This is a genomic window from Paenibacillus sp. BGI2013 (assembly GCF_002843485.1).
Classification (GTDB): domain Bacteria; phylum Bacillota; class Bacilli; order Paenibacillales; family Paenibacillaceae; genus Paenibacillus; species Paenibacillus amylolyticus.
Genome location: NZ_PJFA01000009.1, coordinates 115,344 through 173,014, shown reverse-complemented (window position 1 = coordinate 173,014; position 57,671 = coordinate 115,344). Strand labels below are relative to the sequence as shown.

53 protein-coding genes (1 of these 53 only partly in view) are annotated in these 57,671 nt (G+C 45.4%); 44 read left to right on the top strand and 9 right to left on the bottom strand.

All coding sequences use genetic code 11. The features are described from left to right. From CXK86_RS21485 to CXK86_RS21445, 9 genes are all read left to right on the top strand, one after another. Window positions 1-231, top strand: partial view of an extracellular solute-binding protein gene (locus CXK86_RS21485; RefSeq protein ID WP_083684726.1) — the 3' portion only. Its footprint begins 1,281 nt before the window's first position; 231 of the gene's 1,512 nt are visible here — the last part of the coding sequence; its start codon lies off the left edge, out of view; it ends in the stop codon at window positions 229-231. 339 nt (window positions 232-570) lie between these two features. Then, window positions 571-1,848 (top strand): S-layer homology domain-containing protein, encoded by a 1,278-nt coding sequence (locus CXK86_RS21480; RefSeq protein ID WP_370511438.1) that lies wholly within the window; start codon window positions 571-573, stop codon window positions 1,846-1,848. 441 nt (window positions 1,849-2,289) lie between these two features. Continuing rightward, window positions 2,290-5,538, top strand: coding sequence for a DUF5704 domain-containing protein (locus CXK86_RS21475; RefSeq protein WP_257468008.1), 3,249 nt, complete (start codon window positions 2,290-2,292; stop codon window positions 5,536-5,538). A 173-nt stretch (window positions 5,539-5,711) separates the two neighbouring features. Then, entirely contained in the window at window positions 5,712-7,760 is a 2,049-nt protein-coding gene (gene pulA, locus CXK86_RS21470; RefSeq protein ID WP_076252917.1) for a type I pullulanase, read from the top strand. A gap of 485 nt (window positions 7,761-8,245) precedes the next feature. After that, on the top strand, window positions 8,246-11,122 hold the full coding sequence (gene pulA, locus CXK86_RS21465; RefSeq protein WP_076252916.1) for a type I pullulanase: 2,877 nt from the start codon (window positions 8,246-8,248) through the stop codon (window positions 11,120-11,122). A gap of 282 nt (window positions 11,123-11,404) precedes the next feature. After that, the gene (locus CXK86_RS21460) at window positions 11,405-12,034 is read left to right on the top strand and encodes a 50S ribosomal protein L25 (RefSeq protein WP_036617054.1); all 630 of its coding nucleotides are present in this window, start codon (window positions 11,405-11,407) and stop codon (window positions 12,032-12,034) included. A gap of 163 nt (window positions 12,035-12,197) precedes the next feature. Then, window positions 12,198-12,719, top strand: coding sequence for a hypothetical protein (locus CXK86_RS21455; protein ID WP_076252915.1), 522 nt, complete (start codon window positions 12,198-12,200; stop codon window positions 12,717-12,719). 272 nt (window positions 12,720-12,991) lie between these two features. Then, window positions 12,992-13,963 carry a helix-turn-helix transcriptional regulator gene (locus CXK86_RS21450; RefSeq protein WP_036617058.1) on the top strand — a complete coding sequence of 324 codons (972 nt, stop codon included), beginning with the start codon at window positions 12,992-12,994 and terminating at the stop codon, window positions 13,961-13,963. Window positions 13,964-14,005: 42 nt separating this feature from the next. Beyond that, a complete protein-coding gene (locus CXK86_RS21445) occupies window positions 14,006-14,368 on the top strand; it encodes an HIRAN domain-containing protein (RefSeq protein ID WP_076252914.1) in 363 nt (120 codons plus the stop codon). A gap of 20 nt (window positions 14,369-14,388) precedes the next feature. On the opposite strand, the gene CXK86_RS21440 is transcribed toward CXK86_RS21445, so the two are convergent. After that, window positions 14,389-15,492: a glycosyltransferase family 4 protein gene (locus tag CXK86_RS21440; RefSeq protein ID WP_076252913.1), complete on the bottom strand. Its 1,104-nt coding sequence runs from the start codon at window positions 15,490-15,492 to the stop codon at window positions 14,389-14,391. 215 nt (window positions 15,493-15,707) lie between these two features. Between CXK86_RS21440 and CXK86_RS21435 the strand changes: the two genes are divergently transcribed. The 6 genes from CXK86_RS21435 to msrA all read left to right on the top strand — a co-directional run bounded on the left by CXK86_RS21435 (window position 15,708) and on the right by msrA (window position 21,646). Next, window positions 15,708-16,019 (top strand): DUF3817 domain-containing protein, encoded by a 312-nt coding sequence (locus CXK86_RS21435; protein WP_036617062.1) that lies wholly within the window; start codon window positions 15,708-15,710, stop codon window positions 16,017-16,019. Between the two features lie 277 nt (window positions 16,020-16,296). Beyond that, window positions 16,297-17,115 carry a TerC family protein gene (locus CXK86_RS21430; RefSeq protein ID WP_036617064.1) on the top strand — a complete coding sequence of 273 codons (819 nt, stop codon included), beginning with the start codon at window positions 16,297-16,299 and terminating at the stop codon, window positions 17,113-17,115. Window positions 17,116-17,617: 502 nt separating this feature from the next. After that, on the top strand, window positions 17,618-19,081 hold the full coding sequence (locus tag CXK86_RS21425) for an RtcB family protein (protein WP_076252912.1): 1,464 nt from the start codon (window positions 17,618-17,620) through the stop codon (window positions 19,079-19,081). Next, window positions 19,081-20,385 carry an ATP-binding protein gene (locus CXK86_RS21420; RefSeq protein WP_076252911.1) on the top strand — a complete coding sequence of 435 codons (1,305 nt, stop codon included), beginning with the start codon at window positions 19,081-19,083 and terminating at the stop codon, window positions 20,383-20,385. Before CXK86_RS21425 ends, CXK86_RS21420 begins: the two co-directional genes overlap by 1 nt. Before the next feature lie 309 nt (window positions 20,386-20,694). Next, a complete protein-coding gene (locus CXK86_RS21415) occupies window positions 20,695-20,952 on the top strand; it encodes a GlsB/YeaQ/YmgE family stress response membrane protein (RefSeq protein ID WP_017686880.1) in 258 nt (85 codons plus the stop codon). Between the two features lie 178 nt (window positions 20,953-21,130). Beyond that, window positions 21,131-21,646 carry a peptide-methionine (S)-S-oxide reductase MsrA gene (gene msrA / locus CXK86_RS21410; protein ID WP_076252910.1) on the top strand — a complete coding sequence of 172 codons (516 nt, stop codon included), beginning with the start codon at window positions 21,131-21,133 and terminating at the stop codon, window positions 21,644-21,646. Window positions 21,647-21,724: 78 nt separating this feature from the next. Here the strand turns inward: msrA and CXK86_RS21405 are convergent, their stop codons facing one another. Beyond that, window positions 21,725-22,996, bottom strand: a complete 1,272-nt coding sequence (locus tag CXK86_RS21405; protein WP_076252909.1) for a PQQ-binding-like beta-propeller repeat protein — start codon at window positions 22,994-22,996, stop codon at window positions 21,725-21,727. 262 nt (window positions 22,997-23,258) lie between these two features. On the opposite strand from CXK86_RS21405, the gene CXK86_RS21400 reads away from it, so the two are divergent. From CXK86_RS21400 to CXK86_RS21390, 3 genes are all read left to right on the top strand, one after another. Then, entirely contained in the window at window positions 23,259-23,855 is a 597-nt protein-coding gene (locus CXK86_RS21400) for a restriction endonuclease (RefSeq protein ID WP_076252908.1), read from the top strand. Between the two features lie 120 nt (window positions 23,856-23,975). Continuing rightward, a complete protein-coding gene (locus CXK86_RS21395; protein ID WP_101314540.1) occupies window positions 23,976-24,203 on the top strand; it encodes a hypothetical protein in 228 nt (75 codons plus the stop codon). 67 nt (window positions 24,204-24,270) lie between these two features. Beyond that, window positions 24,271-25,491: a DNA glycosylase AlkZ-like family protein gene (locus tag CXK86_RS21390; RefSeq protein WP_180361845.1), complete on the top strand. Its 1,221-nt coding sequence runs from the start codon at window positions 24,271-24,273 to the stop codon at window positions 25,489-25,491. Window positions 25,492-25,697: 206 nt separating this feature from the next. On the opposite strand, the gene fabV is transcribed toward CXK86_RS21390, so the two are convergent. After that, window positions 25,698-26,891, bottom strand: a complete 1,194-nt coding sequence (gene fabV, locus CXK86_RS21385) for an enoyl-ACP reductase FabV (protein WP_036617082.1) — start codon at window positions 26,889-26,891, stop codon at window positions 25,698-25,700. A 203-nt stretch (window positions 26,892-27,094) separates the two neighbouring features. On the opposite strand from fabV, the gene CXK86_RS21380 reads away from it, so the two are divergent. The 9 genes from CXK86_RS21380 (at window position 27,095) to CXK86_RS21340 (ending at window position 34,593) form a co-directional block, all read left to right on the top strand. After that, the gene (locus CXK86_RS21380) at window positions 27,095-28,375 is read left to right on the top strand and encodes a transcriptional regulator (RefSeq protein WP_076252905.1); all 1,281 of its coding nucleotides are present in this window, start codon (window positions 27,095-27,097) and stop codon (window positions 28,373-28,375) included. Between the two features lie 424 nt (window positions 28,376-28,799). Then, window positions 28,800-29,576 carry a hypothetical protein gene (locus tag CXK86_RS21375; RefSeq protein ID WP_076252904.1) on the top strand — a complete coding sequence of 259 codons (777 nt, stop codon included), beginning with the start codon at window positions 28,800-28,802 and terminating at the stop codon, window positions 29,574-29,576. A 23-nt stretch (window positions 29,577-29,599) separates the two neighbouring features. After that, a complete protein-coding gene (locus tag CXK86_RS21370) occupies window positions 29,600-29,977 on the top strand; it encodes a TIR domain-containing protein (protein ID WP_076252903.1) in 378 nt (125 codons plus the stop codon). Between the two features lie 9 nt (window positions 29,978-29,986). Beyond that, window positions 29,987-30,952: a caspase family protein gene (locus CXK86_RS21365; protein ID WP_076252902.1), complete on the top strand. Its 966-nt coding sequence runs from the start codon at window positions 29,987-29,989 to the stop codon at window positions 30,950-30,952. A 184-nt stretch (window positions 30,953-31,136) separates the two neighbouring features. Then, window positions 31,137-31,517, top strand: coding sequence for a hypothetical protein (locus CXK86_RS21360; RefSeq protein ID WP_218640798.1), 381 nt, complete (start codon window positions 31,137-31,139; stop codon window positions 31,515-31,517). A 154-nt stretch (window positions 31,518-31,671) separates the two neighbouring features. Next, the gene (locus tag CXK86_RS33055) at window positions 31,672-32,031 is read left to right on the top strand and encodes a recombinase family protein (RefSeq protein ID WP_370511439.1); all 360 of its coding nucleotides are present in this window, start codon (window positions 31,672-31,674) and stop codon (window positions 32,029-32,031) included. Beyond that, window positions 32,024-32,251: a hypothetical protein gene (locus tag CXK86_RS21350; RefSeq protein WP_179087916.1), complete on the top strand. Its 228-nt coding sequence runs from the start codon at window positions 32,024-32,026 to the stop codon at window positions 32,249-32,251. Before CXK86_RS33055 ends, CXK86_RS21350 begins: the two co-directional genes overlap by 8 nt. 1,019 nt (window positions 32,252-33,270) lie before the next feature. Beyond that, the gene (locus CXK86_RS21345; protein ID WP_076252898.1) at window positions 33,271-33,687 is read left to right on the top strand and encodes a hypothetical protein; all 417 of its coding nucleotides are present in this window, start codon (window positions 33,271-33,273) and stop codon (window positions 33,685-33,687) included. Window positions 33,688-33,798: 111 nt separating this feature from the next. After that, a complete protein-coding gene (locus tag CXK86_RS21340; RefSeq protein ID WP_076252997.1) occupies window positions 33,799-34,593 on the top strand; it encodes a hypothetical protein in 795 nt (264 codons plus the stop codon). Window positions 34,594-34,692: 99 nt separating this feature from the next. Here the strand turns inward: CXK86_RS21340 and CXK86_RS21335 are convergent, their stop codons facing one another. Further along, window positions 34,693-35,508 carry a class I SAM-dependent methyltransferase gene (locus CXK86_RS21335; RefSeq protein WP_076252897.1) on the bottom strand — a complete coding sequence of 272 codons (816 nt, stop codon included), beginning with the start codon at window positions 35,506-35,508 and terminating at the stop codon, window positions 34,693-34,695. A 73-nt stretch (window positions 35,509-35,581) separates the two neighbouring features. Continuing rightward, a complete protein-coding gene (locus CXK86_RS21330) occupies window positions 35,582-36,523 on the bottom strand; it encodes a helix-turn-helix transcriptional regulator (RefSeq protein WP_076252896.1) in 942 nt (313 codons plus the stop codon). Between the two features lie 344 nt (window positions 36,524-36,867). Between CXK86_RS21330 and CXK86_RS21325 the strand changes: the two genes are divergently transcribed. Then, on the top strand, window positions 36,868-38,301 hold the full coding sequence (locus CXK86_RS21325) for a glycoside hydrolase family 1 protein (protein ID WP_076252895.1): 1,434 nt from the start codon (window positions 36,868-36,870) through the stop codon (window positions 38,299-38,301). Window positions 38,302-38,464: 163 nt separating this feature from the next. On the opposite strand, the gene CXK86_RS21320 is transcribed toward CXK86_RS21325, so the two are convergent. Then, on the bottom strand, window positions 38,465-39,133 hold the full coding sequence (locus CXK86_RS21320) for a phosphatase PAP2 family protein (RefSeq protein ID WP_256720104.1): 669 nt from the start codon (window positions 39,131-39,133) through the stop codon (window positions 38,465-38,467). Between the two features lie 168 nt (window positions 39,134-39,301). Here CXK86_RS21320 and CXK86_RS21315 point away from each other — a divergent pair, with 168 nt between their 5' ends. Next, window positions 39,302-39,874: a hypothetical protein gene (locus CXK86_RS21315; RefSeq protein WP_076252894.1), complete on the top strand. Its 573-nt coding sequence runs from the start codon at window positions 39,302-39,304 to the stop codon at window positions 39,872-39,874. Window positions 39,875-40,047: 173 nt separating this feature from the next. On the opposite strand, the gene CXK86_RS21310 is transcribed toward CXK86_RS21315, so the two are convergent. Together CXK86_RS21310 and CXK86_RS21305 are read right to left on the bottom strand one after the other, a co-directional pair. Further along, complete coding sequence (locus CXK86_RS21310) at window positions 40,048-40,824, bottom strand: AraC family transcriptional regulator (protein ID WP_076252893.1); 777 nt, start codon at window positions 40,822-40,824, stop codon at window positions 40,048-40,050. A gap of 19 nt (window positions 40,825-40,843) precedes the next feature. Next, on the bottom strand, window positions 40,844-41,425 hold the full coding sequence (locus tag CXK86_RS21305; RefSeq protein WP_076252892.1) for a LysE family translocator: 582 nt from the start codon (window positions 41,423-41,425) through the stop codon (window positions 40,844-40,846). Window positions 41,426-41,631: 206 nt separating this feature from the next. On the opposite strand from CXK86_RS21305, the gene CXK86_RS21300 reads away from it, so the two are divergent. The 6 genes from CXK86_RS21300 (at window position 41,632) to mmsB (ending at window position 50,029) form a co-directional block, all read left to right on the top strand. After that, window positions 41,632-42,639 carry a substrate-binding domain-containing protein gene (locus CXK86_RS21300; protein WP_076252891.1) on the top strand — a complete coding sequence of 336 codons (1,008 nt, stop codon included), beginning with the start codon at window positions 41,632-41,634 and terminating at the stop codon, window positions 42,637-42,639. A 91-nt stretch (window positions 42,640-42,730) separates the two neighbouring features. Further along, window positions 42,731-44,599, top strand: a complete 1,869-nt coding sequence (locus tag CXK86_RS21295) for a cache domain-containing sensor histidine kinase (RefSeq protein ID WP_076252996.1) — start codon at window positions 42,731-42,733, stop codon at window positions 44,597-44,599. Window positions 44,600-44,607: 8 nt separating this feature from the next. Further along, window positions 44,608-45,906, top strand: coding sequence for a response regulator (locus CXK86_RS21290; protein WP_076252995.1), 1,299 nt, complete (start codon window positions 44,608-44,610; stop codon window positions 45,904-45,906). A 318-nt stretch (window positions 45,907-46,224) separates the two neighbouring features. After that, window positions 46,225-47,310: a multiple monosaccharide ABC transporter substrate-binding protein gene (gene chvE / locus CXK86_RS21285; RefSeq protein ID WP_076252890.1), complete on the top strand. Its 1,086-nt coding sequence runs from the start codon at window positions 46,225-46,227 to the stop codon at window positions 47,308-47,310. A 21-nt stretch (window positions 47,311-47,331) separates the two neighbouring features. Beyond that, window positions 47,332-48,897, top strand: a complete 1,566-nt coding sequence (gene mmsA, locus CXK86_RS21280) for a multiple monosaccharide ABC transporter ATP-binding protein (RefSeq protein ID WP_076252889.1) — start codon at window positions 47,332-47,334, stop codon at window positions 48,895-48,897. Beyond that, on the top strand, window positions 48,866-50,029 hold the full coding sequence (gene mmsB / locus CXK86_RS21275; RefSeq protein WP_036617110.1) for a multiple monosaccharide ABC transporter permease: 1,164 nt from the start codon (window positions 48,866-48,868) through the stop codon (window positions 50,027-50,029). The genes mmsA and mmsB overlap by 32 nt, the downstream gene beginning before the upstream one ends. A gap of 69 nt (window positions 50,030-50,098) precedes the next feature. Here mmsB and mgtE read toward each other — a convergent pair whose 3' ends face one another. After that, on the bottom strand, window positions 50,099-51,469 hold the full coding sequence (mgtE, locus tag CXK86_RS21270) for a magnesium transporter (protein WP_051447459.1): 1,371 nt from the start codon (window positions 51,467-51,469) through the stop codon (window positions 50,099-50,101). Window positions 51,470-51,659: 190 nt separating this feature from the next. Here mgtE and CXK86_RS21265 point away from each other — a divergent pair, with 190 nt between their 5' ends. From CXK86_RS21265 to CXK86_RS21225, 9 genes are all read left to right on the top strand, one after another. Continuing rightward, window positions 51,660-52,364, top strand: coding sequence for a DNA alkylation repair protein (locus CXK86_RS21265; protein ID WP_076252888.1), 705 nt, complete (start codon window positions 51,660-51,662; stop codon window positions 52,362-52,364). Window positions 52,365-52,406: 42 nt separating this feature from the next. Then, complete coding sequence (locus tag CXK86_RS21260) at window positions 52,407-52,961, top strand: methylated-DNA--[protein]-cysteine S-methyltransferase (RefSeq protein ID WP_076252887.1); 555 nt, start codon at window positions 52,407-52,409, stop codon at window positions 52,959-52,961. Window positions 52,962-53,180: 219 nt separating this feature from the next. Further along, window positions 53,181-54,407 carry an amidohydrolase gene (locus CXK86_RS21255; protein WP_076252994.1) on the top strand — a complete coding sequence of 409 codons (1,227 nt, stop codon included), beginning with the start codon at window positions 53,181-53,183 and terminating at the stop codon, window positions 54,405-54,407. A 128-nt stretch (window positions 54,408-54,535) separates the two neighbouring features. Next, on the top strand, window positions 54,536-54,946 hold the full coding sequence (locus CXK86_RS21250) for a GNAT family N-acetyltransferase (protein ID WP_074096147.1): 411 nt from the start codon (window positions 54,536-54,538) through the stop codon (window positions 54,944-54,946). A 32-nt stretch (window positions 54,947-54,978) separates the two neighbouring features. Then, complete coding sequence (locus CXK86_RS21245) at window positions 54,979-55,428, top strand: GNAT family N-acetyltransferase (protein WP_257468034.1); 450 nt, start codon at window positions 54,979-54,981, stop codon at window positions 55,426-55,428. A 17-nt stretch (window positions 55,429-55,445) separates the two neighbouring features. Next, window positions 55,446-55,874, top strand: a complete 429-nt coding sequence (locus tag CXK86_RS21240; RefSeq protein ID WP_076252886.1) for a GNAT family N-acetyltransferase — start codon at window positions 55,446-55,448, stop codon at window positions 55,872-55,874. A 41-nt stretch (window positions 55,875-55,915) separates the two neighbouring features. Further along, window positions 55,916-56,617, top strand: a complete 702-nt coding sequence (locus CXK86_RS21235; protein WP_076252885.1) for a DUF1361 domain-containing protein — start codon at window positions 55,916-55,918, stop codon at window positions 56,615-56,617. Between the two features lie 39 nt (window positions 56,618-56,656). Beyond that, the gene (locus CXK86_RS21230; protein ID WP_076252884.1) at window positions 56,657-57,286 is read left to right on the top strand and encodes a hypothetical protein; all 630 of its coding nucleotides are present in this window, start codon (window positions 56,657-56,659) and stop codon (window positions 57,284-57,286) included. Next, window positions 57,283-57,630 carry a hypothetical protein gene (locus CXK86_RS21225; protein ID WP_256720102.1) on the top strand — a complete coding sequence of 116 codons (348 nt, stop codon included), beginning with the start codon at window positions 57,283-57,285 and terminating at the stop codon, window positions 57,628-57,630. Before CXK86_RS21230 ends, CXK86_RS21225 begins: the two co-directional genes overlap by 4 nt. Window positions 57,631-57,671: the final 41 nt, after the last annotated feature.

Here is a 57,671-nt window from a genome sequence, read left to right as displayed (position 1 = left end):
GAGAATGAGCAATACGCCATTGCCAATCCGGCACTCACCTTGTCTTCGGCAATCTATACTGAGCGTGGTCAGGAGTTGGATCAGATGATCTGGGATGCGCAGACCAAGTACATTATGGGTAAAATCGATGACGCAGGTTGGGAGCAGGAAATCGCAAACTGGAGAAAAGCCGGTGGTGATCAATTGATCACAGAACTTGAAGCATCCTATAAGGAATTAAACGGGAAATAAAGCTGGCTGAAATAAAAAAAAGGTTGATCAAATGGAATGATATGGTTTATTCTATGAGTGAGTTCATTTTTCCAATATCATAAGAAAAACCACACCCTTAAAGCATAAGGCTATGAATCTGCGGATTCATGGCCTTTTTTTGTGTTTTAGGCGAATGAAATGGGTCTATGGAAGGAGGGGCGCACACCTTGAAGTAACGGGGATGGACGAAAAATAATATCAATAGCCTAGTACAACATGGTAGAATATTGATTATTATGGCAAATTTAGGTTTTGGTTATGAAGAGAAGTGACTAGATTGACCACGTAAAGCATCCCCATACTAAGGTACATAGGAGCGTGAGTAGATTGAAGAAGCAGATCAAAGGACACGAGAAGAAGAAAAAACGGAACGTGTGGATCGTCGGATTATTAACGACAGCTGTATTGGCAGGAACACTATTACCGATGGGCCCCGTACATTTTACTTCAACAGCGAATGCCGCATCGGGAACAAGTGACACTGCCCTTAGCAAGTTCAAGGATATCAAGGGCCACTGGGCTCAAGCGACAATTGCCAAAGCTTATGAAAAAAATCTGATCTCAGGTTACCAGGACGGAACGTTTCGTCCCAATGGCAAAATTACGCGTGGGGAATATGCGACCATACTCGCCCGCGCGACTGGACTAGAGAAGGTAGAGGGGCAGAATCCCTTTGCTGATCTCAAGGGCCATTGGTCTGAAGCCGCGGTTAGCCAACTTGTTGGACAAGGATTCATTAATGCTGGCGATTACGCCAAAGGGTTCAATCCAAATGCGGAACTGACGCGTTACGAGATGATGAAATGGATTGCAAATGGACTGATCAAGTCCGGAGCCAGCTTCCAGGATGCTTTTAACGATACAAAAAACACGCTGCTTCCCACACCGGAAGTGAACCGTGGCACCATTCGTGCTGAGCAGATTCCGTATCTTGCCCTTGTCCGTGGGACAGGCATTGTCGGTGGATTCCAGGATGGCACATTAAAACCAGCGGACTCCACCACTCGTGCAGAAGTATCGGCCATTTTGCTGCGTTATATGGACGTAGAGGGCACGGATGCCGGGAAGTATAGTGACCTGAATGAAATGAGAGAGGTCGGCACGACGGGTACGAATTTAACGACGATTAGTAATTATAGGTACACTAAGAATTCAGTCAAAGTTAGTGATATATCAAAAGAAGAAATTAATTTATCCAATAAATCTGGTGTAGTTACACTCCATAGATATATCGTCGTGGATGTTACTCAAGGTAAAGCAAAAGGTATCTATGCACCATTATTTATTGGTCCAGAAACACATCTATTCAAAGGTAATTATATGGCTTTTGCAGATATATCTTTTACATCCAAAATTGATAAATCCAACTTAATCACCTTCAATGGTGGCCTATATAGTGGTTTTTTACAATTTAATCGATTGGATCTTAAGCACACCTCTAAGAACGGTTTAGTTACTATTCCGGAAAGTTCGAGAGATTTGATAAAAAAAGATGTGAAGAAGAGATTTTGGATCACATCCGTTTTAGCAGGGAAAAGTGGGGCATATATCTTTAATGAAAAAAGTGAAAATGTACTACAAATTCAGAATATGTAAGTAGTACTAAATGGTGGTGAAGTGTTTTTGCAGGTCCATGGTGAGAAGAAATACCTAATTGTTATCTTAATTTTTCTTATTAATATACTATGTTTGAATTTATCATCGCCTATAGAAGCTGCAAGCTCGGATTCGTATGGACCCAAGAAACAAGAAATTTCAAATACAATACAGTCGTTAGAAAGGGTAGCGAATCCGGGTGTTTATTGGTATCAGCTTGATAATGGTAGCTTCAGGGCAGATCACACTAACGGACCAACTTTCTCGGATAACCTTAATAGTAATTCATGTTCTAGACCGTACCCAGCTGAGAAAGAAATACCTAACGAAGTGGATTTTTCCAGGTGGCCCGCTGAACATTGGCCAGAGTTTCAATCTCAAAGAATCACACAGCGAATGGTAGAAAATGTTCGTATTAAGAGTGTAGATTATCAAACAAGCGTGAAGCAGTTATTCTATACTGGGGTTGGTACTACGGTTATAAGAGAAGGTAGTACTGTCGTAAAGATCATTACCAAAACAGGGGGCTCACATCAAGTAACTGAGTGGAATGATTATGAGAATGGTGGTAGAACAAATCAAGGTTGTCTTAAGCAAATAGTAGCCTACCATACACCAATGGACATCATCTGGGAGGGTGATCTGGTAGAAGAAAAAGAAATCGATGTAACTCCAAATAAAACCCTTACCATAGGACAAACTCAGCAGATGATAGCCAAGGTGAAGACCAAAAACTATGGCGAAACAGATTTTAATGGGGGCATCGACGTATCCCGAAGGGAAACGGAAATCAAATGGTTTTCTTCTGACGAGACAATTGCGAGTATAGAGCTCAAAACAGGGATGTTAACGGCCGAAAGTCCAGGCACGGTCACCGTGCGTGCGATCTGGAACAATGGTACATATCTGATCTCGGATACCGCCACCATAACAGTCACGTCTGAGCCAGGACTCGTTGTGAATCTGCCGAATGCTTGTAAAGCCAATACGACACCTCTACAGGCAGAAGCAGTTCTAACCAAACCGGATCGCTCTGTTCATAAACTGACGGCACATCCCAAATTGACGTGGCAGAGCTCGAATCCGACTATAGCGACGATCGGTGCTGATGGCAAAATCACGACAAAAGGGATCGTGGGTAGCACTACCATAAAAGCTCATTTTCTTGATTCTGCTCAGCAACTGGATGAACAAGGGACTCAGGTGCTTGAGGTGAAGGACTGCACGAATAATGGAGGAGGTGGTAATGATGGCGATCCGGGGGGCGACCCTGCGAACGCTTGCCCTGTGACCATCAGCCCACCGAGTAGAGGCACGGTTATTGAAGCATCGGTTATGGACCCATCTGTCCGAGGTGTGTTGAAGGCAGACGAGCGTGGATCTGAGAAGTTCGATGTTACCCGTGGTATTCCAACTTCGGAAGATCTCTATGCCAATGTCTTGGCCAAGGAATATCTGTTTCAGCACCGCTGGGTTAACATGACGGGAACGGTGACTTACACCGTTAAAGTGAAAAGGGTTTATCATAAAACCTGGACGATCCCGGGAAGAGCCTCTAGTGGTGAGGGGGACCCAGGAACACCTCCTGAGCCCAAAGAACTTGATGTGCCCGGGGATAGAAATATGCAAGTAACACGGACATATAGCTATTGGCAGATCGATAACCTAGAGGCCTACAAGGTAAATGAGGCAAAGGTATCTAACTATGCACTAGGCGGTTATGGTGATACCGTGACCCTTATGCCCAATGCATATACACCACCGACTTTGCAATCGGCTAAGGATATTGCGATTACCAATCATGTGAAACCTGCGCCATGTCGAGAAATTGATCTTGGTATCAAAGGGGTTCCGGGTGGTTCGGCTGAACCGCCTACGCCAGATGAAACATCATTGTTTCAATCCAAAGCTGAAGCGGAGGTTAGAGAAAATACCGTCAATAATGACAAGGTAACCTTTAATGGAGCGACGATTATGGACCCTGCTCCCGTGGAAAAAACAGCTCCAAGACCTGGGACGATCCCCCAGCCTGGCATGATCGGGGACGATGTTCTGTACCAGAACCGGCTTACGATCAAGAACACGTTGATGAACAAAGCTAACCAGCCGACCACGGGTGAGATTACGTATGGACTTCTCCCTGGCAATGTTAACGGAGGGCAGGATCAGAAGTTCCCCATTCTGGGCATTAACTCGGTTACAGTACATACTCCAGTTGTGAACTATGCCTGGGTGTCAGATGATCAGCCTCATAATCAGAAGACTACGCCTGATCCGACCAGAGCTGCACTTATTTTAGAGCGCCCATTCATTGTACGAATCCCAACCTCAGGTCAACATTTGGATGTAGCAAGTTATCTTGGGTATGGAAACCATGATTATGCGAAATATTTCCGGATCAAACAGGTTCGTTTTCCATTCGATGTCTATAACGGTGCCAGAAGTCAGTTTATTCCGGCCAAGACATGGGTGGATATTCCGGTAAATCAGTTGGACACCCCTTTTTATCTTCCTGTATGGGTAGATGAAGGGAATTACCAAATTGAGTTTCGAAATATCGCCGAAAATGCACCTGCAAACTTCACAGAACAACAGGATGCGAACACCAATCTGACCCATCATGTCGCAGCAGATACCGTTGCTGTAGAGGTTATCGGACGATTGTATGATTTTCACATCACCGATATTTCAGACTACAACTGGGAAAATGTGTTCCGCAAGCGGATGGGAAGCCCCGAACCAACAGGTGTGAGTTACTGGACCGGAGGAAACAGTATAGACGGAGATCCCCGAGGTAATTTGGCTCCCTATGTCCTGCCTATTCGTCCCGGTAGTCATCCGGTACAGGGGTTCCGAAATGCTGCAGTGAAGACGGGTTACCATTTCAAGTTTGATCTGAAGACAAAGGGCAATATGTTTGGGAAACAGGATGGTATCCGAATCACGCCGTCGTTCTCTTTTGTGAGTAAAGATGGCACCACCCGGCAAGAAGTGGATTTATACTACCATCGAGGACAGGAACGACTCATTCGTATCGGATCGGCACAAGATTTAGAAAAACGCTTTGTTGTCCTGAACTCACGGTTGCGGAATGTCCCCGGTACGGAGTTAGGTGATACAGCGCGCTATCAGTATACCTATGAACTGTCGGAGGAGGAACGCAATCAGGGTACAATGGCGGAACATATGGTTCGTTTCGTGGATCAGACCTCTCATCATAAAACGTGGGTAGGTCGTTATGACTGGATGATTCTTCCTTCACAGATCCGCACACTCATTGGCCCAAAAGCAGATATTCCCTCCAGTGTTAATGTGGATCGGGCGAATGCAGCGATTCAGCGCTGGTATGGGGAATATAGCTTGCCCGCAGATGTATATGCAGTGCCCAAAGGAACCGATCTCGAGTCACTTGCCAGACAAAACCAGTTGGATGAGAAGGCAATGGTATTTCTGAGGGAGGGTTACATTGTGGTTAACTTCAATATGGAAACATTGCGCAGTGGTAATACGAGTGCACCACATCTGCAATATATTCACGCACCGTTGATGAATCAATGGCAAATGGAAGGTTTTGATAACAACCCGGTAGATAATCAGGGGAGAAGCTGGCCGATGCAAGATGGGGACGTGGTTTTGTACCACGCCGATCAATCCAGCCGGAATGATTTCCAATCCCAGGTACCACATTAGAGAGATATCGTTTTACCCATAAAGAAGGCAAGCGTAATGTGAATCTACATGACGTTTGTCTTCTTTTTTGTGTAATTCGGATTATGGTTGGGCAGCAGAACGGGTATAAAGGGTAAGGAGCACTCGTACCATCCATATTCATCAATTTTCTCAACGAGAGGGGAACAACACACATGATTGAAGAGGATAAGCAGGAAATAATGATTTCAGAAGATACATACAAAGGAAGAGATTTAGGTGTCACATTAGAAGCACAAACCTGTCACTTCAAAGTCTGGTCACCGTTAGCCGTTCAGATGGAACTACTCCTGTACCCGCCTTTGACAGGTGGGAGCCCGGAGGAAGAGCCCAATCAATTGAAACAGAGGGCGTTACCCATGCACAAGAAAGAACAAGGCATTTGGGCTCTGGAGTTGGAAGGGGAGTTAGATAACTACCGATACATGTACAAGCCTACTTTCGAAGATGGACAATCAACGACTGCTGTTGATCCATACGCACGAGCAGTCACCATGAACGGAGAAATGGGTGTAATCATCAGACTGGGGCAGACGCATCCCCATGGGTGGAGTGAGGATATTCGCCCTGAATTGACTAGTCCTGTAGATGCAGTCCTGTACGAACTGCATGTACGTGATTTTTCCATACACCCATCATCTGGAATCACGCATAAAGGAAAATACCTGGCTTTTACCGAGACCGGGCTGCGGGATTCAGAGGGCAACACGCTGGGAATCGATCATTTGGTTGAACTGGGGATCACCCATGTGCATCTGCTGCCTGTATTTGATTTTGCGACAGTGGATGAGTCCGGGGTGGATGGGGATACGTCTGATGGCTCCAACTATAACTGGGGATATGATCCGCTCCATTACAATGTCCCGGAAGGTTCCTATGCATCACGTGCAGATGATCCGGAGACACGAATTCGTGAGTTCAAATCCATGGTGCTTGCCCTTCATAACAAGGGAATAGGTGTCATTATGGATGTGGTATATAATCATACGTTTGATACGGCAGGCAGCTCTTTTGAAAAACTTGTACCAGGGTACTACTATCGTCAAAACGCCGATGGGACCTATAGCAATGGTTCAGGTACGGGCAATGAGGTGGCTACTGAACGCACCATGGTTCGCAAATTTATCATCGACTCGGTCCGTTACTGGGTAGAGGAGTATCATGTGGATGGTTTTCGATTTGATCTGATGGGCCTGATCGACACAACTACGATGAAACAGCTTGCAGCGGAGTTGCACACCGAAGTGTCACCTTCCATATTGTTATATGGTGAACCATGGGGCGCACTGGATTCGCTGCTTGGAGATGATATGACCCTAAAAGGAACGCAGCGCGGGGCGGGTTTTGCTGTGTTTAACGATAATTTCCGCGGAGTGATCAAGGGAGACAGTGATGGGATGGGTACGGGATTTGCGACAGGTGCGGACGGGAAAGAAGACGAATTGTGGACTGGCGTCCGGGGAGCCATTGAGGATTTTACGGATGGTCCATCCGAGACGATTAACTATGTAACAGTGCACGATAATCTCAACCTGTGGGACAAAGTCGCACGTACACAAGGACTCCACGATACCTTGAATTTCCTCACCTATGACGAGGGTGGAAGTATTCGTGGATGCCAGAGTGTGGAAGAGGCAGTAGAGAAGGCTAAGCCTTACCTGCAGATCGATTCGGAACACATTCTGGAGAATGAGACCGTTAGGCGTAGTCTGCTTGCCAATGGTATCGTTCTAACCTCCCAGGGTGTTCCCCTGATCGCGGCTGGAGATGAGCTGCTTCGAAGCAAATATGGGGACGCCAACAGCCACCAGAGTGGAGACGTGGTCAATGCCATACATTGGGAGCAGAAGAAGCTGTTCAAGCCGGTATTTAATTATTATCGTGGGCTGATTCGTCTTCGGCGAGAGCATCCAGTATTTCGACTTCGTACACGGGAAGAGATCGAGAAGCATGTTCGTCTTCTTGAAAAAGGTAATGGACTGCTGGCGTATGAACTGAACGGTACAGTAGCCAGCGATTCATGGGAACGCATTGTTGTCATCTATAACGCGGCAAAAGAAAACCGTGACATCGCTATTCCCACAGGGACATGGAATGTGATTGTAGAGAAAGGACAAGCAGGCGTTAATACGATACGCACCATACAGGACGGACAGGTACATGTGAATGCGATATCCCTTACGGTGATGTATTCCAATTCCTAATGAACGCAAAGCTTGCCAAGAATTGAAGGGTCCAACAAACCATTAGTAAAATCGCTAACAAGGACACGTTCAAGATATCCAATCAATCGAATTTAATCAAATAAATTGAGATAAAACAAATCCCCCTTTCCCGTAAGAAAGGGGGATTTGTTGATGCGTCAGAGCCATTGGCTTGGTCGCAGGGCTATACATTGTCATGTCTCGACCTTCTTTATGCTGTGCACCTGTTGGTGCACTTTAATCTCAACCAATTGACATCCTGCAATTTATTCTTGTATATTCCAAACTTTTTTTGTCAGGACAGGTACAAATGCTGTCAATCTATGGCGCTTGTTTTCATATCCTATATTTTGAAAGCGATTGCTAATTGAATACGCAAATTGGACCGATATGATGAGTACAGACAACCCCGGGTTGACAAACAACGTCCCGCTCCGTAACATCGGGACAACACGAAATCAATGGATATAAAGGCGGTGGGAACGATGCCGGAATGGACTTCTTTTCGTTACGATGGCAACGATCTTGGCTTAACATATACTCGTGCAGCAAGTACTTTTAAATTGTGGGCACCTACGGCACAACAGGTTTATATATTGGTTTTTGACGATGAAGGGCATTACAACGATAGTGGTAAAGTACAAGATCATGAAAATGGGCAGGAACATGATCTGACGCGCGATGCGGACGGAATATGGAGTCTGAAGCTCAGTGGCGATTGGGCAGGACATTATTATATGTACCGAATTATCCATGATAATCAGCGGATTGAAGTGGTTGTTGATCCTTATGCCAGAGCGGTAACGGCTAATGGGCAACGAACGGCTATTATAGATCCTGAGACCACCAATCCGGTTGATTGGGACCTGGATGTCAAACCTGCTTTTCTGCGTCCTGTTGATGCCGTGTTATATGAGTTGCATGTTCGTGATTTCTCCTCGGATCCACATGCAGATATTCCGTACAAGGGAAAATATCTGGCATTCACGGCATCCGGTCTGACAGATAGAGCAGGCAATAGTATTGGCGTAGACCATCTTGCCGAACTGGGAGTCACTCATGTACATCTTCTGCCTGTGGCGGATTATCAGACGGTGAATGAACTCGCTACAGCAGATGTGGGTTCAAATGTCAGAGCACCATACAACTGGGGGTATGATCCCCAGCATTATAACGTTCCCGAAGGTTCGTATGCGACAGATCCTCGTGATCCTGCAGTTCGAATTCGGGAGCTCAAATCACTCGTTCAATCGCTGCACAGACAAGGCATTCGCGTTGTACTTGATGTTGTCTATAATCACACGTATAGCGTGGAAGAGGGACCTTTTGAACGGATTGTACCAGGCTATTATTACCGTTATCGGGAGGATGGGACCCTCAGTAATGGTTCTGGTGTAGGCAATGAATTGGCAACAGAACGTCCAATGGTGCGAAAGTATATTTTGGATTCTCTCCGATATTGGGCAGAAGAATATCATGTGGACGGATTTCGATTTGACCTTATGGCCCTGATTGATACGGAAACGATGAATGAATTGACACGCGAATTGCGGGAGCAGATCGATCCGGCGTTTCTGATCTATGGGGAACCCTGGATGGGTGGAGATTCACCTTTGGACCGCAAAACATTAAAAGGAACCCAGCGAGGTCAGGGGTTTGCAGTATTTAATGATCATTTTCGCAGTGCAATCAAGGGTGATAGTGATGGCAGTGGCAGAGGGTTTGTCACGGGTGCCGGAGGGCAGGAATATGAGCTTATTAGGGGATTAGCGGGAGCACTGGATGATTTCACATCTTCACCTGTGGAAGTTGTCAATTATGTAACTGCTCATGACAATCTCAATCTGTGGGATAAAATTGCAACAACAATGAACCTTAGACATGAATTAGGTTTTCCCGTATGGAAGGACGGACAGCCGGTGGGAGGCGGAAGTGCTGAGTCGGCGGTAAAAGCAGCAGATCCTTATCGGTATGTGGATGCAGATGATGTTTTGAATCATGAGATGGTTCGTCGCTCGTTACTCTCCTCCGGCATTCTGCTTACTTCTCAGGGTATTCCGTTTCTGCACTCAGGGGATGAGATGCTCAGATCCAAAGCCGGTGATCATAACAGTTATCGGAGCGGGGATGCGGTGAACGCCATCACATGGGCCAACAAATCACGCTTCAGACCGGTGTTCGACTACTATCGTGGTCTTATTCATTTGCGGAGAACACATCCCGCTTTTCGTATGATTGATGCTGAACAGGTACGAAATCACCTTCGTGTTATTCGTGCGGATGGTAATGTAGTTGCCTTTATACTTCAGGATGGTGCGAATCAGGACACCTGGAATCAGATTATGGTCATCTATAACGGAACGGAACATGAGCAGCATGTCGACCTGGGGGAAGGGGACTGGCATGTTGTGGTCAATGATCATCAGGCAGGCACAGACGTGATCGAGACTGTTCGTGGTACTGTTCAGGTAGAACGATGGTCTTTAATGGTACTGTATGACACAGAGCATGCTGGAGGCGCTGAACCATCAACAGTGGAGATTAGTTTTCCTCGCCAGGTATATAGTCCGAAGGAGACCACTCAACTACGAGCGATCGTACGGGACAGTATTGGCAATGTGGTGGAAAAAGCTCCAGTTACCTGGACTTCTTCTGATCCGGATATTATTCAGATCCAGCCTGATGGAACAATCCATGCACTGGAACGAGGGGAAGCTTCGATTACAGTCCACTGTGGGGACATAACGGCAAGCTGTATGTTACAAGTGGATTATCGTCATGCTGAACGAATTGAAATTGTGGGTGAACCTGTCATGTACATGACTCGAATCAGTCGCTTCCGTGCCTTGGTTCTGGATCAATTTGGTCAGCCGCTTCAGGATTCCAATATACGCTGGAGCTCTTCTCATCCAGAACTTGCAGCGGTGAGTGCAGCAGGGATCGTACGTGCGATGACACCTGGAGTAACCCATATTATTGCTGAGGCTGGAGGAATTCGGGCAACGCTTGGCGTAACGATTCATAAACAGATTTCGCGAACCGTCACGCTTCGATACGAACGGGAAGACCAGCATTATGAAGGTTGGGATGTCTGGGTATGGGGCACAGGTATGGAGGACGGAGCCGTACGGCTGGAACAAGTCGGTAATGCCGCCGAAGCCCGCTTCCGCGTTGCTCCGGGTCTGCATCACCTGGGATTGATCATTCGATTGAACGAATGGGAAGCTAAAGATACGTGCGGAGACCGTTACGTGGACATTGTACCTGAAGACGGGGATGTACACATTATTGTCCGTAGCGGATCAGACGAGATGCAGATCATTCGTGAAAGTGAAAAAACAGAGGATCGTAATAGCGCATAGTTTCTTTATGTATAACTTTGAATGTAGTTCGTCAAAACCTTGATAAATCAGCAGTTGGAAGAGATTCCGACTGCTTTTTTTGGTCTGATTATAAGCCGCATAACTTGCCAAAAAAAAAATTAATTGTCCTGTTTCGTGTTTGAGATCCTCTATCATTGGGGTAAATATAGATATGGCCCACGATTCGGCCAAAGGAAAAAAGACCATTATGGTCTATGAGATAAGCCTCAGTGCTTTCCAACAAATATAATGTAGTGATCCCTTGAAGGAGGATGTTCAATCATGAAATCCAACGGAAAAATGGCTCAACTTACAGCAACGCCAAGAACGGAAAAGAAAGGTGCAGCACTGCGCCTGTTAAGACAAGGCGGACGAGTTCCCGCAGTCGTTTACGGCCCGGGACTTGAAGGTGCTTCAATACATGTAGATGAAAAAGAAATGCTGAAAGTGGCACGCACAGGCCGCTCCGAAATGTTCAACCTGAATGTGGAGGGCGGTAAAACGCTTCCTGTGCTGATCAAGGATCAGCAAGAGCGTAACGGACGTTTGCTGCACGTAGACTTTTTGCAAATTTCCAAGAACAAGCCGATCAGCGTAAGTGTATCGATTGACTTCCAGGGTACAGCGGCCGGCTCGAAAGCTGGTGGTGTATTCCAGACACAGGAGACACAGCTGGAAGTAGAAGGATTGCCTGCGGATCTGCCAACGTCCATTGAAGTGGATGTGAGCGGATTGGACATCGGTGATCGCTTGACTGCTGCGGATATCAAACTCGATAAAGGTTTGACACTCGTAACATCACCTGAATCCATCATCGCTTCCGTCATGCCGCCACAAGCGGCTGAGGAAGAGCCAACGGCCTCTGCTGAGGAAGCTGAGCCGGCAACTGAAGAAAAAGCTACAGAAGAATAAGCCAAGCTACGGGATCTTGCCAGATCTCATGCTTAACCAGAGCCCAGTCCTAGTGACTGGGCTTTTTTTGCTGAGCAAGAGAGTTCAATAGGCACATCGTTCGCATGAAAAATGAGAATGTACTACAATACATGTTAAAGGGTAAGAAAGTAGGTTTAATTCAATGTTTGATCCAACGGTGTATGACAATCTGAAAGTCGGGTTTGAGAATTATCTCTATGATATGGATAACCTGGACGAACGTATTCAGATTACGGGGCGTAAAGATCGGCTGGAGATGGCAGTGATGTCCAGAGAGTTCACATTACAATTTTGTCTCAGGGATCGTCCGGAAGTAACAGGCGAGGTTGTATTAAGCAGTTCCCTCGAGGAGCTTGCAGCGGAGATCCTGGAGACGCCTGGTGCGAATCCGGGTTGCCGCTTGGAACTACGGTTTAGTATGGTTGTGAAGGAGCCTGAGAAGCAGTGCCCAGCCATTCGTCTGATATTACAGAAGAGCTGGCCTGAGCAGAGGATGTGCCAGAACATCCAGTATATCTTTGATGAACAGCCAAACAGGTATAACGTCACGGCTCATGTTTATTTTGACCGCAGTGTGAATGAAGACCAGATGGGGGACATTGCTGAACTCTGTGAGCATATGGCAAATGTGATGAATCAATTATTACAGTTGCATAACCAGTAATTCCGAGAAAAGCCTTGTCTCTTTGTGGAGATCAGGGCTTTTTTTGTATTATTTTTAGAAAATTGTATAGGCTTTCAGGCTTAGGTTTAAGGTCTTTTGGGTTAATGTTTTACGCAAGCGAGTAAGAGAATGTATATTAAAAGGGGGTGAGAGTGCAATTGGACTATACAAAAATGGTGGAATTGCGAAAATAATATTGGGACTAAAGATTTAGTTCTGTACTAAAGGAACTAGTTTTCCTTGCCGATAAAATATCGAAGGGGAGAAACTACATGACAGAGAAATTAATTCGTCTGCTGCGTATACTTCAGGCTATACAAGCAAATCCTGGAATTTCGGCCAAGGAATTGGCGCTGAAATGCGGTACGACTGTACGCACGATTTATCGTGATCTCCGGATTTTGGATAGGGTCGCCCCGATTATGAATGAAGGATACGGTAAAGGTTACCGATTTATTGGTGAGTTTGCGATGTATCCATTAGATTTTACTGAACAGGAAGCAATGGTTTTCTCCTTGCTCCCGTCCGTAGTTGATACCTCCAAGTTACCTGCTGAGTTTGATTCAGCGTTTGACAAGGTTATGTCGGCTCATACCAAATTAAAATCAAGAAACAGTGACATTGTAGAGAATATTGCGGGAATTATTCGGATGGGCACGCCAGCTTATCGTGAGGAAGGAAAAGACCCTAATTTGCTGATTCCCATTATCGAAGCTATTCTAAGCCAGCAAACCATTCGTACTCAATATCATACGCTGACAAGAAATGAGATCACAGTCCGGGATATCGATCCCTATTATCTCATTCCACGTGATCAACGTTTTTATTTGATTGGATACTGCCATTTGCTGCAAAAAGTTCGATTGTTTCGGATCAGCCGTTTTTTGGATGTGACACGAACAAATGCCGGTTTCGACAAGGGTGATTTCAACATAACACAGTACATGAAGAACACATGGTCTATTGACCGTGGCGACGAAAATATCCATTTCAAGGTAAGATTCTCTGAGAAAGTGGCCCCCTACATAAAAGAAGAAGAAATGTTTGTTCGCCCGCGAATGACGAATATGTCGGATGGGGGATTGTTATTTGAAGTGACACTGAATAGCAGCAGAGAATTTTTGAAATGGTTGTATCAATTTGGGCCCGAGGCAGAGGTACTTGAACCTCGTGAGTTTCGTAGAGAGATACGCAGGCAACTTGTCGAGTGGTTGGAACATTATGAAACCGATGTATCATTGTAAAAATTTTAATCATGGAGAAATACAGGAAAAGGAGCAGGTAATATGAGCACCAAATTATTCGCAGCTATGTATGGAATGGATCACTACCATGGAGTACAGGCTTTACATGTGGGGGATACCGTGTATCTCGTCAAAGATCCAGATAATCGTTTGGATTATCAAGCAATTAAGGTTGTTATTCCCCCGATTGGAGCCGTAGGTTATATCGTTAATGATCCGCTGGTCGTACCTCATGGATGTTGGGCCGGGACGGCATTCTACGATGTATTTCATCAACTAACGTGTGCCAAAGTACGATTCATGATGAGAGATATGGTGATTATGGAGTTAATCGAGATGAGTCACATTCCTGTTCCACAGATGGATTCTTTGATTAAGGGATGGCAATTTCGTGAAAAAGCTTGATCATCGTAACAAAAGAAGGCTCATTTACGGATGAGCCTGGTATAGGTCGCTTCCAGATGCATGGCTGTTCTTGCCCAACTGAAATATGCCCTTGCGCTGTCTCGGCCAGCCTTTCCTAACTTCTCGGCAAAAGTGGGATTGCTTGCAAGTTTGTACAGGTAAGAGGTGAAACGTTGAGGACGCTTATAAGCAGTGACAAGGTATCCATTGATACCTGATTCAATAATCTCGCGAATACCTCCGTTATCCGAAGCAATAACGGGTAATCCTGAAGCCATCGCCTCAACATTAACCAGGCCAAAAGCTTCATGTTCTTGAGACGGACAGACCAGACAATCGACTGCCCGATACAACTGATCGATATGCTCATGGTTTATCTGACCACGGAAGGAAACATGGACCTTATGTTTTTGGGCAAGTTCGCGAAGTTTACGCATGTAATACGGAGGTCCTTTGCCTGCAACAACCAGTTGAACAGATACCTGTTGCTGAAGGAGGGCAGTCGCACGAATTAATACGTCTACACCTTTTCCAGGGATCAGCCTGCCGACATACAGAATAGAGAATGGTTTAGTTACTCCAAATTGTGTACGCAGATGAATCTGTTCTTCGCTGGATTCAACAGGTCTGAAGCGGCTTAGATCTGCACCTAATGGAACAACACTCATCCGGTGTTTTACCAACGGAAATCTGCGGCCTAACCTTTGTCGCAGGGAATGACTGTTGACGGCAATCCAATCAGCTTTTTTCATTAATGTGAGTTTGGAAGGCCCGGGCTGAGCAAATGTTAACGAGTGAAGATAGAGTACAACGGGAGTGCGTGGAAAAGCTCGTTTGATGGTAGCCATACTTCGTGGCCTGTTATCCACTTGAATTACATCGTAGGGTTGTTGGGATAACAAACGTATGACTGCTTTGGTGTACATGACAGGACTCGACGCAGGGACACGTTGAATGGTGATCCCATCGATCTGTTCTGTGGTGGCGAGACCTTGCATTTGACGACTTATAATGGTTACCTGATGGCGATGGGCTAGTTCACGAGCGATGCCCAGGATACAGATTTCCACGGAACCATTACCGGGTAAAGGCAATTTCTCGGGTGCAACCATAGCTATTTTCATGATCCGGCTCCTCCTTGTCCGACATCTGTAACAATCTTCGTCATATATCTTATGAGAAGTTGAAGCATTTGGCTCCTGCGAAATGGTAGATGAACCACCCATATAAGCGTGCAGGAATAATCTGCTGCTTGGCATCAAGCGAGATATTCAGCTTTTGTGATATACTTTACGGGAACAATTGAATTCGTTACATGTATAAAAGCAGGAGGAAAATAATGTTACATTCTACGCTGGGGCGCTTCCGGCTGATGTTGTGGTTGCAGGGCATTTCGTACGTGTTGTTACTGTTTGTTGCTTTTCCGTTGAGAGATGCCGGGGTTATGCCGCAGGCTGTCACATGGTTTGGGAATCTGTACGGTTTTTTGTTTTTAATGTATTTGTTATTTATGGTGACTATGTACACCTCACAGAAATGGCGTCTTCGCCGTCCAATTGCTCTGTTCTTTGTTTCTTTCATTCCACTGGGGAATATGATCTATGATGTTGTCGTATTCCGTAAGCTGTATCGTCAACTAAATAAAGCTTGACTTTATTTAACGTTATGAAATATGATGAGTACAGGTTAAACAACCCGTTCCAACTAAAACTACATATTCCTGTTAAAGGGGAGTAGCTTTTACAGTAAAGTCGTCAGTTCGGGATTATATCCCCGGCTTTATTGGCAGCAATTTTGTTGTTAGCGAGACCTTTACCAAGTTTTCATGCTCGGTAAAGGTCTCTTTTTGTGGATATAAAAGGACCTTACCAGTGATGGTAAAGGTCCTTTTTTTTGTACATCATAAGAATATTAAGGAGGAGTCAATTTTGGATGTTTCATTATTATTAGAATATGGGTGGGTGCTTGCTGTCTTAGTGGTCCTTGAAGGATTACTCGCAGCAGATAATGCATTGGTACTCGCAATCATGGTTAAACACTTGCCTGAAGATAAGCGCAAAAAAGCGTTGTTCTATGGTCTCATGGGTGCATTTGTTTTCCGTTTAGGTTCGTTGTTCCTGATTTCTTTCCTCGTCGATGTATGGCAAGTACAAGCGATCGGTGCCCTGTATCTCCTGTATATTTCGATTAACCATATCGTTAAAAAGATACTGGGTAGTCGCAATAAGACAGATGAAGCAGCTGATTCAACGCCGAAGAAACCGAAAAAACAATCCGGTTTCTGGATGACCGTTTTCAAGGTCGAAGTAGCGGATATCGCATTTGCAGTTGATTCCATTCTGGCTGCTGTTGCTTTGGCTGTGGCGTTGCCACCAAGTGGATTGCCTCCAATTGGCGGACTCGACGGTGGACAGTTTATCGTTATCTTCCTCGGTGGATTCATCGGGCTTGTGATCATGCGTTTTGCAGCCTCATACTTTGTAAAATTGCTTCATTCCCGTCCAGGACTTGAAGTTGCGGCCTTTGTAATCGTAGGTTGGGTAGGGGTTAAGCTGGCGGTTATTACACTCGCACACCCTTCATTGGGTGTTCTGGATGAGCATTTCCCGGAAAATAAAATTTGGAAATTCGGATTCTATATTGTACTGATCACCATTGCGGTATGTGGTTGGTTCCTGTCTTCCAAAGTTCCTGAAAAAGAAGACGAAAATCCGGTTGAAGAGTTGGAAAAACAAGCAGGACTGTAATAATCATGTTACGCTAACAACATCATTATTATTTGGGAAACAGGAGATTGTCCTAGGACAATCTCCTGTTTTTGTTTACATATGCAATCTACACCATGATCCAATTTCCAAGAAAAGGGTTGACACATGAATTCTAGTCCCCTTAATATAAGACTAACATTAACGAGGGGAGGCCGAGAGACATGATGCTTGGTTATGATTTGATTCAAACAGGGCGCAACGTAGACATAATAGCATATCCGGCTCATCGTTTCATTGGCCTCATACGGTCGACATAGGGGATAGGCATATCGTTTAGCAGGTTTTATAATCGATATGCGTTCTTCGCTTATATTATAGCGATGGATGACAGACACACAGCATGTTTATGCTGTTCTGTTCTCCGTTATTGTCATTCAGTAGAAGTCATGGGCGACTAGCCTATGGCTTTTTTTAGTTTTATTTTACAGTTGAATCAGCAAACCGAATTTGCTGAACGTACAGGAAGGAATAATACACTTTTATGAATACAGAATTTAATTTATTTACCAATCCAAACGAATTAACAGGTGCCTACCGGCATGAAGTAAAATTGCCTGCAGGTGACCTAACCGTATATGCGGCGCAACAACTCTTCTCCTCGCTTGATTACAAGGTGTTTGAGATGGCAAACAATAATCTGCAGATTCCGGGAATCTCTTATATGAGTTACACGCCAGACGTACACGTCGGTGTAGGTACGTGCATTGGGACGACAGCCGTGTGGGATGCGCAGAGCGGATATGTTTCTCCCTCCATCGTGGGCAGTGACATCGGCTGTGGCATGCGAGTGCATATGACAAACTTGCACAAGGACGAATTGAAAGACATCAAGCTCCGCCGCAAACTCGTCAAGGCCATTGAGAAAGTATTGCCGATGGAGGCGAACCAGCGAGGTCATTACTCGGATATCAGACTGGAGCATATTGTTCGTAAAGGACTGCATGGTTTACCCAAAAAGTATATTCCAGACAGCTATACACCGAAAAAATCAACCGCGATGACACATGTGGAAAGCAGCAAGTTCAGTTACGATGAGGATGTGTTAAACCACGTTCCTGATATGACATGGCATCGTTCACATCGTCAGCTTGGAACACTGGGTGGGGGAAATCATTTTGCCGAGATCCAGGCGATTGAGATCGCTGAAGAGAATCGTGAAATCGCTGAAGCTTGGGGTTTGTATGATGGACAGGTCGTGGTCATGATTCATTCCGGCTCTCGTGCATGGGGTGGTTATGTAAGTCAGACGAGTTCGACAGCGATTGCCAAAGTCATGCAGCGGCTTAACCTGGGTACATCCGATCCCAGACTGGTATTTGCTCCACTTGAGCATGCGGAAGGTCGTCATTATGTGAATATGATGTATTCTGCGTTGAATTACGCTGTTGTCAATCGGCACCTGATTGCGTATGCTATTCGCGAAGCATTCCGGGATGTGTTTGGCTCCAAATGTGAATTTCGTACGTTATACGATCTGATGCACAACTATGCCTGGGAGGAATCTCACGCAGATCAAGGTTCCGTTTTTGTACATCGCAAAGGGGCGACACGTGCGTTGCCGGCAGGTCATCCGGACAATCCAAAGCCCTATCTGGCAACAGGGCATCCGGCGCTTATTCCCGGTTCCATGGGAACTGCTTCATATATCATGGTAGGTCAGCCACAGGGTGCTGATAATTATTATTCAATATGTCACGGTGCGGGTCGAATCCGTTCACGGACGGCAACAAAACGATTGATTAGCATGGAGGATTTTGCTACGGCACTGGGTGTGGGTACAGAAGATGAGATCGTGGTAAATCAACGCTCACTTGAATCCATTATTGATGAATCACCTCAGGCTTATAAAAATGTAGATGAAATTATAGACAGTGTTACCGGCGCAGGCCTGGCTCAAGTTGTAGCCAAATGCAAACCGCTTGTAGCGGTAAAGGGAGCGAAATAATGACAATAAACGAAAAACAAACAGATCCAACCCAGGCGATCTATACCTATGACGAACAACATGATACCCGAATTCGAGTGGAAGGGTACGCCATCTATTCAAGGCTGATTCGTGGAATCAGTGAGGCGCTCCATCAGCGCTATGGGGTTGAGTACAAGCTTTATGCCAGTTCTGACCCGAACAATGAATACTGGGAGTTACTCCGGGAAGACTTGCAAAATGGCAGTGACGAAGTGGAACTGGTAGCCCGCATATTCGAGGATCTGGAACTTCAGACGTTGCATTACGACGATGATGGAGATGTACCCACTTATGGTGTGCATTACTCCATTCGCAACAACGTATTTGCTTATCCGAAATGGGGCGTAGCACTTGTGCGGGTTCCGTTTTTCCGAGAGAACGGGATCTACAGTGAAGACTTTGTCTTTGCCATCGGTGATGAGGAGATGAAGCAATTTCTGGGAAGTGTCCGGGAACGGGAACGTCAGCAAAATATGAAAAAAGTAACAGTCTACACCGATGCCCGCAATGGCAGCGATCGTCACGTCGAATCCATCACTCGCTCCGTGGGACGAGAGGATGTTGTTCTCTCGGCGCACATCAAGCAGGATATTTTCCGCTCGCTGGATCAGTTCTTCGAAGCGGATCGTTCTTTTTACAGAGATTATGATATCCCGTACAAACGGGGCATTCTATTGTATGGGCATCCGGGGAATGGCAAGACCACGTTGGTGAAATCCATTGCGGGAAGTATTCCGGGACCGGCTGCGTATTGGCAGATTACGGAGTATACCAACAGTGAATCGGTGCGTGAAGTGTTCGAGGCTGCCAAGCGGTTGGCACCGATGGTACTGATCATTGAGGACATCGATTCGATGCCGGATGAAGTCCGTTCCTTTTTCCTGAATACACTGGATGGAGCTACGTCAAAAGAAGGCATTTTCCTGATCGGGACAACGAATTATCCGGAGAAAATAGATCCTGGCCTCATGAACCGTGCTGGACGGTTCGACCGGGCTTACGAAATTCCGTTGCCAGATGAAGCGCTGCGTCTGCAATACTTGCGCCAACGAGGCTTCACCGTATTTGCGGGTGAAGAAGGAACAATTGAAGCTGCTCGCCTGACCGACACGTTTTCTCTTGCACAGCTAGGTGAGTTGTATGTGAGCGCTGCGCTGGAATGGCATCAGAATGGACAGACAGACATTGTGAAAGTCATTCAGTCGATGCGTGGCGAGCTGGATAAGAGCCATAAACATACTTGGCTGGCGCAGCCAGGTAAGGGCCGTGCAGGCTTTTATTGATCAGACCTAACCCATCCATCCTATAATATGACGCAATTTTATAAATAATCCTATCTCATTTGGTGATACTAACCTTGTCTGCTCTAACATACAATGACTTTCGGGAGGTACATAACGCAGCCCTGAGCTGGTGAGATGCCGGAAAGTAACGCGATCTGTTTCCATACCTGACTAAGGCTTGTTTTGCAGAGAGAGATGCATGGGGACAAAAGGTAATATGCAAAAATTTTTATGCCAATTGTTTAAATGCTTCTGTAGCGGTTAATAGTAGACAGACAACAACAAAAACTTTAATTAGAGGTGAATGATATGGGTTGGTTATGGTCATTAATTATCGGTGGTATCATTGGATGGTTGGCAGGTTTGATCGTTGGTCGTGACATTCCAGGTGGTGTTATTGGTAACATCATTGCTGGTTTTATCGGTGGATGGTTAGGTGGAGTAATCTTGGGCGATATGGGTCCTGAGATGGGCGGATTCTACATTGTGCCTGCATTGATCGGTGCGATCGTTCTTGTAGCCATCGTAAGCTTGATCTTCCGTTCGATGGGACGTAGTCGCGGGTAACTTAATCAAGATAATTTCTTGAATTAGTTGTCAGCCAAATGTTTTACCAATGAAGAGGTTGATTGAGAGCCATAACCATGGCTTTCAATCAACCTCTTGTTGTTTTAAAATATAAGAATGTATGCGTAACTTAGCATCAGTATTCTATAGCTAGTTTAGATAAGAGGGGATGAACGGAATGGAAAAAGCTACATTCGCCGGCGGATGTTTCTGGTGTATGGTTACACCGTTTGAAGAACAACCGGGCATTCATGGCATTATATCGGGTTATGCCGGCGGTCACGTCGAGAATCCAACATATGAGCAGGTCAAAACCGGGGAGACCGGTCATGTCGAAGTGGTTGAAATTACATTTGATCCAGATGTATTCCCTTATGAACGACTGCTGGAGCTATACTGGCCGCAGATTGATCCGACGGATGACGGAGGTCAGTTCCAGGATCGGGGGGCACAGTATCGTACGGCGATCTTCGTGCATAATGAACGTCAACGTGAGCTTGCTGAACAGTCCAAACAGGAACTGGCAGCCAGCGGACGATTCACTCAACCCATTGTTACGGAAATTCGGGATGCAGCTATATTCTATCCGGCTGAAGACTATCATCAGGATTACCACAAGAAAAACGAAAAACATTATAAGGAAGACCGTGCGTTATCCGGACGGGACGAATTTATAGACGAGAATTGGAAATAGGATGATTCAATCCTGCCAATGCAATAAGCCGGGAGAGCTCCTTATGGAACTCTCCCGGCTTATTATTAGATCGAGTATTTATTTTGCAGAATTGGACTTCAGTACATATTTGGACAATGTCTCATTGTTCATGGAATAGATGACATCATCCACATAAGTTGAAACACCTTCTAATGAAGGAACCGAGGCACTGGTCGTGTAGATATGCACGTCTTCCAGCGTCTGAGGATCAAGAATGTATCCTGTTTTGGCAAAATCAAGCTGATACTGACCATCCTGTGTCTGGTCAACACGCATAAGTGCAGGCTGTGCGTCCTTGAATGTACGCTCAGTCACTTTGCCTTTCATCGTGTACAGTTCCAGCTTCTGCCCTGTAAAGACTGTATAACCGTTGCCAGCCGTCTGAATGTAGGCATCACCAGCAATGGCACGTCCCCAAGCAAGCTTGCCATCGATGCCAAAGCCCATCAGTCTGTTACCGGTGTTCTCAAAATTGGCGCGCATAATGATGGAACCATCGTCGAGAATGGCCAGCGATTCACCGCCGCCATCTCCTAATGTATTTGCATTGGCAGGGAATTGGTAGAAGGACAGACGATTCAACGTACGATCATAGATCTCTACTTTGGGATTAGCTGCTTGCTGCCAGAAGTTTCCTACCTTCGTTTGTTTACTGGCATCCACTACAATTCGACCATGATCAGCTTTAAGCACGTTACCGTTGATGGTCTTTTCGGTAATCAGCTTGCCCTTTTTGTCATATAACGAGATGGCGGAGCGAACCGAACCATTCGATTGTACGCCCTGACTTGAAGCAACCATCAGCGTATCGTTATCCAATAGGGATATGCTTGCAGGTGAATTCACCGTTTTGACCCAGTTGGTTTTACCGGATGTATTGAATGAGTACAATTTTTTGGTTTTGTCCGAATATTCCATATACACATAAGCTGTACCGTTGCTGGCATATACCGAATCGGAGTAGGTGGTATAAGGACCACTTTTCTCATGGAATATCGTATTCCACTTCAATTGTCCAGTTGTCGCATCGAATGCTTGGAGAGAGTCCAGTTGCCAGTCGAGTGTTGTTTTGCTGCTTGTTTTGGTCACGGGCTGGGAGGCATGTACATATACAAGGTTTTTGGATGGCACGGCATGAATTCCCTTGATCAGGACATCTTTCTCTGTATTAGCCTCAGATAACATCAGGGACGATGACGTCCACGCCGGTTTGGGCATGGATTCGGTTGAAGCAGCGGCGTAACCTGTTGTATTCATGGTGAAGAGGAGCATGCCGCTGAGAATGAGGGCAGCCCATGTTTTGGACTTGTGTTTGGTCAATGTATGCAAGTGATAAACCACCTTTCTTCTTCGGTTCAAAATAGAACCGATTGTTGAATTTTACCATTAAAGTCAAGCTCAATTCAACCGAACGCACTGTAACCTTTTATCAGTGGTTTGTCGAAATGACTATGTTTGGGGAAGTATAAGGGTTACAGGGAATTCATCTTCTTTCGATGAAGGTGGAAGTCTGATATATTTAGTGCGGTGACAAGCCATATCTGCGTAAGACGTTGGATAGAACATAGGAAATGAAACAAGGAGAATAGCTATGAACTGGAGTGAAAATGTGACCCTTTGGGTCATTGGATGTATCATCATATTGTTGCTGCTGGCCTGGATTATTCGGCGTGTTATCGGGCGCGGGCAGCGGATCCGAAGTGAAGCCAATCCTCGTAAGATCACAATAAAGGACATCGACAAGATGGAGGATGGTTCGGAATTTGAATTATATCTCTATCATTTATTCGAAGAGCTCGGGTACGATGAGGTGCATAAGACAACGAGCAGCCGGGATTTTGGGGCAGATCTGGTGTTTGTTGATAGACTCGGCAGACGAAGTGTGATACAAGCGAAGCGATATGGTGCGAACCATCCCGTAGGGTTGAGTGCTGTGCAGGAGATATATACATCGATGCGTTATTATGAAGCCGACCGGTCGATTGTATTAACGTCCGCCCGTTACACCGAAGCCTGTCGGACGCTTGCAGCGGTTAATGGAGTGAAGCTGCTGGACCGGGAAGACCTGATGGAATTAATTCTGTTATTCAAAGCCAGAAGAGTGAAAGAAGCACTGGAACTGATCGAAGAAGATGATCATGAACCAATTGAGACGTGGCAGTCCCGGCGAAAGCGGCAATCCCGCTAAGTACTTAGGTGGAAGCCTTTATAATGATGTATATGCCCATTCCAGTAGGAAGCACCTTCACTTGCGTAGCTGCACATGATATATTGAGTGTATATCAACCAAAGGAGTGTGTGATCCATTATGGCACGTACACAAACACAAAAAGCATTACGTAAAGCAGAGCGGTCAGGTCAATGGTGCTCGGAACAGAGCCGAAGAGTTAACGGAGATTATGGTGCGTTATCCCAGCATGTACGGCTCATGCCTACGAAGCAGGAAAAATTGCAAAAGGTCAAACACAAGAAGCAGATCATCCAGGATGGTGGTGCTTCTTTTTATTTTTTCTATGAGGCGCCGGTTGCTGGATAAGTAAGACGATAGAATTTTGTACACTAAATGAAGGGAAGAACCTATACATATGACAACAGCGCTGCACATGAATAAAAAAATCGTTCGGCGTTTTTTGCTGCAAACGCAAGCTTTACTGGGACGTTGGCCCGCAGTTTCCTTACCTTCGGGACCCAGCCAAGTTTTGAGTTTGATTCGCTCCCTTGGTTGCGTGCAGATTGATCCTGTGGCTGCTGTAACTGGAAACCAGCATTTGGTGCTAGGTGCTCGTGACCCTGGTTATACTGCTGACAGCTTAAATACACTGCTGAGTGATCACAAGGTGTTTGAATATTTTGCAAATGCTGCTTGTGTCATTCCAATCGAGGATTATGCTCTCTTTGAACCTGTGCGTGCCCGATTAAGGGAGCGTCTGGCTCCGTCCTTGCAAGGTCTGGAGAAAACAGTGCAGCATGTGTTACAGCGTTTGAAGGAAGAGGGACCTTTGCCTTCAAGAGCTTTTCGTGCTGTTGAAAGGGTAAGTGGTTATTGGGACAGTGCAGATGTGCCAAAGACAAAGGATACCACACTTGCTCTGAATCTACTGTTGGACTCCGCTGTGATTCGTGTGGTGGCGAGGCAGGGGAATGAACGTTATTTTCATATTACCGAATCTGAGTTGCAGCAACAGGGACTTACGATGAAAGATGACATCGATGTGTTGGCCCAGAGACAGGCTCTGCTGGATAAATACATTCATGCGTATCGTGTCGTAGATGCCCGTGATCCCCGTCTGGGTTGGCTAAAATCTACAGCGGCTGAACGACGCGCCGATATTGCTGCCCGTGTGTCAGATGGGCGAATGATCCCACTTAAGGTGGAGGACGTGGCTACGCCTTATTATATTCGTGCTGAAGATGAGGATTTGCTGCTGCATATGGAAAGGGAAGAGCCACACTATGATCCGTCTGGCCCGGTACGTTTCCTGCCGCCGCTGGACAACCTGTTATGGAGAAGAGAACGTATTGTTGATTTATTTGATTTTCATTATAAATGGGAGATTTATACGCCAGAGGTGAAAAGAACCTACGGTTATTATGCCATGCCTATTCTTCATGGTGATCGGTTGATTGGACGTATGGACCCACGACTTGATCGCAAAACTGGAGTACTTACCGTTCGTTTGTTATCGATGGAGGAGACTGCTCCACCTGTGGAAGAATGGATTACGGATTTTTTGGGGGGGGCTTCAATTCTTTGCGTCCATGCATGGAGCACGTTCCATTACTATCGAGAAGACGGTACCAAAAGAGCTGAAAAAGCTGCTTAAACCGATTTGATTAGGGGATATACGAAAGAGTGTATGGACACGGGAAAATGGAATTGTTAAGGAGGGGTAGGATCTAAAAAGGACAAAGAAGGAGGAGCCAGAGGGCCCCTCCTTCTTCATTTGATTTTAATATCACATCTCTAGTATTACATCAGAAGTGCTAACGAAAACAAAAAACCTAAGCTCACGTCCACGCCAAAACTTCTTTAGTTCACCAGATGAGGCATTTCAACGTTGGGATCAACATCTGCTTCATAATCCACACCATCGGTTTCAAAACCAAACAGCTGGAAGAATTCGCGACGGTAACCTTCCAGATCGGACAGATCGTAGATGTTCTCTGTGGTCAACTCATTCCAGAGCTTCGCCACTTCTTCCTGAACGTCAGCTCTCATCTCCCAATCGTCAATGCGAATACGGCCTTCGGCATCGGTTGGAACTTCTCCTCCCGCATACAAGCGATCAGCGAACAGACGTTGCAATTGCTCGATGCATCCTTCATGCAAGCCTTTTTCTTTCATGACTTTGTACAATGCTGAGATGTACAGCGGCACGACTGGAATCGCAGAACTGGATTGAGTCACCAGCGCCTTGGCTACAGTTAAGTACGCACGTCCACCTTTGGCACTTAGGCGATCATTCAGCTTGTGTGCAGTCGCTTCCAGATGATTCTTGGCTTGACCGATGGAACCATCACGATAAATGGCATGCGTAAGTTCAGGACCGATATAAGAGAAAGCGATGGTTGTTGCATCATCGGCAAGCACGCCGCCTTGTTGCAGGGCATCCATCCATAGTTCCCAATCGTCTCCGCCCATAACAGTTACCGTCTGACGAATTTCCTCTTCGTTTGCCGGTTCAAGGGTAACGGAGCTAATTTCGCCTGTGTGGAAGTTCACCGTTTTGTTCGTGTAGGATTGTCCGATTGGCTTCAGCACAGAGTTAAATACTTCACCCGTGTTCGGATCGGTACGGCGTGCCGAGGCGACGCTATATACGACCAGATCGACTTGACCGAGTTCACTGCGAATCAGTTCAACGGCTTTGTCTCGTGTTTCGTTTGCAAATGCATCACCTGTAACGCTGTACGATTTCAGGCCTGCTTCCTCCGCGGCTTTTTCGAATGCAGCGGAATTGTACCAGCCTGCAGAAGCCGTACGTTTCTCTGTGGAACTGCTTGGACGATAAATGCCGACTGTATTCGCTCCAGCTCCAAAGGCAGAAACAACGCGTGACGCCAGACCGTATCCAGTGGAAGCACCGATCACGAGCACATTACGCGGTCCTTTCAGCTCAGGCTGGGATTTCACATAATCAATCTGTTCCTGCACTTGCGCAGCGCAACCTACAGGATGGGAAGTGGTACAAATAAAACCACGTGTTCTTGGTTTAATAATCATTTATTTGCATCCTTTCATATTCAGCTCATGTTTCAGCATTTCGATAAAATGCTCTTACACATACTTTCTTATTGTAAAACAATTACCTCGGAAACGGAAACCGTTTCGTTTGATTTCGCCGGAAGGGTGGCGTTATATCTCTAATTTTGCGATGATGTGAATAGAATGTACTCGCTTGTTAGGATAGAAAGGACAGGGATACCATGCTGAAGGAACGCATTGAACTGCTAAGCAAAAGAAAACAAATCTCCCGTAAAGACCTTGTGGAGGGTCTGGTCACGCAGGCCCACTTTGCCAATATCCTGGCGGATCGTTATCCGCTCCCTGAGGACTTGGCAGAAGCCATCGCCGGGCGTCTTGGGGTATCCCCTTCCTATATTCTAAAGGCTGCGGCTCAGGACGAGGAAACACTCGAACGGGCAGAGGTTATTTTCGAACAAATGTCTGTTCCAGCGTCGGCGATATCCGAAGATACGGTGCATGCACTGGCAGATCGGGATGACACGCTGACCGTTGAGCTGACAACGGCCTTGATGAAGGCGGTTTATTATCAGCAATTAAACGATGCAACGGCTCATGAGTATATACATACGTCCTACCTCAATTTTTACCTGGAGAAATACGGTCGTCCAGACGATATTGATCTGCCGCGTCCGTTAGTCAAGGCACTTTTATTCTATAAAATACAATATTATCGCTCCAAAATGGCTTTTGTGGATGTACTAACTCATGCAACCAGGCTCAGTGAGCTGGCGCTTCCTGGCAGTGAATTCTGGCTGTCTGTGCAAAATATCAAGATGGAAGCCTACATCCAGGTCAAACAGTATGAAGAGGCAAAACAGGTATTCGAGCTTACAATGCGTCATGTCTATGATCAGCGAATGTTCCATCGGTTGTCCGGGTTATATGTGGCATATAGTGGCTATTGCTTCGCGATGGGGCTGGTTCAGGAGGCACTCTCGGCATTAACCATGGCGGAGGCAAACCTCGTGTATGCTGGCAACCAGGGAGATCTGGTGACGGCGATTGCCAACAATCGGATTGTCATGTTAACGATGACAGGTGAACTGGATCAGGCACAGGCGGAGATTGAACGATTTGAATCGCTATTGCAGCAGGAAACGGAAGAAACACAGCTCGCAATGCAGCCGCTCGTCAGTGTGTATCGATGCGAAGTAGCTCTGGCACGGAAGAACTGGGGCGTGCTCGCGCAGAGTGTAGATCAACTCTTAAAATGTGCAACAACACAGGACCAGCAGATGAGCGCAACCTTCTACCAGAGCCATCTGGCTCTTGCACATGGAGATCGCGAAGTTTTCATGGAGCGGGCGCTTGCGTGTCTGCCTTATTTTGAATCCGCGCAGCATGTCATGCGGCTTGAACCGTTATATGAGGGAATGGCTGTAGTGTCCGAGGATCAGCGGAAATACAAAGAAGCGGCGATGTATTATCGGAAGCTGGTCTATCTGTTACGCAAAAAATAGAGTGAGAATCGGCTTGGAAGAGCCTTAACCCATAACTGGAAAAATTATTTACCCATAAGTGTGTCGTGAGTGACCTATAGATCCCAGAACGATAATTCAAGTATACAACCCGGCTAATTAGTCGGCTTTCTTTCATTTAGTTAACTGTAGATTAGTTTAAGCTCATTCGCGCTGCACCGTATCACAAATAGAGGTAAAGCAGAAAGTTGAATTGAATGTAGAGGCTTCAATGTTAAAACTGCCAATAGGCGCATATGTCTATAAATAAATATATTCACATACGCAAAAGTAGTAGTAAAGATTTTCCTTTAATGCTACTTTTTTATTTACAAATGATGGATGTTAGTCTATTCTTAGTGTAAGTGATACTAAAGAACTAGTCTTAGTTTTAAGGCACTAGATTCCATAAGGGAGGTGAGAGAGAATGTACACTGGTTATAATCTTAAAATGGACCCTAAATTCCAGGACTTTTATGATAAGGGTAATCAGCTTTTCAGTGGAAACAAGAAAGTGATCCAAGAAGAGCTGGATAAGTTTGTGCTTGAAGATGGTAGTCTTGATGGCTCAAAGATGCAAGAGACATGGTTCCCACAAATAAATGCTGATATATTTCTCTCGCATTCGCACGCGGATGAAGCAAATGCTATTGCGCTTGCTGGTTGGATAAAGGAAACTTTTAATTTAAGCACATTTATTGATTCTTGTGTTTGGGGATATGCAGATGAGTTGCTAGAGAAAATTGATAATGAATTCTGCTGGCAACCCAAGTCTTCCACGTATAATTATAAAAAAAGAAATCAATCAACTAGTCATGTTCATATGATGCTTTCAACCGCTCTAACAAAATTAATGGACAGGACAGAATGTGTATTTATTCTCAACACACCGAACTCAATCCAATCTTTTGAAGTTGTAAATAAGACGAAATCTCCTTGGATTTATTATGAGATTGGCATTACAAAGTTGTTAGAGAAGAAGAAGCCCTCTAGGCAGCCCAGCATCATAAAAAAGGGATTATTTGAGAACTCTCAGGATTTAAGTGTTAAGTACGAGCTTGATATGAAACATCTTATTGCACTTACACAGTTTGATCTTGATAACTGGGAAGAAAAACACCTATTAGTAAAAGATACACAACATCCAATGGATACATTATACATGTTGACTGAAGCGGCTAAAACATTAGCAATTATAAGATAACTATTGAAAAGGGGTATAGTATAATGGCAAAAAGAGTGTTTACTAGTTTTGCAATTGAGGATAAAACGCTACGTGACTTTCTGGTTGGTCAGGCTAAAAATGAGAATTCACCATTCGAGTTCGTAGATATGTCCGTCAAACAGCCCTGGGATTCTGCGTGGAAAACTCAATGTAGAACAAAAATTAAGGGATGCGATGGCGTGCTTGTAATTGTTACGAAAAACACTAAGAATGCGGATGGGCAACTTTGGGAAATCAAGTGTGCAAAAGAGGAAGGGATTCCAGTTATGGCTATTTGGGGAAATCAAGATCACCCAGCTACACTTCCATCTGAACTGAATGGTGTAAAGGTGGCTAATTGGACTTGGAACAATATTTCAAATTGGATTTCTTCATTATAGGAGGATAAAATGAGAAAAGCATTGATAGTTGGAATCAATAACTACCCTTCTTCTCCACTACATGGATGTATTAATGATGCTTCCGCTTTTAAAAGTGTAATTGAAGTGAATGGAGATGGTTCTCCCAACTTTGATACGAGACTTGTTACAGACGTGCAGACTAAATCTGAGCTTAAAGGATTGATAATTGAGTTATTTAAAGGCGAAAGTGACACTGCATTATTATATTTTTCCGGACATGGTCATATAGATGAAGTTGGTGGTTATTTAGTGACACCGGATTATAGCAAATATGATGTTGGAGTCTCAATGGACGAAATACTAAATATAGCCAATGAATCCAAAGCGAAAAATAGAATTATAATTTTAGATTGTTGCCATTCAGGGGCTTTTGGTTCTCCAAAAATTGCAGGAAGTGCTACTCAAATAGTAGAAGGTGTTTCCATCCTTACTGCAAGTAAAGATAATGAACCTTCTCTGGAGATTAACGGTCACGGGGTTTTCACCAATTTACTCTTGAATGCCATGCAAGGTGGTGCGTCAGACTTAAGAGGTCATATAACCCCAGGTAGTATATATGCTTATATCGATCAGGCATTAGGGCCTTGGGATCAACGGCCAGTGTTTAAAACTAATATTACTCGATTCACTTCACTAAGGACTGTTGTGCCTCAAGTTCCTATAGAAATCTTAAGAAGCTTGGTTACATATTTTCCTTCAGCGCAACAGGAGTTTAAGTTAGATCCTTCGTTTGAAGTAACAAATACTACTGAGATAGAGCATGAGGTAATTGAACCCTTTGCTAAAGCGGAAAATGTTTTGAAATTTAAGGATCTGCAGAAGTTACAAAGCGTTGGCTTAGTAGTACCGAATGGTGAAGATCATATGTATTTTGCTGCAATGAATTCAAAGTCGTGTAAATTGACCGCGTTGGGATATCATTACTGGCGATTAGTGAAGGATAAAAGAATTTGATTTTATATGAGGTGAATGATTCCTGATTTCAATATTCCTTAGTTACCCGCAACCACATAGGCAGGAGCAACAAAAGTTTATTGATGATTTCATAGAAAATCTTAGAAACAAGGATATAACTCCGCGTACTCTGGGGGTAACTGACTATGACAACAATAATCCACTGGCTGCAATTAGAAGACTAATGCTAGAGTCGGATGGCTTTATTACGGTTGCCTTCAGACGTCTATATGTAAATAATGGTATTTCTAAGTTTGAGGCTGATATGGAGTCAGTTGAAGCGAGGGAAGTATCAGATAAATGGTTCACAAGCCCATACTGTCAAATTGAAACGGCTATGGCTTATCAGTTAGGATTGCCAATCTTATCTTTACTAGAGAAGGGTGTCATTGCTGAAGGTGTTTTGCAAAAAGGAGTAGTAGGGTTATATCTGCCAGAATTCGACTCATCGATACCTGTTCAACTTTATCTTTCACTAGGTGACTGGAAACAAACTATAGCTCAATGGGAAGCCGATGTAGTAAAAGTAAACAGAGTTAAAGGATTCCCGCCACAATTATATTAAACTTTATCTTCGTTATTTCAAGAAGCTCAAGCGCTCCCTTCGCTTGAGTTTTTTCGTTCAATAAAGGGACGGGGGCAGGCCGTTTGGAGATCTGAATAAGTATTGGCGGTAGTTTCAGCTTGAATGCTGTAAAAACCATTTTTTAAAATGAAAAATATTCGGGCGATATGAGCTGGGGGGAATGAGGGATTGGAGTAGTAAGCGGCGGTCTGGAAAGTCTGAACCAACTGTGTTTCCTAATGCACATGATGCTATTATCCATGAGGAACTGTGGAATACAGTTCAAGCCGTTAATAAAGTTAAAAGTGAAAACCACACCAGCTATAGTAACTTGAAAGGCGAATTCATTTTGACAGGACTGTTACGTTTTCCAATGTATGGTGCTGGCACGGTTATGATTAAGTCGGAAAAGAGGGATGGTTCAGGCTATCACTTGTACTATATGTGCCAGACCTATCACTCCTGTGGTATAACGGAATGTAAGACTAACCTGATCAAAAAAAGAGTTGGTTGAGGAGCAGGTATTGCAATGGATTCGTACAATACTGGCTGATGTTGGACTTGTTGATGAGATAATGGAGCGATTTAAGATGAAAGAAGATGAAGTTAAAACGTTGGTTTTTGTGTGCCTTACAGGACAAATCGCTACAGATATTTTGAAGCAGGCTGGTATAAAAACAGGAAATATATTAGCAAGGCAAGCGATTAAAAAGATTCCAAACGAAGTAGATTAAGGGTATAAACAAAAAAGAAGGAGCTAGATTATTTACTAATTTTAGGAAAATTAGTTATAAATTTAGGCGAATATTTTCCAGTGGTAGGCGGTTTAATCGGAGGAGCGGTAGACGGAATCGGCACAAATATTATTGGAAAAACAGCTAAAAGTACATTTACACAATATTAGAAATTATTATGAAGTGATGTACATATGGATCCCTTAGGAAAGGTTTAGCTAAGCGATAGTGGTTAAATCTTATTGTTGCCGAAACATCCAACAAGGATATCGTATCACAAGTCATTAAGATAACAGGACACATTAATTCAACAAACATGGGGTGTCTACAGAGGGGAGGTTGGTACTTTTTATGTTTGATCTGACCGCTGATAAGTGAATAGGTTATATCTAACAGAACACGTACACAGAGCCACAATTAGCGATTCTATTTTTGTTCAAGTCCTAGTTCGTTTAGAGGTTCAGGAAAGAAAGTATAAAGCTATGGGGAAAGATCCGTGGAACCTCAATAATGAGATGATAGCTAAACTAAGCACATAAAGGTTGGAAAAGTGTGTATAGCGGAAAACTTATAGGTTAAATAACACTGTTTTTGGCATGATTTTATGCATTGCCAAAGCACTTGACGCAAAATATTTCTGCTAATCGTGAAATGAAGATCGGATTAGCGTATCTTTTTTTGCGGAATTAGCATCATTCTTTACCAAAGAAACGATTATCCCGTAATTCAATTGCCGGATTTTTCGTTTTTTTTGTATGCCACCAGAAGGGTATTCAAGGACAAGCCGTGGTGTTTATAATTTAATTATAAATACGTGTTCAAAAAGTCTGGTTTTCAGTACCGAGAAGATGGAATGAAGATAGAAATGGAGTAGCGGAGCGTAGGCAAACTACGTGAGCAACGGAAATTTCGGCTGAATTTCATATTCGATGTTGATGATGCCGCTAGGCATGATTCGTAATCAAAAGTGGACTTTTTGAACAACTTCTAAAACAAATAAAACAAATGAGGTGCTTGATATGGGATGGTTCGGTAAAAAGAACAAACAGGAAGATGCGATTGCTAAAGCGGATAAAATGATGAATAAAGGACTCACTGGCATGATGATGAAAGGTTTTGTATCAAAGGAACATCGGGATGCTATCAACCAAAGTCTGGATTCGGCAAAGCAGGCACAGTTGGCGGCAAGTGGTTCTCTGCCTTTAACAGCTACGGCTACGGTGGTGACAATCACCGATACAGGCAAACTGATCAACTTTGATCCGATTGTTCTGCTTGTATTGGATGTGACAGAGACAAACGGTAACCAGTATCAGCGAACATTGGAGACACTGGTGTCCAAAATGCAGATTCCACGAGTTGGCGATCGAGTGGGACTGGGCCAGAATCCAGCGAATCCCTCCGAACTGATCTACATGGGGCTAATGTCCATCTAGAAGGTATTTGGTTATAAGAGAGTCATAATCTATTTGTAAAATGCTTATAACAACGCTAAATAGATATATTGATAGAGATATTAAGAGAAGGATTAAGAAAGGGTGGATCATATGGTAGGTTTCCTGAGATTCATTGGCGTATTAACTGTATTCGGGGTGGGGTTCTCCCCATTTCTGGCACAGCAGCTGTGGAATGATCCGTTTATGATTATGCAGGCATGGTGGTACACTCCGGCGATCTTTGCCGGGTTTGCACTGATCTTTGTTCCTGCGATTTTGAACAATATTTTTGGCGTAGGTCGAGTGAAGACAGGTTTACCAGCAGTTGGGGTCATTAAGACTATACAACAGACGGGGACGTATATTAATGAACAGCCTGAGGTTCGATTGGGTCTGACGGTGTCGCGTAAGGGGCGCGAGAAATACGATACCGAGATGAAAGCCGTCATTCCGCTGACCTCCATGGCACAGTTTCAGCCGGGCAGTTTCATTCCGTTAGTAGTCTCCGTAAAGGATGAGCGCAAGGTAGGGCTTGATATGAAGGGGCAATTATCACAGGAAGATATGCAGCAATTGCTGGATGAAAAGATGGTACAGCAAGGGGTATCACCTGAAATGATGGATATTGCAAGAACAGGGGAAAAAGCAATGGCCAAGATCCTTGATGTCACTCCACTTGGAAGTGGTGGCAATAACAAGATCAAGCTTCAGCTCAAACTCAGCATAACGAAAACGAACGGTGAAACCTTCAATGTGACAACGCAAAAAGAAATTTTGTCATCTGCCCTTCCGCAGGTGCAGCAAGGACATATCATTAATATCATCTATTCAAGACAAGACCCAACAAAATTGGTGTTGGCATTGAATGTACAGGAGCGACAATTAAGTGACTTATTCTCCTCCTGAAGATGTAGACAAAAGGAGGTCCTACAGATCATGTTTATGACGTGTAGGACCTCCTTTTTCATTTTGGTATGTATGAGAGATACAAGCAACGGACGGTTTTCAAACAATACCAAGGCGCATGCGATAAGAAAAAAGTACTTTTCTGGATTCTCCATCAAATACACGATTAGCCAGCGCTCTGAACTCGTCAGCAGCTGTTAATAGATCATCCGCTCCGAGTTTCAACGCCGTTTGCAGGCCGCCTTGGCTCAGGGCGAGATTGACATATCGATCGGCTGTGAATGTCTCGTGGTGATGAAATACGATTTCCCGGACATATCGGAACAGCCCGGACTGCTGAATCTGCTGCAAATGCCCATCCTTGCTCCATTTGTGTGCCTGACTATTCTGGGGATCCAGACTGGCTGCTCGTTGATCTGCTTCCTTATTCAGCTGCAGATAAGCTTGTTCTAACTGCCAGTCTAACATTGGCGGCCAGTCGCAATCGTAGGCTGCAAATATGCCCCCTGTACGAAGTACACGTGCAAACTCGCGTAGTGTGGGTTGCGGCTCCATCCAGTGAAACGATTGCGAGCAGGTCAGCACATCCACACTGCCATCTGGTAGTCCGAGGTCGTGAGACAAGCCGGACACAAACCGCAGGTTATCCGGCTTCCCGGCAGATTCCCACTTGAATTCAGCTACAGACCTCATGTCATCGCTGGGTTCAAAGCCGATAATACGTTCAGCTTCATTAAGCCAGATCCACGAGGATAAGCCGGTGCCACAACCGATATCTGCGACCATACGTGGTGTGCTGCCAAGATATGTCGTTAGAATATCCACCACTTCAGTGGGAGCAGCTGGTCGGTTCTGATCGTATAACGTACCAAAACCTTTGAAACGTTCCACATTGTTGCGTCTAATGTCTTGCATGGATAAACCTCCTTCGGGCAGATGGATGACGGAGAGTCAGCTGTGATCAAAAGTTGTATAGGCCTATATTATATCATTCATTGTTGGGAAGTTTGTTCATGACGTTCTGCAAATGTTCAACGGCTTTGATATGACGTCTGAGCAATTCCTGTCCAACATGAACAGGCTCGATTACGGTCAGCTCGGAACCAAACGACAGCAGGAAGGAGTAGAGCCATTCCCCTACATTCAGTTCGAGAGACACACGGAGCCTGCCATCAGGCTCTTTTTTAATGAGGGAGGGTTCGAAAAAATCATACACTCGGTATGCAATATTGCTGGAGAACGAGAGTGTAAGAGGAATCAGGACAGGAGCTGCCTCTGATTCAGGATCGTTTGATCCGGCAGTAACAGAGTGATCGTGTTTTCTCGCCAGAAAAGTCAACTGGGTGATCCGTTTCATCTTAAATGTCTCGAATTCTTTCCGATCAGGGTCATCATGGATATATCCTTTGAAGTACCATGTACTGTTTTTGAAAATAAGCTTCTGTGGCTCCACGGTCGGAATGCTCTTCTCACCATCCGAATTAACATAATGAAACGTAATCAGTTGATTCGTTAATATAGCCTGCTTCACCTGATTGAACAGTTCTCTCTCCTGCAGAGGGATGCTGCCCCATGGTGAGAAATTGAATTCGATCCAATCCAGCTTGTGATCAAAAAGGGCGGTTAACCGTTGCAGCATATGGGCACTGTTAAGATGGGGGATCGCACTGATGCTGTATAGTCCCATCAAAATTTCATTCTGGTCTTCTTCAGACAACAGGGACTTGTCCATGACATAGTTGTCCATCAGATGGATACCGCCATGCTTGCCGGTCGTTGTATAGACGGGAATGCCCGCAGCGCTCAGCCGGTCGATATCGCGGTACACCGTACGTACAGAAATCTCGAACATACGGGCGAGTTCTGGTGCAGTGGCTTTCTTTTTCTCCAATAACAAAAGCAACATTCGAAATAGTCGGTTATTTTCCATGCTCTGATTATACCATGACAATAGGTGTCAGGGTATGGATGGTACACTGGTGTAAAAGTCTTACCAAGACATTTTACTCAGATTTATAATTTGTTCTTCATTTATTGGGGAGTAGTGAAGGGGACGATATCGATTCTGAAGAAACGAAGTGTTCGCTAAAAGCTTTCTGTAAGAAAGCTACTTCGGAAGCAAACGCTATCATGGGATTTTTCCATTTAGAAATGGGAATAAAAGAAATCCGAGGATAACAGCGATCAGAAGAACGATTCGTGACCGGAACGGCTACTCGCATAATATCAAGCACTTTATACCGAAATGAGTTAATTATGAAGGAGGAACTGGTCATGACAATGAAAGAAGGATTTTACTGGGGCGGCGCAACGGCTGCCAATCAATTCGAGGGTGGATGGAACCAGGGTGGTAAGGGGCCAAGCACGTCTGACATGATGACAGGGGGAACCCACACGATTCCACGCCGGATTACGCCTGTATTGGAAGAGGGCACGTATTATCCGAGCCATGAAGCGGTTGATTTTTACGGACATTACAAAGAAGATATTGCCATGATGGCAGAGATGGGCTTCAAAATGTTCCGCATGTCCATCAACTGGTCCCGGATCTATCCAAACGGTTATGATCTGGAGCCAAACGAAGAGGGATTGCAGTTCTACGACAATGTTTTTGCCGAGTTGAAAAAGTACAATATTGAGCCGCTCGTAACGATCTCCCATTATGAAACGCCATTCGGTCTGACACAGAAGTATAACGGCTGGGCTTCCCGTGAAGTCATCGACTGTTATATCCGTTATTGTACAACTCTCTTCAACCGCTACAAAGATCAAGTGAAATACTGGCTTACGTTCAACGAAATCAACTGTCTGACGATGCCGATGGGTGCTTATATGGCTGCAGGTATTCTGTTTGAAGGCAAAGAGACACTGGTCGACGGAGTGGATGATCCACAGACTCGTTTCCAGGCATTACATCATCAATTCATTGCCAGTGCAAAAGCAGTGAAGCTGGGGCATGAGATTAACCCTGATTTCCAGATCGGCTGTATGGTCGCTTTCATGACAACCTATCCAAACACATGTAACCCGGACGACATGTTGCTTGCACAGAAGAAAGACCAAATCTCTAATATGATCTGCGGTGATGTACAGGTTCGTGGCGCGTATCCTGGATTCGCCAAACGTTTCTTTGCCGAAGAAGGTATCCAGATCGAGATGCAACCGGGAGACGAGCAGACCTTGCGTGAAGGCTGCGTAGACTTCTACTCCTTCAGTTATTATATGTCTTTGGTTGAAAGTGCGGATGAGTCCCTTGAGAGAGCAGAAGGTAATCTTCTGGGCGGTATCAAAAATCCATATCTCGAAGCTTCCGACTGGGGTTGGCAGATCGATCCAAAAGGACTGCGTTACACGCTGAATCATCTGTATGATCGTTATCAGATTCCACTGATGGTGGTTGAAAACGGTCTGGGTGCTGTCGATGTGGTAGAGGAAGACGGCTCCATTCAAGATGACTATCGCATTGATTATTTGAAAGGTCACATTGAACAGATGAAAGAAGCGGTAGCTGACGGCGTAGATCTGATTGCCTACACCATGTGGGGATGTATCGACCTGGTTAGTGCATCCACTGGAGAGATGAAGAAGCGTTATGGCTTCATTCATGTCAACAAGGACAACGACGGTAACGGAGACTTGAGCAGAACACCGAAGAAGAGTTTCCACTGGTACAAAAAAGTCATCGAATCCAATGGTGAAGAGTTATAATTTGGTGTAAAAAAACCAGATCCGTCTGTTCCCTTAAATGGGACAAGCGGTCCATGTGGTCCTGAACGAGTTCAGGACTACAATATATGAATATAAAAATACCCGGCTATCCGTCAGTTAAGGAAAGCCGGGTATTTCTTTGTGTAGTTCCATAGCGGGCCGCCTAGGCCAACCTTCTGCTTTGCAGATGGGACATGCGCTCCAAATGCCGCCGATAAAACCATATGCATGTGGAGAGCCAGCAACCACTCAAGAAGTATCCGCCTACGATATCACTTGGATAATGCACCCCCAAGTAGATACGACTTATACCAATGGTCAGTATAAATACGGCGCTGGCAACAATCATCAGCACACGTCCTGTTACGGTGGGTACATGTTTCCAGATTAGAAAGGCCAGTCCACCGTACAGGCTAAATGCTGCCATAGAATGCCCACTGGGGAAGCTATAGCCGCTCACTTCGATAATCCGGTTAATGGTAGGTCTGGCACGCTGGAATACCAGTTTGAGCAATGCATTTAACAGGGTTGAACCTGCAAGCACACAAGCCAGAAAGAGCAGTTCGCGTTTGTGTCGCAGGCAAACGTACAACACAATCATGGCGATGATGGTAATGAAGACCACTGGCATTTCGCTGCCGATCCAGGTAAAAAGGTGCATGAATTGTGTCATACCAGGGGATTCCAACCCCTGAATCCAGCCGATCAGCGTGTCATCAAATCGATGAATCTGGTTGTCGCTGATGGACAGGGCGATGCTTATAAAAGCGATCATGCATAACGCTGCAACGAGCAGCGAGAATGAGATATTCTTTTTCCAGTTGTGTATCAAATGTTGAGTTCCTCCGTGATGGTTGATTTCGTATGTTGTGTCCTTGCGTATGTTGGACATAACGATATTTATATTGTGCTATAATTTTACAATAAATATAGCAGCAATAAAAATATGTAACCTTAACAACGCTTATTCAAGCAGAGAATGTAGGAGGGAGCGGTCGGAATGAAACGACGTTTGGTGATGTGCATGTTGATCTTACTGTTGGTTACGTCTGGGTTAGCTCTATTTCCCGGAGAGAGAGTGTATGCTTGCAGTTGTGTCGAGAATGATGTTCAAGAGAGATTGAAGACCTACGCAGCAGTATTTACGGGAGAAGTGGTGAATAAAGGCAATTCTCAACAGTCGAAGCATGATGGTTTATTAAGAGAGTATACCTTTGATGTAGGTACTGCATGGAAGGGGGTTAATGCCAAAAAGATGAAAATCCTCGCGAGTGACGGAGGGTCTGACTCCTGTGGCATTCAATTTGAAAAGAATCAATCCTACCTGATCTATGCTTATCAATATGAAGTGGATCATAAGCTTCATACGAATCTGTGCAGTCGCAATGTTCCAATTGAACAAGCCGGAGACGATCTGAAATTGCTGGGTGCGGGCAAGCTTGTAAGTAAAGAAGATTTTGGAGAAACCACCGATGGGAGAAGTGAATATATCCAACTCATATTATATGGTGGAGTCATTTTATTGGCAGCGTTGGCAATCGTGTGGATATGGAAACGAAAGAAAAGAATCTGATTGCAGGTCTGATGAAAATTGAAAGTTGGATTGTATAACAAAAGGTTTGTATGATTGAAAAACAAGTCAATCCCCGTAAGAACGTCGAGGTACATCCGCGTTCCATACGGGGATTTTCAGGAGTGGCGTCAAAATTTCACCCATTTGGAGTCGAGATTATCGATCCGATGCAGCTAGTTCAGCTGCAACATGTATTCATAAGCTGTGACACCAAATACCCGTTTGAAATGACGGTTCAGATGGGTCAGATCAACGAATCCACAATCGGCAACAGCAGTATATACGTCCTTCTGCTTTTCGATGGATTGACGGGCACGCTCCACCTTGCAGTTTAAGAAAAACTGGTAGGGAGATATACCTGCTTGTGCTTTGAATTCCCGGATAAATTGAAACTTGGACATGCCAAATTCGGAACTTAGGTTGTCCAGCTTGAGCACATCTTCGGTGCTGAAAAACATGATTTCCTTGGCTTTTCGAACCAGACTGTCCTGAGGCAACCAGAGCTTGGTGTCCATTTCCTTCTGAGCCAGAAGGTGAACCAGATCGAAGACCCGTTCGCTGCACTCGGCTTCGTCCTGTCGGAGTTGAACGGCATCGTTCAGTATCAGGATCTTACGTGCAAGCTCGGGATCATAGACGATGGGACTTCCAAAACGCAATTCCTTTTTGCCTATAATCTCCTCTACCAATTCCGGCTTCAAATACAGCATCACATAGTCAATGCCAGCCTTATCATAGGAGCTTCCGTCATGGGACTGTTCACGGTTGAACAACATGACACCATTTTGGTGAGACGCCTGATATTGTCCGTCCAGGTTGTATTGTTGAATGCCACGCAGGGTTACGCCGACCGCATACTCTTCGTGGCAATGTTTTTTGTATGCAAAATCAGTAAAGCTGGCGGATAGTGCCAGCACGTCTTGCGACTTTTTATAGTTAAACCGTTCCATGCAGCACACCTCCCAAGCTTTAGATTAATCCGGATACTATAATGGCTGAGTATAACAAAAAAAGTGCCATGAGAATACTCAGTAATTTTTGGTGGCGATTCAGCAACGTTTTGAAAACCGTGCCAAAAACAACCCAACTGGAATAGGCCAGAAAACCAATGAATGTAATGAGCAGCACGAACAGGAACGAAGAAAATGAACTTTGATAAAAGGGCAATACATAACTTGGAATGACAGTGAAAGTAAACAAGACGACCTTTGGATTCACAAATTGCATGATGAAACCGTTCCAAAATCCGGTAACTTGTTTTGGTGCATCCTCGGTGGTACCCATCTTGTAGATCTGGTACGCCAGATACACCATGTACAGGCCGCCGACAATCTGCATCACCTTCAGAATTCCGGGTAACACTCCCGCAAGAAGATGATTAAGAAAAGCTGATGCGGTAAGCAGCAGACCAAATGCCAGCGTAGCTCCCCACACATATTGCATCGTTTGACGCGCCCCAACCTGTTGTACGGAAGAAAGAATTACGATATTGCTGGGGCCAGGGGTGAACGTAACGACAATACAGTAGATTAAAAAAGATGCAAGATTCATAAGGATGATGCTCTCCTCTGGTTGTAGTTTAGTTTCATGATCATACGTCCAAAGGGAGAAACCATATAGTACATTATTGCAGCAGGTACACGGTTAGCAACAGGAGCTTGCTTTTAAAAGATAAGGGATGGTTTTCTTTTTGAATGATTGCGTTTACAATTTAAACGAAGTATAAGGTGATCAGACGACTTGAGGAAGTGAACGGAATGAAAAAAATGCTACTTGTTTACATTTTGCTAATCTCAGCATTTGCGTTGTATGTATTGAGGTTTGAATACACCAGTCAGGTAAACAGTTCTTGGGAGGACCGGGGGCTGCGCGGTGATATCGGAGAGACGTATATCATGATTACATTCCAGTCCGGGCTGGAGTATTGGAAGAGCCCGCTCAAAGGTTTCGAGGATGCCGCGGATGCACTTGGCGTGACCGTAGAATATCGCGGGGCTACCCGGTATGATGCGAAGGAGCAGACCATGGTGATCGAGCAGGCTATCGCTCGTAAACCCGCGGGCATTGCTATATCTGCAATCGATCCTCAATCGTTAGTTCCAGCGATTAACAAGGCAATCGACGCAGATATCCCTGTTGTATTATTTGACGCGGATGCACCCGATAGCCAGGCCTATTCTTTTCTTGGGACAGATAATTACAAGTCGGGTGTAATGGCTGCCGATAAAATGGCTGAACTGCTGGGTCGTGAGGGAGAGGTCGCGGTATTAACCTTGCCTGGGCAACAAAATCATGAAGAGCGCACGAAGGGTTTCCGCGATACGATCAAGGAGAGATACCCTTCCATGCAGATTGTTGAAGTTGCAGACGGACACGGTGATGCGATGGTATCCAGAGACGAAACAATCAGAATGATGAAGGAACATCCCGAGCTGGCGGGAATTTTTGTGACTGAAGCTACCGGAGGGGCAGGAGCGGGGGAAGCTGTTCAAACTGCCGGGGACAGACATCCATTGCAGATTATTTCGTTTGATACAAACAAGACTACATTGGATATGATCAAGAACGGTACGATCTCAGCTACAATTGCACAGGGAACCTGGAATATGGGATATTGGTCACTCCAATATCTGTTCCATCTGCATCACCAATTAACGGTTCCTGCCCCTTCTTCATCCGGTGAAAATGCACCACTTCCCGTGATGGTAGACACAGGGATCTCTGTGGTAACACGCTCAGATGTGGATGATTACTATGCCAAATAACAAGGAAGATTTCAAGATTCCAAGGCCTTGGAGCAGGAGAGCAATTCTCTCCACTTTCAGGAACGGGATTCGGCGTTTACGCTTGCGTAATATGCCCCTTCGCTACCAGCTGATGCTGCTTTTTCTGTTATTCGCCATTGTACCTTCCGTAGGGCTTGGGTTGCTTGTGAACTGGACGGTGGAGCGCGTAGTTGAGCGACAGGTTGAAGGGCATACCATGCAACTGATTGGCAAAGTGAATGAAGCTCTGAACAGCAAAATGGAGAATTTGCAAAACATGACCTACCTGATTGCCTTTGACCCGTATATTGATGCTTTTATGGACGACAAAATGCCACCGAATGATGATGAAGGCATCGTACCAATGAACATGGACACCAATGCCGAAACGGAGCAAAATCGGTTATATGGCATCAAACAAACCTTGCAGGGGTTCACAACATTGTATCCTGAAATCGCCGGGATTGTTCTCGTCAATGCACATGGTGACTATATTAGCAACGAGATGTATCCCCGAGCGGAACAGAGCCTGATCCAGGAAAATTGGTATCAAAAAGCTTCGGCCAATCCGGGCATCTTCATGGTATTGGGTCAGCCGAAAGAGCGTAATCTCACGACACATGTACGGTACAAGAATGATGAGATTGTATCGGTTGCACGTTCCATAACGGATGAAGCGTCAGGACGTGTGCGGGGGGTTATTATGATTGATCTTAAACTAAGGTCGGTCTCTCAGGCTGCCCGTAATGTAACCTTGGGGAAATCCGGTTATGTGATGGTGACGGATGCAGAAGGTCAAAGTGTATACAAGCCGGAGCACCCGCTAATAGAACACATTCCCACAGACTGGTTCCCCTCCGGTGAGAGTGGAACATTTACCGCCGATACAGAAGGTGGAACATTATTATTCATGTATCAGTCGTCTACCTTTACAGGTTGGAGAACAGTAGGGGTATTTCCCACAAGAGACTCGATATCCGAAGTACGCCAAATCCAGTTTTACGTGGTTAGCTTTGTATTTGTGGTGTGTCTGTTTGGCCTGAGCGCCTCTTTATGGTTCTCCCGTTCCATTGCTCAGCCCATTTTCCGGCTCATGTCCTATATGCGCAGGGCGGAGACCGGCAATCTCAGACCAGGCCGCTGGAGCGATCGCGCTGATGAGATTGGCATGCTTGGCAACAGTTATAACCGAATGCTGGCACAGATTCGACAACTGATATCACTAAATGAATTGCGGGAGCGGCAGAAGCGCGACGCTGAAATGCGAAGTTTGCAGGAGCATATCAAACCACACTTTTTGTACAATACCTTGGATACCATTCATTGGATGGCACGCAAAGAGGGTGCAGAAGATGTATCCGGCATGGTTGGTGCGTTATCTCGATTATTTCGCATAGGGCTTAGTAAGGGACAGGATTACATTCCGCTGCATTCCGAGATTGAACATATGACCAGTTATCTGCAAATTCAGCAGACACGATACCGCGATCGTCTTCAGTATACATTGAATATTCCAGAGGAACTGCGGGACCTTTTGGTGTTAAAGCTGCTGCTTCAGCCCCTGATAGAGAATGCAATCTATCATGGAATCAAGGGCAGGCGTGGGCCGGGACACATTCGGGTGGAGGCCAGATTGGAACATAACAGACTGCTGCTGACCATTCATGATAATGGAGCAGGCATGTCCATCGAACGGCTTGCCGAGATGCAGCAGTTGCTCGAAGCTCCGTTGGCAAGTTTGGAAGCGTCTTCGCCTGGGATGACAGGCAAAAGTTATGGAATGTTGAATGTGCAGGCCCGTCTGCGGCTGTCCTTTGGCGATGAATACGGTATTGTGCTGGAGAGCCAGGAAGGTGAAGGAACGAGTGTGACCATCATTCATCCGTTGATGCGAGAGCTCCCACCAACCAAGCAAATCAATAACGAAGAGAGGCAGGAGAGTGAATGGGAAAATTCATGAAATCGGCCGTGACAACTTCCACTGAAACAGATGAGACATCCGCATTAACTACAGTAATGGAGATTATGCCGGATAGCCATGTGGCGAAGAAATACCGCGTGCTCATCGCTGATGATGAACCGATCATTCGTGAGGGGATTCGGGATGCCATTGACTGGGAAACTCTCGGGATGGAGGTTGTTGGTGAAGCGGAAGATGGCGAGGAAGCGCTGGAACGGGCGGCTGATTTGGGTGTGGATATTGTTCTCGTTGATATGAATATGCCATTTCTGAACGGAATCGAACTAATCCGTGCCCTTCAGCAGAAGTGTCCAGGCTGTCGTTACCTGATCATCTCGGGACATGATGAATTTGCATATGCGCAGGAGGCGGTTCGTCTTGGCGTAGAGGATTACATTTTAAAACCTGTGCAAGCAGAACAATTATATGCTGCACTTGAGCGATTGCATCAGCGACTTACTGAAGAGCACCAGAGGACGGCATATGTACAACAGGCAGCTCATCAGATTGAACGTAATATCCCGTTGCTTCGCCAGCGATTTATGCTGGAGTGGCTGGAGGGGCAGGCTGAAGGGAGGAATCTGACGGAGCAGCTTGTGTTTTTGCGGCTGCCCCCCGTCCCACCTGTGCAGATCGGGGTCGTACGCTGGCCTGCCGCTGAAGCTCGTCAGACGATACTGAGAGAGAATGATCGTCAGTTGTTTCTGTTTGCAGTGGAAAATATAATTAGTGAACTGCTGGGGGACGTGCCACATGTCCTGTTTCGGGACGTAAGCGGGTTGATCGGCATGTGTCTGTGGCAGGAAGCCCCTGAAGAAATAGAGTCCCTTCTGGAACAACAGATCAGTTCTTGCCTGAATATTGCCATTCATGCTCATGTGGAGACACATGCAGGGACACTGGAAGAAACGCCGGATACGTACCGTCATTGCCGTGAAAGGGTATTCGGGGAAGTACAGTTGTCGCCTCTGGTTCGCCGGGCAAGACAACTTATTCACGAAGAATATGCCGAGCGGGAACTGACCCTGGAATCGCTTGCTTCCCGTCTACAAGTATCTGCCGTATATCTTAGTCGTGTGCTGAAGAAAGAGCTGAATGATTCCTTTGTCACGCTTGTCACGCATGCTCGCATTCGCAAGGCTATACAGTTATTAGATTCAACAACACTGCCGATCCACACCATAGCTGAGCGTGTAGGTTATGATACCCAACATTATTTCAGCACTGCATTTAAGAAAACAATGGGCATTTCACCAGTGCAGTATCGAAAGAACGGGGGGACAGCCTATCATCCTTCTGCGAATTAAATATCGTATTACAGTTATTCACTTAGACATGTGATAAATGAGATGGATGTGTTCTACTTCGTGTGAAGCGAAGTGGAGCATGTCCTTTTTTTTGACTCTGGAATGGTATCTCGTGGATCAAACTTATACTTTAAGCGTTTCCATCAAAAGTTAAATTTTTATAAAAAAGGTTCAAAACGTGCAAAGACCTTGCGGCATCTCGAATGCTACCATTAGTCTCAGATAGGAACAGCAAGCAACAGGATGCACTACATGTATTGTAAGCGTTATCTTATAACTCATTCAGAACCGTATGACGTGAGGAAAGGGGAACTTCATATGAAAAAAGGAGCAATGCTCATCTGGCTTCTGGTGATGACCTTGATGCTCTCGGCCTGCAATCTGGCAGAGAGTGGCCCAGGCAGCAAAGAAAAGGGATATGTCGGTATATCGATGCCAACCAAATCATCAGAACGATGGGTGGGAGACGGGGAGAATATGGTCCGTCTGTTTCAGGAGCAGGGGTACAAAACCGATCTTCAGTATGCTGAGGACGTGGTCGAGAATCAGATTTCACAGATTGAAAACATGATCACCAAAGGTGTGGATGTGATGGTGATTGCGTCCGTGGATGGCAACACATTAACGGATGTAATAAAGAAAGCGCATGACGAAGGGATACAAGTGATCTCGTATGATCGGCTCATTCGCAATACGCCATACTTAACCTATTACGCCACGTTCGACAATTTTAAGGTGGGTGTGCTTCAAGCCTCCTACATCGAACAAAAGCTTGGACTCAAGGATGGAAAAGGACCGTATAACATTGAGCTGTTTGGTGGCTCTCCTGATGATAATAACGCCTATTTCTTCTTCGACGGTGCGATGTCTGTCCTGAAGCCGTACATCGATTCCGGCAAGCTGGTCGTGCGCAGCAAGCAGATGACGATGGCTCAGATTGCGACCTTGCGCTGGGACGGAGCACTGGCCCAGTCACGGATGGATAACCTGCTGAGTGCGTATTACTCGGGTGATAATCTGGATGCAGTATTGTCTCCTTATGATGGAATCAGTATTGGTATCATTTCATCTTTGAAAGGGATTGGTTACGGTACTTCGAACAAACCGCTGCCCGTTATTACAGGACAGGATGCCGAACTTGCCTCAATCAAGTCCATTGTGGCCGGGGAACAGACGCAGACGGTGTTCAAGGATACACGGAAGCTAGCGGAGAAGACGGTAGAGATGGCCAATAGTATTTTGCAAGGAAAACAGGCGGAAGTTAATGATACAACATCATATAACAACGGAATTGAGGTTGTTCCGGCGTATCTCTTGGATCCCATCTCGGTGGACCGTACAAATGTGGAGCAGGATATCGTTGGTACACAGTATTACACGAAGGAAGAAATCGGACTGAAATAATAAATGAAAGGAGCACATCCCATGGCCGGAATCATTCTGGAAATGAAAAACATCACCAAAACCTTTCCTGGCGTCAAAGCGCTGGAAAATGTCAATCTGAAAGTCCGTGAAGGCGAAATTCATTCCATATGTGGTGAAAATGGCGCAGGTAAATCTACGTTGATGAAGGTACTGAGTGGTGTATATCCACATGGCACGTATGAAGGCGACATTTTATTTCAGGGCAAAAATTGTGAGTTCAAGGATATTAAGCAGAGCGAGGATCTGGGAATTGTCATTATCCATCAGGAGTTGGCCCTGATTCCCTACCTTTCAATCGCGGAAAATATATATCTGGGCAACGAGCGTGCGAGCAGAGGAATTGTCAACTGGAAGGAAACTTTTGTAGGTACACGGGAGCTGCTCTCGAAGGTGGGACTGAGCGAAAATCCAAACACGTTGGTATCCAGCATCGGGGTAGGCAAGCAGCAACTGGTCGAAATTGCGAAAGCGCTCTCCAAAAAGGTGCGGCTGCTTATTTTGGATGAGCCAACCGCTGCGCTGAACGAGGACGACAGTGAAAATCTGCTGCAATTGATGCTGGAATTCAAGAAACAGGGCATCGCCTGTATCCTGATCTCACACAAGCTGAATGAGGTATCCAAGGTATCCGATTCCGTGACCATTTTACGGGACGGTAAGACAATTGAGACGTTGGATATGAAGAACGAAAAAGTGACGGAGGACCGGATTATTAGCGGAATGGTAGGACGTGATCTCACTAGCCGTTATCCGGAGCGTCATGCCACCATTGGAGAAGTTATCCTTGAGGTAAAGGACTGGACGGTATATCACGAACATCATGCCGAGCGAAAAGTACTGGATCAGATCGATATGAATATCAGACGTGGTGAGATTGTAGGTATTGCTGGGCTGATGGGCGCTGGGCGTACCGAGCTTGCCATGAGTATATTTGGCAAATCCTATGGCCGGAATATTTCGGGTCAACTCATTAAGAATGGTAAACCGATCCACAACAATACCGTCACAGAGGCTATTCAGAATGGGTTTGCTTATGTGACAGAAGACCGCAAGGAATACGGACTCATTCTGATGGATGACATCAAGCGCAATATTTCCTTAACGGGTCTGAGCAAGCTGACGCGAAACGCAGTAGTGAACGAGCGTGAAGAAGTACTGGTGGCGGAAAAGATGAAGAAAAGCATGAACATCAAAGCACCAAGTATTTTGCAGAAGACCGGTAATCTAAGTGGAGGCAACCAGCAAAAAGTGGTGCTCAGCAAATGGATTTTTGCCGGACCAGATATTCTTATCCTGGATGAACCTACCCGCGGTATCGATGTGGGAGCGAAATTCGAAATCTATACGATCATTCATCGGCTTGCTGCTGAAGGCAAGGGCGTACTGGTAATCTCATCCGAGCTTCCGGAGGTTCTTGGCCTGTGTGACCGGATCTATGTGATGAATGCCGGACGAATCACCGGTGAAGTCAGCCGGGAGCAAGCATCGCAGGAAACGTTGATGAGATATATGACCAAGTCTGGAGGCGGCAAGCATGGAAATGATAACAAAACTGTTCAAAAATAATATCCGTCAATACGGCATGATTATTGCCCTGGTAGTGATTATGCTTTTGTTCGAGGTACTTACAGGCGGGCTGTTGCTCAAGCCGATTAATATTACAAATTTGATTTTGCAGAACAGTTACATTTTGGTGCTGGCGATCGGAATGGTGCTGGTCATCATTACCGGGCATATTGACCTGTCTGTTGGTTCCATTGCAGCCTTTGTTGGTGCCGTTGCCGCGATTATGATGGTTGATTGGCAGCTTCCGGCTTGGCTTGCAGTCATCGCTTCCTTGCTGGTTGGTGCTTTGATCGGTGCATGGCAAGGCTTCTGGATCGCTTATGTGCGGATTCCGGCATTTATCGTGACGCTGGCAGGTATGCTGCTGTTCCGTGGCTTGACGATGATCGTGCTGGAGGGGCAATCGATCTCTCCTTTTCCAGGTGGTTTCCAGAAAATAAGCTCTGGCTTCTTGGCGGACATTCAATTCTCAGGTTTCGGTCTAGTGTCTATCATTGTGGGTCTTGTGCTCACCGTTTGGTACATTGTCAATGAACTGCGGGAACGCCGTTCCCAGCGAAAATATGGATTCGAGGTCGTGTCAAAGGGACTATTTTTGCTCAAGTTGATTGTGGTGGCTGTTGTGACAAATCTGTTTACGTTTGTACTCGCAAGTTATGCAGGTATTCCAAATATCCTGGTCCTGCTGTTTGTCCTGATCGTTGTGTACTCCTTCGTTATGAATCGTACTGTCATGGGACGGCATGTGTATGCGCTTGGAGGTAATGAGAAGGCCGCAGGCCTGTCTGGAGTCAAAACAAAAAAGGTAACCTTCTGGGTTTTCGTGAACATGGGTACACTTGCCGCGGTATCCGGGTTGATCTTCGCCGCACGTCTGAATGCAGCTACGCCAAGAGCGGGTACCAACTTCGAGTTGGATGCCATTGCGGCCTGCTTCATCGGTGGTGCTTCCGCTTCAGGGGGCATAGGTACGGTATTTGGTGCCATCATCGGTGGTTTGGTTATGGGTGTGCTGAATAACGGGATGTCCCTGATTGGTCTCGGTATTGACTGGCAACAGGGGATTAAGGGATTGGTACTGCTGCTCGCTGTAGCGTTTGATATCTATAATAAAAATAAAAGATCAGCGTAACACTTGGTAAAATGAAAAAACAGACCTTGATCTCAGGATCAGGTCTGTTTTGCTGTATGCACGACTTAGTTACATTAAGGCATCGAGGAAACGTGTGGCGATGCCAAAATAGATAAACAGGGACAAGATATCATTCAATGTGGTGATTAACGGGCCAGAGGCAACAGCCGGGTCGACTTTGAAACGACTAAGCAGAAGCGGGATGCATGTACCGGTCAGTGTACCAATGACCAGAGTGAGGAACAGAGATACCCCAATAATGGCGCCCAGCAACCAGTCCCCTTGCCAGAAATAAGCGATGACGGTGATCAGTAATCCACATACCAAGCCGATCATTATGCCTACCTTGATCTCCCGACCAATCAGTGCGAGTACGGTGGCTTTGTCGAGCTTGCGTCCGATCAGTCCGCGTACCACAACAGCCAGAGACTGCGTTCCTGTGTTACCGGTCATACCTGCGATCATCGGCATGAAAAATGCCAATGCCACAACCTGATTGAGTGTATCCTCGAAGAAATCCACAATACTTCCCGAGATTAGACCAATCAATAGAAGCAAGATGAGCCAGGGAAGCCTGCGTCTGACGGCCACGAGTGGTTTAGTATCAAAGTCGATATCCTTGCTGCCGCCCCCCATCTTGGCCAAATCTTCACTGGCTTCATCCATAATAATATCGATGACATCATCCATCTGAATGATACCGCATAATCTGTGATTTTCATCCACCACCGGAAGTGCAATAAACTCATAACGCTGTAGAAGCTGTGCTGCTTCTTCCTGGTCCATATCTACCGTTGCATGGATCACCCGCCGGGTCATCAGTTCTTCAACCTGGGTCTTATCGTCAGCCAAGGCAAGGGATCGATAACTCACGACACCGACCAGTTTGCCTTCATTATCGGTTACATAGAGATAACTGGAGGCTGAGATATGCATGGTACCTTGCGATTGTCGTAAGGCTTCCTTGGCTGTCTCATGAGCGAGCAGGGTCCGATATTGATCTGTCATGATGCGTCCTGCCGTTTCCGGCGGGTAATTAAGCACGGATCGGATAATGGCAGAGTGATCCAGGTTCATATTGGACAGCAATTCTTCTCGGCGTTTGGCGGGTAAATCGTGCATAAACCGGATCAGATCACTTTTGTCCATCTGCTGCATGACTTCAAGTGTTCGTTCCGGCCCAAGTCGTTCAAACAGTTGAATCTGTTCGTGCAACTTCAAGGTCTCAGCGAGATCCGCCAGAGCATCGGGTTTGAACAGGAGCAAAAACCGATTGGTTTCTTCTTCAGGGAACTTTTTATATACAAGTGAGAGGTCGTAGGGATGCAGTTCTTTCACCAATTTATAGAAATCGGGAAGGTTCCGGGATTGTACATGTTGCACGAGTTGTTCGGTGATCTCCTCCACGGAGAAATCTTTCTTGGTATGAGGTCCGTTCATATCGACACTCCTTTCTATTCGGTCAGCTTCATATTTTTAAACGAAATGGGTTGGGAATTAAACAAATGGAGAAAAAATGAGAGTCCCAAAATGATATTGTAATCTTGCTCAAACATTCGATATGGGCTTACAAACAGCCACTTCAAGGATATACTTGTTGTACAGCAACAGACAAGGAGGACATGCGCTAGTGGAAGTAGATATCAGAACACAATTGCTCAGCATGGTTGAGCCGGAGTATCAAAAATTCTCGGCCGCACTTATTCCCAACATCACGAATGTACTTGGTGTAAGGTTGCCAGCCTTACGAAAAATTGCCAAGCAACTTGCCGCCGGGGACTGGCGCACGTATCTGGAAACGGCAGAGGATGAATATTTTGAAGAAGTGATGTTGCAAGCGATGGTCATTGGACATGTACAGGCTGATCTGGACGAGCTGTTAAAGGCTATTGAAACATTTGTACCGAAGATTGACAACTGGTCGGTGTGTGACAGCTTCTGTGCGGGACTGAAATATACGAAGGTCCATTCGGAGTCCATGTGGGCGTTCTTGCAGCCGTATCTGAGATCAGATCAGGAATATGAAATCCGGTTTGGTGTGGTAATGCTGTTGAATTTTTATCTGAATGAGCGATATATCGATCAGGTTCTATCTGCATTGGATCAGATTAGGCACGAGGCGTATTATGTGAAAATGGCAGTTGCTTGGGCCATCTCAATGGCTTATGTGAAACAACCTGAGGTGACTATGCGTTATTTGAACCGCAATACCCTGGATGATTTTACGTATAATAAGGCACTTCAGAAAATCACGGAATCTTATCGCGTTGATCCAGAGAGCAAGCAAATGATCCGCAGTATGAAACGTAAGGTGAAGAAGCAGATTACCTCCTAGTTCTAGCATTAAGCATTCCACCGGGGAGAGGGCGATAAACGAATGAGAAAAAAGTTGATGTACACCACGATGCAGTTGGACGGTCGTCCATGGGTGCTGCTCGCTACGGAACAGGGATTGTGCCGAGTGGTCATGCCAAACGAAACATTGGAAGATTGGAACGGCTGGATACAGAAGGTTGCACCTGGCGTGGAACTGGAGGAGAACGAACATGCTCTGAAACGAACAGGTATGATGGACTGGTTGCTGTCCTATTTTGCAGGAGAATCCATGGCTTATACAGATGCGATCCCACTGGACTTGATCGGAACGAACTTCCAACAGGAGGTATGGAGAGAGCTAGGGCGTGTGCCTTATGGTGAAATTCGGACCTATGGTGATATAGCTGCTGCAATTGGCAGACCTTCGGCTGTGCGAGCAGTTGGGGCTGCCAATGGGGCCAATCCAATTCCGGTTCTGTTACCATGCCACCGCATTATTGGGGCTAATCGCAAGCTGACCGGGTTCCGTGGAGGCCTGGAGATGAAGCGCAGACTGCTGGATATCGAACAGATTGAAGGCGTGAACGATGGAGGGCATGCGCGGTTTCATTTTTAATAGACTCGCGTAATCAAGAAGATTAAGGTGAGTGGACGGGGCAGGCACGTATTGTGCCTGTTTTTTTTACATGTATTAAGTAGAGTAATACAAACGTTCCGCATATGGAACACCAACGTTTTACGTATTTTTGCCCTGTGAAACCGTATGGTACCATGGATCATAGATCAATCGGTATCCGGGGGACGTAATGCCGGGTAAGAAAAGAGGGATGACATGATGAAGCAGGCTTATTGGTTAACAAACGTGACTGTGGAGCGGAGTTATATTCGGGAGGGGGAACAGGTGACGGGGACACGGACAAGCCCCGCTCATCTGCGGATTAAAGATGGAGTGATCGCGGAGATTGTGGAAGGAAACAACCCGTTGTCTAGCGATCTACCACAAGTAGATGGCAAGGGACTTCTGCTGTTGCCTTCGTTCGAGGAGGCACATATTCATCTGGATAAAACCTACTACGATGGGCCGTGGACAGCCGTTAAGCGTATCTCCAGTATTTTCGAACGTATTGAAGAAGAGAAGGTTCTGTTGCCCAAGTTGCTACCAGATGCCAAGCGTCAAGCGGAGAGTATTCTGACCTTGATTCAGGGGTGCGGCTCCACTCATGTACGTAGTCATTGCAATATTGAACCCGTCAGTGGCTTGAAAAGACTGGAAGCGACGCGGCAGGCTCTGGAATCATTTTCGGGCAAAATCGCTTCGGAGATCGTGGCTTTCCCGCAGCATGGACTGCTTCGCTCCCATTCAGTGGAGCTTATGGGCCAAGCGATGAAGGAAGGTGCAACGCATGTGGGCGGACTTGATCCTCATACGGTGGACGAACATATCGAGAAATCACTGAACGCCATGGTTGAACTGGCTGTTCAGCACCAGGCGGGCATCGATATTCATCTGCATGATGGTGGGCAGGCCGGCAAACAAACGCTGTTGGAACTCGCAAATCTGACCGAAGCAGCAGGGCTTCAGGGTAAAGTTACGGTAAGTCATGCGTTCTGGTTCGCCCGCGCAGAGCACCAGGAAGCAGAAGACATGGCGCAGCGAATGGCCTCGCTTGGGATGAGCATTGCTTCTACGGTGCCTATTGGCAGAACGATGATGCCTCTTCCCATGCTCCACCGTATGGGTGTGAACGTGAAGCTGGCCACAGACAGCCTGACGGATCATTGGTCTCCTTTTGGCAATGGGGATATGCTTGAGAAAGCGGGACGATTCGCAGAACTGTACGGATATAGCGACGAACTGTCCTTGTCTCAATCTTTGGCATGGGTAACAGGCGGGATTACACCTCTGGATTCACAAGGGGAACAAGTCTGGCCGAAGGTAGGCGACACCGCGAGTTTTGTATTAGTGCATGCGAGTTGTTCGGCGGAAGCTGTTGCGCGGCGATCTGCGCGGCAGGCCGTATGGTACAAGGGGCAATTGGTCAGTGGATCAACAGCGGATTGAGGGAAATAGAGCGGGTGCAGCCACGGGAAACCGTGGTTTTTTGGCATGGGAGAAAAAGAGGAAAGAACTGTTCGCATATACCACATTTTGGGTTATGATGGACGTAGTTAATGAAGGGAGTATTACAAATGAAGATTGAGTATGCAACGGAAGCTGACTACGACTACATCATTGAAAGAGATCGGCATATCCATCAGCCACTTGTGAAAACGAAGATTAGTGAGAAAGAAATATTCATCCTGTGGGACGAGGACGAGGGATCAAGAGTTGGATGGATGAGGTACGGGTACTTTTGGGATAACCTTCCCTTCATGAATATGATCTGGATTGATGAACCCTATCGAAACGGCGGATATGGCAAAAAAGTGGTACATCACTGGGAAAATCTAATGAAGCAACAAGGCTTTGATACGGTGATGACTTCAACGCAATCAGACGAACATGCGCAACATTTCTATCGAAAGCTGGGGTATGTTGATGCTGGGGCTCTATTGCTAGATACACAACCTCTGGAGATTATGTTGATCAAGAAAATCTAGTAAATAAGCTGCAAGGAGAGATGATTGTGGATATGAAAAAAGTAAGCCTACAACCCATAACCAAAGAAAATGAACTCGAGTGCATCCACCTTAAACCACGGGAAGATCAGCTAGATTTGGTAGCTAGCAATGCGGATTCATTGATGCATGCGACGAAGGAAATTACGTCCAAGCCGTACGGCATTTTGGCAGAGGATCAGATGGTAGGTTTTATTTTATTTGATAACGAGATCTACAATGACGGGTATTACTGGATTCTGCGCTTCATGATTGATGAGAAGTACCAGGGGAAGGGTTACGGCAAACTTGCTATTCAAGAAGTGGTTCGTATGTTGCAAGAGAGAAGTGACTGCCAGCAAATCAGGATATCCCATGTTCCACATAACATTGCGGCAAATGCGCTGTATAAACGTTGCGGATTTCAGGACACGGGTGAATTAGAGGACAACGGTGATATCATTTTAAGTTATCAAGTGAGGTAACAGGGAGGAGAAGCTTGATGATAAGAGAGGCAGAAGCTAGAGATGCAGCGGTTATCGAAAGACTGTATAAAGAATTATTGCCAAACAACTTAAACACAAAAGTACTGGCAGAACGGATTGAAGAAGTTCGGAATAACCCAAACAGTTTCTTGTTTGTGTATGAACTGGGTGATCAGGTGATCGGCACGGCTCATTTACATATTTGTCTGGATGCTTTGGTGGAAAATAGACCATTCGGCGTAGTTGAGCGGGTTATCATTACGGAACATGTGCAGAGCAAGGGATATGGATCTGAATTGATGAAACATATAGAGCATGTATGTGTGCAGAAAAATTGTGTGAAGGTGTTTCTAACCAGCGGATCATCCAGAAACGAAGCACATCACTTTTATACGAAATTGGGGTACAACGGAGAATCCAGCAAGGCATTTAAAAAGTATTTATAACTTATAACATTCATCAAGGAAAAGGAAGTAGAAGCAAAGAAATGAAAGATAACAAACATCCGGTTCAAGATGTCCGACTCATCGTTACCTTGCTCGTGGCTACTCTTTGTTGTCTAGGTGTTGTGATGTATTTACGTGCCCAATCAGATACAAATATGTATCGATTTTTAAGTTGGGACATGTTCCTGGCATGGGTACCCTTCATCATCTCATCCTGCATTAGATACATATTTAATAAGAAATTAACCACAACGAGCATGATATGTATGGGGCTGATGTGTGGAGTATGGCTCTTTTTTCTGCCCAATGCGGCCTACCTTTTTACGGAGATTCTGCATTCATTCAGATATTTTGATGCTCAAGGGGAGGTTAGATTTTGGGTTAATATTGATTTTTGGTATGGACTCACCCTGACGTTTGCCGTAGCGATCATCGGATTGCTGCTCTCGACTTGTTCAATCATTCAAATCCATGGCATGTTAAACAAATTAATAAATAAGTACATTAGCATGATGGTTGTCGGTGTTATTTTGCTATTGAGCAGTATAGGGGTTTACATTGGGAGATTTAATCGGTGGAATTCGTGGGATGTATTATCCCGACCTGGGAAGATCTTTGTGGATCTTGTGAATGATTTTAATGCAGCGAACAGCATAATGGTTGAGTTTGTTGTCATTGTATTTGCGGTTCAACTTTTTGGATACGTTATTATATCCTTGCTAACCGCAAGGTCGGGCAACTAATTATTCCATTTGAAAGGGTAAAGGAGGCAGTATCACACGATGGGTAATCTTAATTTTATCGATAAACTTCCTCACATTAGTGAATGCAAACAGATTCTAAAGGCAGCAGCTATGCTGGATGCCATTTTGATGCCGGAATGGGAGTACAGGTATTACTCGTATAATTCCCAGTGGGACAAGAATGAGCAAATGGCATCCATGAGAGATGGGCAAGGAGATCATTATTTTGCTGTATTCAGTCCGAATGGGCTGATTATTAAAGGCTTTGCTAAAGAGTATACACTTCAGCATAAGGTTGATAGGAGTGAGGTGGTAAAAAGCGTTCCAGAAGCATTTAATACTTTTGTGGTAGAGCCGGCATTTGTAATGGATCAGACGACGTTCTGTATCTGGAGTGTGGCGGATCAGGAAGGGTGGTCTGCGGGCACGGAGCTTGGGGATCATGAATACGAACTGTTAGAGATTTTGGTAGGCGGCGCGAAATATTATCATGCTTGGGCACAGGATTACTACGAGATAACGTTGGATATCACACTGGTTGAACAGGTATTTGATATGAAGCCGATCAATGAGGTCTTACTACAGCAATTAAATGATGAACTGAAATTAAGTGATATCGAAGGTGAAATTACAGAAATTGGATACCCGGATAAGGATATGAAGGTATGAAGGCGATAACCCAGGAAATCACGGAAGAATTATTGGCTGTAATGGATATGTACCAGAGAATCGCGCGGCAATTGATCGACCAATTGATATTGGAAACCGACCAGCCTGATCGGACAGCAATTCTCGAAGGTGCGTACCATTTGCTGTCCAATGCGGATGTAATCCATGGAGAAGAAGAATTAACGGGAAATTGGTATTTTGATGTTCATGGCGAGCACTGTATGTTCCAGAATACAGAAACAGGGCAGACATTAGAGGTTTTCCTTGGTAGTCTTCGTATTTCGAGAATCCGTTTAAGGACATGTTGGATTTCTTCGAACGTATGGAGGCACAACATGTGTTAATTCATGTTCACGAGGTGGCGTATAGAAAAATGATTTGATTG

Excerpts from the sequence above, each read along its gene's own strand:
- pulA (WP_076252917.1), top strand. The coding sequence starts at position 5,712 with ATGATTGAAGAGGATAAGCAGGAAATAATGATTTCAGAAGATACATAC.
- pulA (WP_076252916.1), top strand. The coding sequence starts at position 8,246 with ATGCCGGAATGGACTTCTTTTCGTTACGATGGCAACGATCTTGGCTTA.
- CXK86_RS21460 (WP_036617054.1), top strand. The coding sequence starts at position 11,405 with ATGAAATCCAACGGAAAAATGGCTCAACTTACAGCAACGCCAAGAACG.
- CXK86_RS21455 (WP_076252915.1), top strand. The coding sequence starts at position 12,198 with ATGTTTGATCCAACGGTGTATGACAATCTGAAAGTCGGGTTTGAGAAT.
- CXK86_RS21450 (WP_036617058.1), top strand. The coding sequence starts at position 12,992 with ATGACAGAGAAATTAATTCGTCTGCTGCGTATACTTCAGGCTATACAA.
- CXK86_RS21445 (WP_076252914.1), top strand. The coding sequence starts at position 14,006 with ATGAGCACCAAATTATTCGCAGCTATGTATGGAATGGATCACTACCAT.
- CXK86_RS21440 (WP_076252913.1), bottom strand. The coding sequence starts at position 15,492 with ATGAAAATAGCTATGGTTGCACCCGAGAAATTGCCTTTACCCGGTAAT.
- CXK86_RS21435 (WP_036617062.1), top strand. The coding sequence starts at position 15,708 with ATGTTACATTCTACGCTGGGGCGCTTCCGGCTGATGTTGTGGTTGCAG.
- CXK86_RS21425 (WP_076252912.1), top strand. The coding sequence starts at position 17,618 with ATGAATACAGAATTTAATTTATTTACCAATCCAAACGAATTAACAGGT.
- CXK86_RS21420 (WP_076252911.1), top strand. The coding sequence starts at position 19,081 with ATGACAATAAACGAAAAACAAACAGATCCAACCCAGGCGATCTATACC.
- CXK86_RS21415 (WP_017686880.1), top strand. The coding sequence starts at position 20,695 with ATGGGTTGGTTATGGTCATTAATTATCGGTGGTATCATTGGATGGTTG.
- msrA (WP_076252910.1), top strand. The coding sequence starts at position 21,131 with ATGGAAAAAGCTACATTCGCCGGCGGATGTTTCTGGTGTATGGTTACA.
- CXK86_RS21400 (WP_076252908.1), top strand. The coding sequence starts at position 23,259 with ATGAACTGGAGTGAAAATGTGACCCTTTGGGTCATTGGATGTATCATC.
- CXK86_RS21395 (WP_101314540.1), top strand. The coding sequence starts at position 23,976 with ATGGCACGTACACAAACACAAAAAGCATTACGTAAAGCAGAGCGGTCA.
- CXK86_RS21390 (WP_180361845.1), top strand. The coding sequence starts at position 24,271 with ATGAATAAAAAAATCGTTCGGCGTTTTTTGCTGCAAACGCAAGCTTTA.
- fabV (WP_036617082.1), bottom strand. The coding sequence starts at position 26,891 with ATGATTATTAAACCAAGAACACGTGGTTTTATTTGTACCACTTCCCAT.
- CXK86_RS21380 (WP_076252905.1), top strand. The coding sequence starts at position 27,095 with ATGCTGAAGGAACGCATTGAACTGCTAAGCAAAAGAAAACAAATCTCC.
- CXK86_RS21375 (WP_076252904.1), top strand. The coding sequence starts at position 28,800 with ATGTACACTGGTTATAATCTTAAAATGGACCCTAAATTCCAGGACTTT.
- CXK86_RS21370 (WP_076252903.1), top strand. The coding sequence starts at position 29,600 with ATGGCAAAAAGAGTGTTTACTAGTTTTGCAATTGAGGATAAAACGCTA.
- CXK86_RS21365 (WP_076252902.1), top strand. The coding sequence starts at position 29,987 with ATGAGAAAAGCATTGATAGTTGGAATCAATAACTACCCTTCTTCTCCA.
- CXK86_RS21360 (WP_218640798.1), top strand. The coding sequence starts at position 31,137 with ATGCTAGAGTCGGATGGCTTTATTACGGTTGCCTTCAGACGTCTATAT.
- CXK86_RS21345 (WP_076252898.1), top strand. The coding sequence starts at position 33,271 with ATGGGATGGTTCGGTAAAAAGAACAAACAGGAAGATGCGATTGCTAAA.
- CXK86_RS21340 (WP_076252997.1), top strand. The coding sequence starts at position 33,799 with ATGGTAGGTTTCCTGAGATTCATTGGCGTATTAACTGTATTCGGGGTG.
- CXK86_RS21335 (WP_076252897.1), bottom strand. The coding sequence starts at position 35,508 with ATGCAAGACATTAGACGCAACAATGTGGAACGTTTCAAAGGTTTTGGT.
- CXK86_RS21330 (WP_076252896.1), bottom strand. The coding sequence starts at position 36,523 with ATGGAAAATAACCGACTATTTCGAATGTTGCTTTTGTTATTGGAGAAA.
- CXK86_RS21325 (WP_076252895.1), top strand. The coding sequence starts at position 36,868 with ATGACAATGAAAGAAGGATTTTACTGGGGCGGCGCAACGGCTGCCAAT.
- CXK86_RS21315 (WP_076252894.1), top strand. The coding sequence starts at position 39,302 with ATGAAACGACGTTTGGTGATGTGCATGTTGATCTTACTGTTGGTTACG.
- CXK86_RS21310 (WP_076252893.1), bottom strand. The coding sequence starts at position 40,824 with ATGGAACGGTTTAACTATAAAAAGTCGCAAGACGTGCTGGCACTATCC.
- CXK86_RS21305 (WP_076252892.1), bottom strand. The coding sequence starts at position 41,425 with ATGAATCTTGCATCTTTTTTAATCTACTGTATTGTCGTTACGTTCACC.
- CXK86_RS21300 (WP_076252891.1), top strand. The coding sequence starts at position 41,632 with ATGAAAAAAATGCTACTTGTTTACATTTTGCTAATCTCAGCATTTGCG.
- CXK86_RS21295 (WP_076252996.1), top strand. The coding sequence starts at position 42,731 with ATGCCCCTTCGCTACCAGCTGATGCTGCTTTTTCTGTTATTCGCCATT.
- chvE (WP_076252890.1), top strand. The coding sequence starts at position 46,225 with ATGAAAAAAGGAGCAATGCTCATCTGGCTTCTGGTGATGACCTTGATG.
- mmsA (WP_076252889.1), top strand. The coding sequence starts at position 47,332 with ATGGCCGGAATCATTCTGGAAATGAAAAACATCACCAAAACCTTTCCT.
- mmsB (WP_036617110.1), top strand. The coding sequence starts at position 48,866 with ATGGAAATGATAACAAAACTGTTCAAAAATAATATCCGTCAATACGGC.
- mgtE (WP_051447459.1), bottom strand. The coding sequence starts at position 51,469 with ATGAACGGACCTCATACCAAGAAAGATTTCTCCGTGGAGGAGATCACC.
- CXK86_RS21260 (WP_076252887.1), top strand. The coding sequence starts at position 52,407 with ATGAGAAAAAAGTTGATGTACACCACGATGCAGTTGGACGGTCGTCCA.
- CXK86_RS21255 (WP_076252994.1), top strand. The coding sequence starts at position 53,181 with ATGAAGCAGGCTTATTGGTTAACAAACGTGACTGTGGAGCGGAGTTAT.
- CXK86_RS21250 (WP_074096147.1), top strand. The coding sequence starts at position 54,536 with ATGAAGATTGAGTATGCAACGGAAGCTGACTACGACTACATCATTGAA.
- CXK86_RS21245 (WP_257468034.1), top strand. The coding sequence starts at position 54,979 with ATGAAAAAAGTAAGCCTACAACCCATAACCAAAGAAAATGAACTCGAG.
- CXK86_RS21240 (WP_076252886.1), top strand. The coding sequence starts at position 55,446 with ATGATAAGAGAGGCAGAAGCTAGAGATGCAGCGGTTATCGAAAGACTG.
- CXK86_RS21235 (WP_076252885.1), top strand. The coding sequence starts at position 55,916 with ATGAAAGATAACAAACATCCGGTTCAAGATGTCCGACTCATCGTTACC.
- CXK86_RS21230 (WP_076252884.1), top strand. The coding sequence starts at position 56,657 with ATGGGTAATCTTAATTTTATCGATAAACTTCCTCACATTAGTGAATGC.
- CXK86_RS21225 (WP_256720102.1), top strand. The coding sequence starts at position 57,283 with ATGAAGGCGATAACCCAGGAAATCACGGAAGAATTATTGGCTGTAATG.